Source organism: Acinetobacter sp. ABJ_C5_2 (assembly GCF_044538485.1).
In the GTDB taxonomy this organism is placed as follows: Bacteria; Pseudomonadota; Gammaproteobacteria; order Pseudomonadales; family Moraxellaceae; genus Acinetobacter; species Acinetobacter nosocomialis_A.
On sequence record NZ_JBIUCS010000016.1, the window covers coordinates 1 to 57,671 of the forward strand.

Annotated in this window: 55 protein-coding genes (1 of these 55 running past the window's edge); 34 read left to right on the top strand and 21 right to left on the bottom strand. The window is 37.0% G+C overall.

The window, feature by feature from the left end:
- The 4 genes from ACH8JV_RS13060 to ACH8JV_RS13075 form a co-directional block, all read left to right on the top strand.
- On the top strand, positions 1 to 351 hold a 351-nt coding region (locus ACH8JV_RS13060; RefSeq protein WP_396521684.1), incomplete at its 5' end, for an NF045616 family extracytoplasmic (lipo)protein.
- Between the two features lie 32 nt (positions 352 to 383).
- Positions 384 to 788, top strand: a complete 405-nt coding sequence (locus tag ACH8JV_RS13065) for an NF045616 family extracytoplasmic (lipo)protein (RefSeq protein ID WP_396521686.1) — start codon at positions 384 to 386, stop codon at positions 786 to 788.
- 11 nt (positions 789 to 799) lie between these two features.
- Positions 800 to 1,219, top strand: a complete 420-nt coding sequence (locus tag ACH8JV_RS13070) for an NF045616 family extracytoplasmic (lipo)protein (RefSeq protein WP_396521688.1) — start codon at positions 800 to 802, stop codon at positions 1,217 to 1,219.
- A gap of 432 nt (positions 1,220 to 1,651) precedes the next feature.
- Positions 1,652 to 2,110, top strand: coding sequence for a hypothetical protein (locus ACH8JV_RS13075; protein ID WP_396521690.1), 459 nt, complete (start codon positions 1,652 to 1,654; stop codon positions 2,108 to 2,110).
- Positions 2,111 to 2,273: 163 nt separating this feature from the next.
- On the opposite strand, the gene ACH8JV_RS13080 is transcribed toward ACH8JV_RS13075, so the two are convergent.
- A complete protein-coding gene (locus ACH8JV_RS13080) occupies positions 2,274 to 2,771 on the bottom strand; it encodes a hypothetical protein (protein WP_396521692.1) in 498 nt (165 codons plus the stop codon).
- A gap of 677 nt (positions 2,772 to 3,448) precedes the next feature.
- Here ACH8JV_RS13080 and ACH8JV_RS13085 point away from each other — a divergent pair.
- Positions 3,449 to 4,003, top strand: coding sequence for a TetR/AcrR family transcriptional regulator (locus ACH8JV_RS13085; protein ID WP_396521694.1), 555 nt, complete (start codon positions 3,449 to 3,451; stop codon positions 4,001 to 4,003).
- Between the two features lie 65 nt (positions 4,004 to 4,068).
- Here the strand turns inward: ACH8JV_RS13085 and ACH8JV_RS13090 are convergent, their stop codons facing one another.
- The 7 genes from ACH8JV_RS13090 to sbnA form a co-directional block, all read right to left on the bottom strand.
- Positions 4,069 to 6,303 (bottom strand): TonB-dependent receptor, encoded by a 2,235-nt coding sequence (locus tag ACH8JV_RS13090; protein WP_396521696.1) that lies wholly within the window; start codon positions 6,301 to 6,303, stop codon positions 4,069 to 4,071.
- A 153-nt stretch (positions 6,304 to 6,456) separates the two neighbouring features.
- Complete coding sequence (locus tag ACH8JV_RS13095; protein WP_396521698.1) at positions 6,457 to 7,230, bottom strand: HpcH/HpaI aldolase/citrate lyase family protein; 774 nt, start codon at positions 7,228 to 7,230, stop codon at positions 6,457 to 6,459.
- Positions 7,223 to 10,750 (bottom strand): IucA/IucC family protein, encoded by a 3,528-nt coding sequence (locus ACH8JV_RS13100; protein WP_396521700.1) that lies wholly within the window; start codon positions 10,748 to 10,750, stop codon positions 7,223 to 7,225. The genes ACH8JV_RS13095 and ACH8JV_RS13100 overlap by 8 nt, the downstream gene beginning before the upstream one ends.
- Entirely contained in the window at positions 10,747 to 11,952 is a 1,206-nt protein-coding gene (locus ACH8JV_RS13105; RefSeq protein WP_396521702.1) for an MFS transporter, read from the bottom strand. The genes ACH8JV_RS13100 and ACH8JV_RS13105 overlap by 4 nt, the downstream gene beginning before the upstream one ends.
- 3 nt (positions 11,953 to 11,955) lie before the next feature.
- Entirely contained in the window at positions 11,956 to 13,596 is a 1,641-nt protein-coding gene (locus tag ACH8JV_RS13110; protein ID WP_396521757.1) for an IucA/IucC family protein, read from the bottom strand.
- Between the two features lie 71 nt (positions 13,597 to 13,667).
- Positions 13,668 to 14,681 (bottom strand): 2,3-diaminopropionate biosynthesis protein SbnB, encoded by a 1,014-nt coding sequence (gene sbnB / locus ACH8JV_RS13115; protein ID WP_002115662.1) that lies wholly within the window; start codon positions 14,679 to 14,681, stop codon positions 13,668 to 13,670.
- A gap of 21 nt (positions 14,682 to 14,702) precedes the next feature.
- Positions 14,703 to 15,707, bottom strand: a complete 1,005-nt coding sequence (gene sbnA, locus ACH8JV_RS13120; RefSeq protein ID WP_304403483.1) for a 2,3-diaminopropionate biosynthesis protein SbnA — start codon at positions 15,705 to 15,707, stop codon at positions 14,703 to 14,705.
- Between the two features lie 605 nt (positions 15,708 to 16,312).
- On the opposite strand from sbnA, the gene ACH8JV_RS13125 reads away from it, so the two are divergent.
- The 6 genes from ACH8JV_RS13125 (at position 16,313) to ACH8JV_RS13150 (ending at position 20,558) form a co-directional block, all read left to right on the top strand.
- Complete coding sequence (locus tag ACH8JV_RS13125; protein WP_311087419.1) at positions 16,313 to 17,548, top strand: mechanosensitive ion channel domain-containing protein; 1,236 nt, start codon at positions 16,313 to 16,315, stop codon at positions 17,546 to 17,548.
- 309 nt (positions 17,549 to 17,857) lie between these two features.
- Positions 17,858 to 18,109 (top strand): hypothetical protein, encoded by a 252-nt coding sequence (locus ACH8JV_RS13130; protein ID WP_209046687.1) that lies wholly within the window; start codon positions 17,858 to 17,860, stop codon positions 18,107 to 18,109.
- 412 nt (positions 18,110 to 18,521) lie between these two features.
- Positions 18,522 to 18,992, top strand: a complete 471-nt coding sequence (locus ACH8JV_RS13135) for a hypothetical protein (protein WP_396521705.1) — start codon at positions 18,522 to 18,524, stop codon at positions 18,990 to 18,992.
- 210 nt (positions 18,993 to 19,202) lie between these two features.
- Positions 19,203 to 19,529 (top strand): hypothetical protein, encoded by a 327-nt coding sequence (locus ACH8JV_RS13140; RefSeq protein ID WP_396521707.1) that lies wholly within the window; start codon positions 19,203 to 19,205, stop codon positions 19,527 to 19,529.
- 189 nt (positions 19,530 to 19,718) lie between these two features.
- Entirely contained in the window at positions 19,719 to 20,000 is a 282-nt protein-coding gene (locus ACH8JV_RS13145) for a hypothetical protein (RefSeq protein ID WP_396463504.1), read from the top strand.
- Positions 20,001 to 20,174: 174 nt separating this feature from the next.
- Positions 20,175 to 20,558: a hypothetical protein gene (locus ACH8JV_RS13150; protein WP_263613966.1), complete on the top strand. Its 384-nt coding sequence runs from the start codon at positions 20,175 to 20,177 to the stop codon at positions 20,556 to 20,558.
- A 269-nt stretch (positions 20,559 to 20,827) separates the two neighbouring features.
- Here ACH8JV_RS13150 and ACH8JV_RS13155 read toward each other — a convergent pair whose 3' ends face one another.
- Both ACH8JV_RS13155 and ACH8JV_RS13160 read right to left on the bottom strand, forming a co-directional pair.
- The gene (locus ACH8JV_RS13155) at positions 20,828 to 20,896 is read right to left on the bottom strand and encodes a lipoprotein (RefSeq protein ID WP_396521759.1); all 69 of its coding nucleotides are present in this window, start codon (positions 20,894 to 20,896) and stop codon (positions 20,828 to 20,830) included.
- A 68-nt stretch (positions 20,897 to 20,964) separates the two neighbouring features.
- Positions 20,965 to 21,663, bottom strand: a complete 699-nt coding sequence (locus tag ACH8JV_RS13160) for a hypothetical protein (RefSeq protein ID WP_396521709.1) — start codon at positions 21,661 to 21,663, stop codon at positions 20,965 to 20,967.
- 383 nt (positions 21,664 to 22,046) lie between these two features.
- Between ACH8JV_RS13160 and ACH8JV_RS13165 the strand changes: the two genes are divergently transcribed.
- A complete protein-coding gene (locus tag ACH8JV_RS13165; RefSeq protein ID WP_396521711.1) occupies positions 22,047 to 22,478 on the top strand; it encodes a DNA breaking-rejoining protein in 432 nt (143 codons plus the stop codon).
- Between the two features lie 60 nt (positions 22,479 to 22,538).
- Here ACH8JV_RS13165 and ACH8JV_RS13170 read toward each other — a convergent pair whose 3' ends face one another.
- Together ACH8JV_RS13170 and ACH8JV_RS13175 are read right to left on the bottom strand one after the other, a co-directional pair.
- Complete coding sequence (locus ACH8JV_RS13170; RefSeq protein WP_396521713.1) at positions 22,539 to 24,122, bottom strand: ATP-binding cassette domain-containing protein; 1,584 nt, start codon at positions 24,120 to 24,122, stop codon at positions 22,539 to 22,541.
- A gap of 261 nt (positions 24,123 to 24,383) precedes the next feature.
- Entirely contained in the window at positions 24,384 to 24,827 is a 444-nt protein-coding gene (locus tag ACH8JV_RS13175) for a universal stress protein (protein ID WP_151740140.1), read from the bottom strand.
- Between the two features lie 286 nt (positions 24,828 to 25,113).
- Here ACH8JV_RS13175 and ACH8JV_RS13180 point away from each other — a divergent pair, with 286 nt between their 5' ends.
- From ACH8JV_RS13180 to ACH8JV_RS13205, 6 genes are all read left to right on the top strand, one after another.
- Positions 25,114 to 25,341, top strand: a complete 228-nt coding sequence (locus tag ACH8JV_RS13180; protein WP_263613961.1) for a hypothetical protein — start codon at positions 25,114 to 25,116, stop codon at positions 25,339 to 25,341.
- A 176-nt stretch (positions 25,342 to 25,517) separates the two neighbouring features.
- Positions 25,518 to 25,691 (top strand): hypothetical protein, encoded by a 174-nt coding sequence (locus ACH8JV_RS13185; RefSeq protein WP_240061580.1) that lies wholly within the window; start codon positions 25,518 to 25,520, stop codon positions 25,689 to 25,691.
- Positions 25,692 to 25,960: 269 nt separating this feature from the next.
- Complete coding sequence (locus ACH8JV_RS13190) at positions 25,961 to 26,404, top strand: RDD family protein (protein ID WP_263613959.1); 444 nt, start codon at positions 25,961 to 25,963, stop codon at positions 26,402 to 26,404.
- A 301-nt stretch (positions 26,405 to 26,705) separates the two neighbouring features.
- Positions 26,706 to 26,864, top strand: coding sequence for a hypothetical protein (locus tag ACH8JV_RS13195; protein ID WP_396478851.1), 159 nt, complete (start codon positions 26,706 to 26,708; stop codon positions 26,862 to 26,864).
- Positions 26,865 to 26,965: 101 nt separating this feature from the next.
- Positions 26,966 to 29,722: a magnesium-translocating P-type ATPase gene (gene mgtA, locus ACH8JV_RS13200; RefSeq protein ID WP_396521761.1), complete on the top strand. Its 2,757-nt coding sequence runs from the start codon at positions 26,966 to 26,968 to the stop codon at positions 29,720 to 29,722.
- A 15-nt stretch (positions 29,723 to 29,737) separates the two neighbouring features.
- A complete protein-coding gene (locus ACH8JV_RS13205; protein ID WP_396521715.1) occupies positions 29,738 to 30,457 on the top strand; it encodes an MgtC/SapB family protein in 720 nt (239 codons plus the stop codon).
- Between the two features lie 73 nt (positions 30,458 to 30,530).
- Here ACH8JV_RS13205 and ACH8JV_RS13210 read toward each other — a convergent pair whose 3' ends face one another.
- Positions 30,531 to 31,703, bottom strand: a complete 1,173-nt coding sequence (locus tag ACH8JV_RS13210; RefSeq protein ID WP_396521717.1) for a benzoate/H(+) symporter BenE family transporter — start codon at positions 31,701 to 31,703, stop codon at positions 30,531 to 30,533.
- Between the two features lie 187 nt (positions 31,704 to 31,890).
- Here ACH8JV_RS13210 and ACH8JV_RS13215 point away from each other — a divergent pair, with 187 nt between their 5' ends.
- The gene (locus ACH8JV_RS13215; protein ID WP_233929836.1) at positions 31,891 to 32,364 is read left to right on the top strand and encodes an Lrp/AsnC family transcriptional regulator; all 474 of its coding nucleotides are present in this window, start codon (positions 31,891 to 31,893) and stop codon (positions 32,362 to 32,364) included.
- Between the two features lie 35 nt (positions 32,365 to 32,399).
- Here the strand turns inward: ACH8JV_RS13215 and leuE are convergent, their stop codons facing one another.
- The 3 genes from leuE to ACH8JV_RS13230 all read right to left on the bottom strand — a co-directional run bounded on the left by leuE (position 32,400) and on the right by ACH8JV_RS13230 (position 35,137).
- Positions 32,400 to 33,050: a leucine efflux protein LeuE gene (leuE, locus tag ACH8JV_RS13220; RefSeq protein ID WP_233929837.1), complete on the bottom strand. Its 651-nt coding sequence runs from the start codon at positions 33,048 to 33,050 to the stop codon at positions 32,400 to 32,402.
- A 73-nt stretch (positions 33,051 to 33,123) separates the two neighbouring features.
- Positions 33,124 to 34,113 carry a transaldolase gene (gene tal, locus ACH8JV_RS13225; protein WP_396521719.1) on the bottom strand — a complete coding sequence of 330 codons (990 nt, stop codon included), beginning with the start codon at positions 34,111 to 34,113 and terminating at the stop codon, positions 33,124 to 33,126.
- 130 nt (positions 34,114 to 34,243) lie between these two features.
- Entirely contained in the window at positions 34,244 to 35,137 is an 894-nt protein-coding gene (locus tag ACH8JV_RS13230) for a LysR family transcriptional regulator (RefSeq protein ID WP_396521721.1), read from the bottom strand.
- A gap of 90 nt (positions 35,138 to 35,227) precedes the next feature.
- Between ACH8JV_RS13230 and aceI the strand changes: the two genes are divergently transcribed.
- A complete protein-coding gene (gene aceI, locus ACH8JV_RS13235) occupies positions 35,228 to 35,662 on the top strand; it encodes a chlorhexidine efflux PACE transporter AceI (protein WP_005135057.1) in 435 nt (144 codons plus the stop codon).
- Positions 35,663 to 35,724: 62 nt separating this feature from the next.
- Here the strand turns inward: aceI and ACH8JV_RS13240 are convergent, their stop codons facing one another.
- Positions 35,725 to 37,293: an acetyl-CoA C-acetyltransferase gene (locus ACH8JV_RS13240; protein ID WP_396521723.1), complete on the bottom strand. Its 1,569-nt coding sequence runs from the start codon at positions 37,291 to 37,293 to the stop codon at positions 35,725 to 35,727.
- A 235-nt stretch (positions 37,294 to 37,528) separates the two neighbouring features.
- Here ACH8JV_RS13240 and ACH8JV_RS13245 point away from each other — a divergent pair, with 235 nt between their 5' ends.
- The 3 genes from ACH8JV_RS13245 (at position 37,529) to ACH8JV_RS13255 (ending at position 41,180) form a co-directional block, all read left to right on the top strand.
- The gene (locus ACH8JV_RS13245) at positions 37,529 to 38,920 is read left to right on the top strand and encodes a 3-oxoacyl-ACP reductase (protein WP_396521724.1); all 1,392 of its coding nucleotides are present in this window, start codon (positions 37,529 to 37,531) and stop codon (positions 38,918 to 38,920) included.
- A gap of 74 nt (positions 38,921 to 38,994) precedes the next feature.
- Complete coding sequence (locus tag ACH8JV_RS13250; RefSeq protein ID WP_396521726.1) at positions 38,995 to 39,849, top strand: MaoC family dehydratase; 855 nt, start codon at positions 38,995 to 38,997, stop codon at positions 39,847 to 39,849.
- 71 nt (positions 39,850 to 39,920) lie between these two features.
- The gene (locus ACH8JV_RS13255; RefSeq protein ID WP_396521728.1) at positions 39,921 to 41,180 is read left to right on the top strand and encodes a serine hydrolase domain-containing protein; all 1,260 of its coding nucleotides are present in this window, start codon (positions 39,921 to 39,923) and stop codon (positions 41,178 to 41,180) included.
- A 47-nt stretch (positions 41,181 to 41,227) separates the two neighbouring features.
- Here the strand turns inward: ACH8JV_RS13255 and ACH8JV_RS13260 are convergent, their stop codons facing one another.
- Complete coding sequence (locus ACH8JV_RS13260; RefSeq protein WP_396521730.1) at positions 41,228 to 41,806, bottom strand: TetR family transcriptional regulator; 579 nt, start codon at positions 41,804 to 41,806, stop codon at positions 41,228 to 41,230.
- 125 nt (positions 41,807 to 41,931) lie between these two features.
- Here ACH8JV_RS13260 and amvA point away from each other — a divergent pair, with 125 nt between their 5' ends.
- The 5 genes from amvA to ACH8JV_RS13285 all read left to right on the top strand — a co-directional run bounded on the left by amvA (position 41,932) and on the right by ACH8JV_RS13285 (position 50,862).
- Entirely contained in the window at positions 41,932 to 43,410 is a 1,479-nt protein-coding gene (gene amvA, locus ACH8JV_RS13265; protein ID WP_396521732.1) for a multidrug efflux MFS transporter AmvA, read from the top strand.
- Positions 43,411 to 43,667: 257 nt separating this feature from the next.
- Positions 43,668 to 45,449 carry a metalloendopeptidase CpaA gene (cpaA, locus tag ACH8JV_RS13270; protein ID WP_396521734.1) on the top strand — a complete coding sequence of 594 codons (1,782 nt, stop codon included), beginning with the start codon at positions 43,668 to 43,670 and terminating at the stop codon, positions 45,447 to 45,449.
- A 22-nt stretch (positions 45,450 to 45,471) separates the two neighbouring features.
- A complete protein-coding gene (gene cpaB / locus ACH8JV_RS13275) occupies positions 45,472 to 46,104 on the top strand; it encodes a metalloprotease secretion chaperone CpaB (RefSeq protein ID WP_396521736.1) in 633 nt (210 codons plus the stop codon).
- Between the two features lie 123 nt (positions 46,105 to 46,227).
- Positions 46,228 to 48,309 (top strand): DNA polymerase III subunit gamma/tau, encoded by a 2,082-nt coding sequence (locus ACH8JV_RS13280; protein ID WP_396521738.1) that lies wholly within the window; start codon positions 46,228 to 46,230, stop codon positions 48,307 to 48,309.
- A gap of 324 nt (positions 48,310 to 48,633) precedes the next feature.
- The gene (locus ACH8JV_RS13285; RefSeq protein ID WP_396521740.1) at positions 48,634 to 50,862 is read left to right on the top strand and encodes a phosphocholine-specific phospholipase C; all 2,229 of its coding nucleotides are present in this window, start codon (positions 48,634 to 48,636) and stop codon (positions 50,860 to 50,862) included.
- Between the two features lie 48 nt (positions 50,863 to 50,910).
- On the opposite strand, the gene ACH8JV_RS13290 is transcribed toward ACH8JV_RS13285, so the two are convergent.
- Together ACH8JV_RS13290 and ACH8JV_RS13295 are read right to left on the bottom strand one after the other, a co-directional pair.
- Entirely contained in the window at positions 50,911 to 51,345 is a 435-nt protein-coding gene (locus tag ACH8JV_RS13290; protein WP_396521742.1) for an acyl-CoA thioesterase, read from the bottom strand.
- Complete coding sequence (locus ACH8JV_RS13295; RefSeq protein WP_396521744.1) at positions 51,345 to 52,502, bottom strand: iron-containing alcohol dehydrogenase; 1,158 nt, start codon at positions 52,500 to 52,502, stop codon at positions 51,345 to 51,347. Before ACH8JV_RS13295 ends, ACH8JV_RS13290 begins: the two co-directional genes overlap by 1 nt.
- A gap of 299 nt (positions 52,503 to 52,801) precedes the next feature.
- Between ACH8JV_RS13295 and ACH8JV_RS13300 the strand changes: the two genes are divergently transcribed.
- Together ACH8JV_RS13300 and ACH8JV_RS13305 are read left to right on the top strand one after the other, a co-directional pair.
- Positions 52,802 to 53,161 carry a YcgJ family protein gene (locus ACH8JV_RS13300; protein ID WP_396521746.1) on the top strand — a complete coding sequence of 120 codons (360 nt, stop codon included), beginning with the start codon at positions 52,802 to 52,804 and terminating at the stop codon, positions 53,159 to 53,161.
- Between the two features lie 281 nt (positions 53,162 to 53,442).
- Complete coding sequence (locus ACH8JV_RS13305) at positions 53,443 to 53,985, top strand: cysteine hydrolase family protein (RefSeq protein WP_396521748.1); 543 nt, start codon at positions 53,443 to 53,445, stop codon at positions 53,983 to 53,985.
- Positions 53,986 to 54,186: 201 nt separating this feature from the next.
- Here ACH8JV_RS13305 and ACH8JV_RS13310 read toward each other — a convergent pair whose 3' ends face one another.
- Positions 54,187 to 54,660, bottom strand: a complete 474-nt coding sequence (locus ACH8JV_RS13310; protein WP_396521750.1) for a winged helix-turn-helix transcriptional regulator — start codon at positions 54,658 to 54,660, stop codon at positions 54,187 to 54,189.
- 62 nt (positions 54,661 to 54,722) lie between these two features.
- On the opposite strand from ACH8JV_RS13310, the gene ACH8JV_RS13315 reads away from it, so the two are divergent.
- The 4 genes from ACH8JV_RS13315 to ACH8JV_RS13330 form a co-directional block, all read left to right on the top strand.
- Positions 54,723 to 54,950: a 4-oxalocrotonate tautomerase family protein gene (locus ACH8JV_RS13315; RefSeq protein ID WP_396521752.1), complete on the top strand. Its 228-nt coding sequence runs from the start codon at positions 54,723 to 54,725 to the stop codon at positions 54,948 to 54,950.
- A gap of 302 nt (positions 54,951 to 55,252) precedes the next feature.
- On the top strand, positions 55,253 to 55,756 hold the full coding sequence (locus tag ACH8JV_RS13320; protein WP_263613939.1) for a low molecular weight protein-tyrosine-phosphatase: 504 nt from the start codon (positions 55,253 to 55,255) through the stop codon (positions 55,754 to 55,756).
- Between the two features lie 19 nt (positions 55,757 to 55,775).
- Positions 55,776 to 56,810, top strand: a complete 1,035-nt coding sequence (murB, locus tag ACH8JV_RS13325; RefSeq protein ID WP_396521754.1) for a UDP-N-acetylmuramate dehydrogenase — start codon at positions 55,776 to 55,778, stop codon at positions 56,808 to 56,810.
- Between the two features lie 4 nt (positions 56,811 to 56,814).
- On the top strand, positions 56,815 to 57,671 hold the 5' portion of the coding sequence (locus ACH8JV_RS13330; RefSeq protein WP_263613937.1) for a YdcF family protein. Its footprint extends 274 nt past the window's final position; the window shows 857 of its 1,131 coding nt (coding positions 1-857); its start codon is at positions 56,815 to 56,817; its stop codon lies beyond the right edge, outside the window.

Here is a 57,671-nt window from a genome sequence, read left to right on the forward strand (position 1 = left end):
AATGATGTAGATACAAAACCATATAATAATCAAATATATTTATATATGGGCGGGATTGTTTCTGGCCAAAATTATAAAAGTACATACAGCAAGATTTATAAAAATATCAAAATGCCAATAGATAAGAATTCTTGTATCCCTATACCAAGTTCTTATTTTAATAAAGCAATACCCTTTGATGTTACTTTAGACATGGAACAATCTTATGCAAGAAGGATATGTGTAAATCAATCCTCAAAGAAAATTATCTTGACGGAAGTAAAGGACGGCTATGAATGTAGCAATCAGCCTTTTGATTATTCTGAAAAGAAAACCACTTTTTTAGATCGATTATTTGAATGGTTTAAGTAAATTTATCTTATGATAAATTTAGTTTTTAAATTATGAAAAAACTTATATATGCTATATTTTTACCTATCTTATTTGTGCTATCAGCTTGTGAAGAACAGAGTAAAGATTTAAATGTTGAAATTAAAAAAGATCAACTATGTATTTTTACTAATAAACCTAAGAACTATGGGACGGATAATTTTCTTGTGCATATAGGAAAAATTGATTTTTCTAAAGAATATACAAGTGAATATGAGAAAGCTTACGCTAAAACTATTTTACCTGTAGAAGAAAGTAATTGTGTATATATTCCTTTAAGTAAAATAAAAAAGGATACTCCATATAAAGTTACTCTTAGTACTATAAATAGCTCATTTAGTGCTCATATTTGCGTTCAACAAGAAGGTTCTCAATCTTCTCTCAAATATTTAGAAGCTGGCAAAGATGTATGTAAATAGATAGATAACTTATGTATAAAACGAAACTATCTCTAGCTTTAATCTGCACTATTTTAATGAATGTTGGATGTGCCCAACCGATTAGTCATGAGCTAAAAGCCATTGTTAAAAACAATGATTTATGTATCTATACTGATAATAAAAATACATATCTTGATCCAGATAATTATTTCATTGTCTTTGTTGGAGAATATAAGCCGAACCAAAAATTTGAAAGTATTTATGATAAAACTTATCAAGGTAAAGGTGTAAAATTTCCTATTAAATCAGAAGATTGTTTATCTATTCCCGCTTCAGTTTTTGAAGATAAAAAGATATATGATGTTAACTTGGAGTCTAATAAAAATTTCTCTAAGTTAATCTGTATATCTAAAAAGAAAAATATTTTAAGTGCTAAAGCCGTAAGTCCAGAAGATACGACATGTAATTAAAATTTTAAAATCTATTTGATACCAAGCCATTACCTACCCAGTAATGGCTTTTCTATTTCCACAAACACTCTACTTTAATACGATTGTCATTTCACACGCTTGACGACAACACAAGCGAATACCATTCTTTGCAAGCTTGTTCTGTTCTTAGTAATTTTAAATATGATCCTTATATATACATTATATGGGAAAGCCCAACTGTTGCTGAGTTTGTTAAATATAAAAATACGACTAAAAGATTTTTAGACTATAATTTAGAATCACAGGCTGAAATTTTGGCTGACTATTGGTTGTTAAAAATAATTATGATGTGAGTTATATGCTTGAAAGAAATAGAAAGAATGTTGTAGGTAAGAGTAGAGATAAAGTTCTTGCTATGTATGAACAAAAAATTCGTCAAGTAATAAAATAAATACACTAGGAACTATTAAAGTGAAAGATTCGTCTGTTGGTAATAAAGTAATATTGGTTATTTTCGGTATATTTTTCTTGTATTTATGCTATATCACATTTGGTTTTTTTTCTAAAAAAGAAGAAAATAAAATTAAGGTAAATATAAGTAACTCAGATATCCATTTTCTATTAAATAAAGATGGAATAATAGTTCATGGGTATGAAGTAAGAAGCTTGGTTGATAAGAAAGAAAATAGTTTAGAATATAAGGAAATTTTGCAAAAAAATGTTGAAAAAAGAGTAGCCGAGATTGTTATTGGTAATTATAAAAGCAACGGAATTGAAGAAAAGAAACCTTACTATATTTCTATTTCAAGAGAGGGACTTTTTAATGAGCCCGGGGTGGTAATTCAAACATTAAATTTTTGTATTAAAGATCACAATATATTTTCTTCTAAAGGTGACGAAGAAAGCTTTGTACGTGAATGCATTAATTAGTATGAATTACAGTTTTCATATTTTTGTTCACTAAAAAGGTTCTCTGTCTTCTATCAAATTTTTGGAAGCTGGCAAAGACCGGTGTCCATAGAATAACTTTTGGAAAGACATGGAAGATTAGTCGAAAAATGGTTAAGAAAATAGCAATAAAGATGCCTTATCACTATTTGAAGAATAGCCATTTTTCTATGATATGGACTTGCTGTTTTGTGGCTTCAATTAGGTGAGGAGAATTCTCTGAAGTCCATGTTTCATCGCACCAATCGCAAGCATCGTAGAAAGATTCGAGCCAAGCAGGATAGTAAATTATATTATCTGGAAGATCTCTTGGAGCACCCATAAAACTTGTTTCTAAATTACTGAAAATAGTACATAGCTGAACTGGGCTTAGATTGTTTTCTTGATAATTATTTAAAATATTTAAAAAAAATCGAGCTGCTAATATTTCTGCTTCAATACAATTATATGAAAAAATAGGGTCTGTTAAGTTTATGATTCGCAGTAATAAAGAATTATAGTCATTAAATGGTAGTAGTAATTCGGTAAAAAAATCTATATGGACATCTTCGTTTTCTTCAATATATTTATTAATCTTTTCTGTCCTTTCTTGAGCTGAATATTCTCCATAATAAAACTCGATATATAAAGTCTTTAATGTCATTAGTTGAATCTAATTATTTTGTAATGAAAATATATCATACTAAAAATATTAGAAATTTCATAATGAACTAAACTATAACTTAAACCTATAAATAAATTTTATTCCCCAACCGCTCTACTTTAATACAATTGTCATTTCCTACGCTTGACGATAACAAAAGCGAATACTATCCTTTGCCTGCTGGCCTACATTGCCAGTCGACTTTGACAGGTCGGATAGCCAACGCACACGAAAAAGTCTCTCTTTTTTGTGGGCATCCCTGCGTGCCCCCTCTGCGGTGGAACGGGAGGGGGACACCTTCGGGTGTGCTGATCTTTTGGCTATCAGTCTGTCAACCTTCTCTCGTTTCACCACCATTATTTGACAGTAATATGGTGAAGCTTCTTTATAGCCAAAGGAGTTCGCTAATGCGTACTATTTCTTCTCATTTATTGGCCTACGCCAAAATCTCTCTGCCCATACCATTTAAACAGTCTATAAATCGGTTTAATCGACTCTAGGTCTTTACGTCTTAAGAATCGTTACGACTCAAAAATCATAGCAACAATAAACCCGAGATAGGTGAGCACACCTTTGTTGTGCCGCTTTTGTATGCCTGTTTTTAGCGCTCAATTTAAGAGTGACGGCATTTCTATCTCTTTTATATACAACAAAAAATTATTTTAAACGGTACAAATATGCCACCTTTAGTACTTTCTACACGTGCTTTAAAAGTTGTGAATAAAGCAATTCATTTATTTCACCATCACGGCTTTCACTTAGTGGGCGTTGATAGAATTATCAAAGAGTCTGAAATTACAAAAATGACGTTTTATCATTACTTCCAATCCAAAGCGCGGTTTATTGAAATCTGCCTACTTGTGCAAAAACAACGTCTTCAAGACAAAGTCGTTGCAATGGTGGAATATGACCAAGACTCAAACGTGAGAGACAAACTCAAAACACTATATGACTTACATACAGACTTGGAAGGGCCGTATTACCTGTTATTGAAAACCATTTTTGAAACTAAAAATACATATTCAAACGCTTATCAACTCGCCATTAAATATAGAACTTGGCTAATCAATGAAATCTATAGTCAGCTTAGAACGTTAAAAGCGGATGCCTCATTTCATGATGCCAAACTACTTCTGCATATTATTGAAGGAACTATTATTCAAAGGCTCAGTCATAACGATGTAGATGAGCGGGACAAACAATTCGAATATTTTATAGCGATGTTTTTATAGAGATGCTCTAAAAATAAAAGCCCCGAGGTTGGGGCTTTTACTGTATTAGGGACTAACCAAAGTTCTTACCACTTATGGCTATAAGTCACTTTAAGCGTTATACCATTTGCAACTAAATGGCTAGTGTTATCGTTCGTTCTTAATAATTGGCTATAAAGCGGGTAGTACTTGCGGTTAAACATGTTTTCTAGGCCAATGGTCATGGTGTCTTTCTTGTTAAGCGCAAAACTACTGATTAAATCTGCTGTGGTATAAGATTTTACATCGTAGCGACCAAAACTGTTCTTACCATCTAAACGGTAATCTTCTGAACCGAAGTAAGTTGCTTGTAGACGGTTTGTCCAAGTTTCAGTTGGGCTATAAGAAATATAACCTGTGAGTTTTAATGGTGGAATACGGAAGCCCGTCATGTCTTGTTCAGCACCGTTTTGCGGTTTTTCACGGCCTTTCATCCACGTAACACTACCGCCAGTTCCCCACACATTTGCATCATCAAGATAATCAAGTGTTGCTTCAACCCCAGTAACTTTCTCTTTGGTTCGGGCTAGAACTAAACCATTATTGAATGATTGAACAGCACCCAAGTCAGAAGTAGAGTGGAATACAGCTAAGCTTGAAGAAAAGTTATCAAAGTTACCTTTCCAGCCGAGTTCGTAGTTATCAACTTTTACAGGCTCTAAGAATGATGATCCAAGGTTAAAACCTTCACCAGCATTACGAATAATTAAACCGACATCAGGTAACTGAAAACCTTGGTTAAACGACGCATAAATCGAGTGCTGGTCGTTTGGTGAGAAAGTCACATTGGCATTGTACAACCATGCATCAGCTTTTACTTTTCCGCCCGGAACCGTGTAAGGGTTAGGTTTGCCTAATTGTGATAATGGAACAAAGCTATCAATTTGCGCATAGCTGTCTTCATAGCGTGTACCAGCTTCTGCTGACCATTGGTCATTAAAGCGGTGTTTTAGCTGTACAAAACCACCGACACTTTGCGTGGTGAGTTCAGGTAAATAAATCAGTTTGCCGATTTTTACAAACTCTAAGCCGCCCGATTGATCATAAATTTTTTGATCAAAAATATCTAAAGGCATCTCACTTTTTTCACGGCTAAAGTCACCACCCCAAACTAAAGATGTATCACCTAAAAACTCAAGGGGAGTGGTCACCGTTAAGCGGCTACCGAGTACATTATTTTCTTGATAAATCTGGTCGACTTGTTTACCACGGTTGGCATTTGCACGGGCATCAAACGGTGAAAAACGGGTAAAGAAGTCGCGGTAATAAATTTGAGCATCAACCTTATTACCAAAAAAGTCTTTATGGTTATAGGTCAAATTGTAGATCTGGTTTTCGTTTTTATTTTGGTCTTTGAGCTTTAAGCCTTTAATGGCTTTGGCTGGCACAGTTCCAGCAGGAGCTTTTTTAACACTTGGGTCAGATGCATAATCTGAGTCTTGCTCGGCATTATAGTAGTTTGCAGCAAACTGGAGGTATTGGTTGTCATCAATGTGATAACCCAGCTTACCGCCGATGCTATAGCCATTTGAGTCGTAAAGGTCGCCCTGACTTGGTTCCGGTGCAACACGGTCACCACTTGCATCGTACGGGCTACCAATACGTTGGTAACCAAAGTCGAGCGCATAGTCAAAAGCGTTGAAACTGCCCGTAAAATACTGGTGAATATCGCCACTTAAAGCATTAGAACGGAAATTTGTGAGTGGTGTTTGTAGCCCAACGACCGTTTTAGCTGTAGGCTCACCGCCAGCCGCTTTCGTAGTAATTGAAATAATACCGCCCGCAGCACCGCCACCATAAATTGCGTTACTACCACGAATCACTTCAATGTTGGCAATACTTTCAGGGTCAATGGCTGAAAGTCCTCTCGCTGTATCACGAGTGAGGTTCATTGGAACGCCATCCACCAAAATAAGCGCATTACGGCCACGTAAAGTTTGACCATAGTCGGTAATGGTTCGGCTTGAGTCCGATAGGCCCGGTACAGCTTTGGCTAAAACAGTCGCAATGTTTCCAGACGATCCATTTTTCAAAAGTTCAATTTGTTTTTCATCGAGCTTGGTGACTTGCTTAGCAGAGGTAGAGAGTTCATCTGCACGTGAAGCGGTAATGGTAATGGTAGGAAGGGCTTCAGGCTTTTTTTCTGTTTCTGTGGTATCAGAAGTTGAAGCTGCAAATGCTGAGTTTGAAAGAATAATGGCTCCACCAAGTGAAAGAAGTGGGATGATATTTTTAACTTCAGACTTTCTTGTAAAAAGTTTATTACTTTTCTTATTTGCCATTGTCTCGCCCTGAGAGTGATTTTAAATTGAGCGAATTATAAATGAGAATCATTGTAATTAACAATATTATTAATTGCTTTAAAATAATATATTTGAAATTTATTCAATGAATTAGGGGAATAGGAATTTATTCCCCTAAAAAGGTGTGAACAGTTATGAAATATCTTTAAAGGTATTTAGATGGTTTTGATGGGCACGTCGGATAATGCTGCGGTCATCCCCGAGTACAAAAAGCTGAACGGATTGTTGTTTCCAAGCTGCAATATCTTCAGGTTGTCGAGGAATAGCACAGAAATGTTTTTGGCTATTTTTAGTCTTTAAATACATCTCTTGAACTTTTTCTTTCACTTTTGGATGGCTAGTTTGCCACGGCATTCCCATCGATTGAGAAAGGTCGGCAGCACCTTCAAGAATAATATCGATACCTTCAACTTTTAATATTTCATCTAGTTGTTCTAGGCCTTCCAAGCTTTCAATCATGGCAATGACAACAGTCTCGTTTGCAGCCTGTTCAACAAAACTCGCTAAATCGTCCATGCCATATCGATTTAATCTAGTCGAATTCAGTCCTCTTTGCCCAAGCGGCATATAGTGACAATATTTCACAGCTTCTTGAGCTTGCTGAGCATTTTCAATGCGCGGAAACACAATACCCGTTACCCCTGCATCGAGCAGAGGTAAAACTAGGTGGTTAGCGTTTAAAGGCACTCTTATAAATACATCGAGGCTCATGGCTCTAGCGGCTAAAATCATGGTCTCGACTTGAGACGTACTAAATAAAGTATGTTCCAAGTCGATAATAATAAAGTCGTAGCCCGCAAGTGCCAGTTGTTCAACATTAATCGGAGAAGCTACGGAACAAAATATTCCGTAGAGCGTCTCGCCATTTGCTATTCGTTTCTTAAAAGAAATCGAATGCTTATTCATATTCAATTTCCTTAATAAGGCTGAGCGGGTTTGGTGTGGTTTGTACTCTTAAGCGAATTTCCGGAAGGAAACGACGGCTTGCGAGCTGTTCAATATCGATAGTGTCATCTGTAAAGTTAAACAATTCATATCGTTCGCTAAACTCTGGGTGAGCTTCTTTATGTTGATTAATGATGGTTCTTAACATGGTCCAGAATTTGATTTCATCGAAGTCATAATGTTCATTTAAGAAAATCGCTAACTCTGCCAGATTTACAAACCAAAGTGCATCTTGAGTAAAGTCTCTGAGCTCATTTGGAGAGTGGGTTTCCAAGAACGAGTTCGGGTTAATTTTGGCGTGTTCTTTAGGTGCATCTTGCAAGTTAGGTAAAAGATTCGGCTCACGTAAAAGATGACGACTAAAACGGATACCATCGTGGAAATCTTTCAAGGCAGCTTTAACGGGTAAGCCATTTTTATGAATCAGTACCATGTTTTGTGCATGTGACTCTAAAGCGAGGCCGTGGCACCACAAAATATGCATGATTGGTAGATAAGCATTGGTGAGTAATTTTTCTAACCAGAACTCGATACCGTACTCTTGAATCCACTCATCAATGAGAGGTTTTTGGTCCGTATCGAGTTGCATCAAACCTGTTACTGGTGTGGCCGATTCACCTTCTTTTAAGTAGCTGTAAATACTTTCGCGCCAAATGCAGGCGAGTGCGCCGTATTGAACAGGTAAAGCAATCGGCTGGTTCACTGAAAGACCGCCAATCTCTCTTAAAATAATAGGTTTGCGCTGTTTTTCTAAAATATGGTCTTGCTCAACAATGTTATACAGCCAGTCACTCATTCTTGCCGCATTTTGAACGGTATGCGGTGCCAATACACGAGAGGTCGAGGTATTGACCAAGTTCATTGCCAATTTGAGAGAAAGCGCCGAGATATCACTAATATTTGATAAGGTCCGAATCGACTGCTGTGGTAAATAAATCGGACCTTCAACATCTAACGGGATGATCAGTTGGTTGCTGATTGCATCTTGATAATATAATTCAATAATTTTATCCCACTGCCACGGATGAATTGGGGTGAGGATATAATCTTTAAAATCTACATTTTGCTCTTTCAATTGATCATTAATAGTTTGTAGATCTTTATCTGAAAAATGCTGTTTATAAAGCTGTTCTAAGTTAATGGTCTCACTTAAAACCAGTTTGCATAAACTGTTATGAGTCGCCACCCATTGAACCGTAAAACCTTCAGAAAGCTCTGGTGCATATTTTTGATTTTCTTTTAAATCGAAGCCGATACGAGATTTAAAACTTGGATGATATAAATGCGCATTGGTAATTCGTGCTTCTTGTTCTAGGTAAGGCAAAGTTCTTAAAGGTTGAGCAGGTGCTTGGCTTAAAGTTTGCGCATGTTTAACGTAAGTTAAATTGAGTTCATCATTAAAGTTTTGCCATTTAACTGGATCAGCTTCAATAATATTTTTTAGGTCGGCAAGTAGTGTTTTTAAGTTAGGGCGAGTTTTAGTGTCTAACGTAATATCAGAACGGGCTAAGCTTGAAGGGTCTAACTTAATTCGTTTAAAACTAAAGTGTCGTTTGGCCGCACAGGTATAAAAAACGGTATCGGAAATATAAAACTTGATCTGACCTTTAGAAAACTCGTATTTAAAAGTATTTTCAAAAATAAGCGCTTCTAGTAATTGGCCCATCACGCGGTTTTCCGCGAGGGTTTTATAATTGGTTTGTTGTGTTGGTTGAAGAGGGCAAAGCGCTTCTGCTCCGCGATATTTATAAATAGGGTTTTCAACTTCAATCCAGATAGGATTGCCACCACTGTGGTAGAGCGTATTTAACATATTTGCCTTGATTGGTAATGTGAGTGAATTAATTAATAAGTTGTGGTACTGCTGGCCTTTAGCGCTAAAGTTTTCTTGTGTGAGGGTAAGACGGGTGGCTTGCCAAAGTTCAGATTCTTCAATGGCTGTAACGCGTGCAATTGCACTAATGAGATGAGCAATGTGATTGATCACGAGGTAATATTTTAAAAAGGTCCAAGCATCTTTTTGAGAGAACCAAACGGTACTATCTTCAGAAATAGATGAGTCGTCTTCTATCATTTCTGGAACAATGCTAATGCCTTCCATGTCTCGAAGAATAAGGCGATGCGGATAGCCATTTTTAAATTCCATTAAGCTGTTTTGCATGTGCGCTTCTACGCTAATGCCTTTATTTGCAAACAACTCAATTAATGGAATGAGTGAAACCTTAACGTACTGTTTCCACCAAAAAGTAATAAAGCCTTTCGCGTCTTTCGATTGTAAGTTTTGATTCGGTGCCGCTTGTTGGATAAAGCTTAAAAGTGGGATTTCATGGTTTTCGTTTTCTTCAACCAAGCCGCCTAGCATTCGGGTATTTTCTAATACATCTGGTGTGAGTCCTGTTCTATAAATAATGCCAAATGAACTTTCAAGCTCTGGAATTCTGACTGTTTTCGCCTCTAACTCCGGCAGAATCACAAGGTCTGGATATTGTTCATTAATCTTGTGATTAATAATAATTTTGCTCGCATCAATCGCGCGTTCCATCTCATCCATTGGGTTATTACGAATGAAACTGGTAATTCGCACATCAATTGAAAGTTTTAAGAATAGGTTCGATTGAGGTAACCACACCGTGCGAACGGATGAGGTCGGCCATACCGTTTGACCTAAAGCACCCAGATAGATTACGTCTTGGTTATCTAAATATTTCTTTAAAGATGGATGTTGAAGTAAGAAATTGGCTTGCCACGGATGGGTTGGCATAAGCTCATAATTGGTGAATTTATCTTGTAAATGGTCTTTTGCAGCGTCTAAAACTTCCTCTTCAATACGGTAAGATGGCTGTTCTTCACTGACCAGTTTTTGGATTAAAGACGAATGAACCGCAAAGTAGTGAAGTTGGAAACTTGCGCCTAGCTCAGGGCTATACTTTTTCATGTCTTCTTTAGAAAAACCTAGATTGGCTTTAGAGGTCACATGAAAAGGGTGCCCATATAGCATGCCTTGTTCAGTAGCCTGAAAACCACTTAATGCTTTAGTTGCTGTTTGAGATGGCTTATTTTCTAAAAAGAATTTTGTGTTCTCAATACTATTGGCAATATCGGAGTATAGGTTTTTATTTTGGTTTTTATCTTTAAATAAGCTATTCAACTCATCTGTAATCAGCTTCACTAACTGTTTAGGGTTAGTGAGTGAGTCAAATGTATTGTCGCTTAAGTTTTGCAGAACAAAACCACGTTGATATCTGTGATAGCCAGTGGTGGATAGATGCTGAACTGCACCATAAACAGTCGTGTTAGATGCATTAAATGTATAAGCAAAATACAGGGTGTCTGGGCGCTCTGCATACAGTGTGAATAAAGGCGAGTCTTGAGAGGGAATAATATGCTCTTCAAGATTCACTTTAAGCTCACGAAAGAAAGTATTTAGGTACTGTTCGAAAAGTTTATAAGACCATGCATCTGTTGTAATAATTGAGTTCATTCTTGTGCCTCTTCTAAAATTGTATCCATTAAGAATCTGTTCAAAATCACCACTAATCCCGCACCGATAAAAAATAGTGAGGTGCAGATTAATGCAGCGGTGATATTGAAAAATGAGTAGGTGAGCGTGATCGTGATTGGGCCAATAAGCTGTCCTAAGACAAAGGCACTGTTAGAAATACCAATCACTTTTCCTTGGCTTTGAGCGCCAGCTTTTAGAGAAATGGTGTGTAAGATCGAAGGAATCAGGGCTGCAAAGCAAAAGCCTTGTATGAGTCGTAATATAAGAACTAGCCAAATATTCGAAACCCAGCTCAATGCGAAAATCGTGATACCGCAAATTAAAGACGCGTAAACGAAGTTATTAAAAGAGTCTCCTTTATCATCATTTCGTTTTCCCCAATAGGTTGCCGCAATAAAGGCGGCTCCCCATGAAAGCGCATGAATGGTTCCCGTTAAACTCGCGGCAGATAACGATGAATGAGTGCTTTGGCTTATTTCACTAATGTATAAAACAAAGCAAGACACCAAACCAAAGCCGCCCGCTTGAACCAAAATGCCAGCGCTTAACCATGAAAAAATCGTTCTATCAAAGAAAGCTGGAAGCTTAGATTTTTCTTTGGTTTTTGAGACTTCAGTTTTAACGGGATTGGTTAATACAAATGACGCAATCACAATGAGTGTCATCACAACAAATGCTGTCGCGTTAAGTAATACTTCAACCCGCCATTGATCCATAAATATCCCGCCGAGTACGGGACCACATAAGCAAGCGAGTGCAACACTACTTTGTAGTTGCCCAAAAGCAGCGCCTCGTTGTTGCTCGTTGGAAAGATATGAAACATAGGCATTTAAAATCACGGAAAGACCGCAAAAGCCGAGTAAAATTCGCGCAAAAATAAACAGGTATAAATGCTGGGCGCTCGCCATGAGTAGTATTGAAATACAAAAGCCAGCCAGAGAAAGTAACAAGGCTTTTTTATGGCCGAATGTGTCGGATAGATGACCCACAATCGGTGCTGTAAATAAGCTGCCAATAGCGGGAGCCGCGAGTGCCAAACCTGCCCAGATAGTGGGAGCACTCATATGCGCCGTCAGTTTTTCCATATAGAGCGGCATGATTGGAATAAGTACCATAAGCCCAAAAGTGGAAAAAAACTGACAGAGCAAAATAATGAAATGATCTAGGCGAGATGAGCGCATGATTTAGATATCCATGGTCTCATAGCTAGAAACAGATAAGCTGTGATAAGGGTTTGGCGTGGTTCCGATTCTACTTGGCATGCCTGTTGAGTCACTTTCTTGCGCAAGTAAAGGCGTAAGTAGCTGTTTGAATGGCCAAGTCTTATTGTTAAAAAGATAGGTTTGAATTTGCGATTTTGTGTGTTCTGAAATGGGTTGGGTTTCTACAAAATCTTGAATAATGTCTTGAACCATTTCCCAAAAATCGCTTTCTGTACGATCCGTATATTTCAAGGCAGCTAAAGCAATTGGATAGAGGTTAATTTGAATCCCTAAAGTAATGAAGTAATTAAATAAGTCTTCATTTTTAGTAAAGATAAGATTGTTCGGTGTGCTGGTATCAATGGTATAAACCGGAGTGGTAAAACCACTTTCTTCAATGGCTGTGGTACATATTCTTAAGGTATCGTGGTCACGTAAAATAAAGCATTTCAACTTATTATTTTCATAACACACCATAGTGTTTTGCCCGTGGCATTCAGGCATGATGCCTTTTGCCCAAAGGGTTAAGAATGTTTGAATAAAATGAACACTTAAGTCTTTTAGTAATGACCATTTGTCACCTTCAACGCCTAAAGCTTCCCAAGGGTCAACATAGGTACAGCTTAAAGCTGACATAGTGATTGGTGTAACGCTTTTATCTTGGCAAAAATTGGGTAAATGTCGGACTTGGCAACCGATTACCCCTAAATTTTTTACAATCGGCTCTTGTTTACCCAGCACCCACCAATGCGTTTCATTACTTAAAAAGAGGCGATTTTTTATTAAAACAGTTTCATTAATGACGTCATTTAAAAAATCATAAGCCGTATGTCCATTCATTAAATAACGACCTGGCATAGAACGGATTGCACCTAATGTCTTGGCATTGGTTGAAAGTTTTAAATGCAGAGTAGGGTTTGTGTTGTGAATAAGAGTTCTTAAAGAAGAAGTCGGTAAACCAATTGTGGTGACATGGTTTAGGTCAATTCCGCCGTACTTATTTTCATCAAACTTTAAATAGCGATGTTGAGTCTCTAACAAAGGCAGGGCTATGTAGTCATCTGAAAGCTCACCCATTTTTTCAGCAATAAGACATTCCTCAACCTCTGATAACAAAAGCTCTTTGTGAGGAATCGACTCCATATTATTGATCACGTCATCTTTCTTAAATGCCCACCAATACACCTCAATTTCTTTTTGAGTTGTGAGTGATGCAAGTTCGCCTTTTGAGTGAGCGAACGGATGAAATGGGCGATCAGTTACCAGTGATAGCAACTCGCTTTTGATTAAAGGCGAAGAAAATGAAAGGGCTGACTGTAAAATTTGAGGAATTTTTTCAGCCGTTACTAAGTTGTCTAGCCAATAATCAATCGCTTTTTGCTGGTGTGGTGACGGCCACCAAGTTGCTTGGGTTAAATAGTTAAAAACTTCAGAAATAGAAATTTTAGACGTCGTATTGTTTAAGAGGTTATGAAGCAAAACTTCGGGTTGGGTCATATAGAAAGGATTTACACCATCTACTTTTAAACAGTTGAAATAGAGTTCCAACTCATCATTGAGAGTAATTGCCAAATAAGGCTTTTTATAGGAAATATGATCTCTAAAATCTCCATAATTCTCCATGTAGAGGGCATCTATCGTTTTTTGTAGTTGTGCTGTGTAAATCCGATCTAACATTTTAGTTATTCCTATTCTTATAAAAGCGGTAGAACCGTGCCAACGTTTTGTTCTTGTGCGGCATTGAAGAACCACTTAGCGCAGACAATGTCATCAATCGCCATGCCCATTGGGTTGAGCAAAATGATTTCATCTTCGTGTTCGCGGCCGTTTTTATGACCAATAATGATGTCGCCAAGTTCAGCATGTAGTTTTTCACGGCTGAATAAGCCATCTTCAACCAGTACATTGATGACTTTCTTCTCTCGGTTTGATTGGTCCCAGTCATCTACAATCACTTTGTCCACTTTTAAGAAGACTTCAGGTTCAATATCCATAATTGAAATGTTTGAAACAAAGCAGCCTTTTTTTAGCCATTCAAATGGAATGTAAGGTTTATCTGAAACGGTACAGGTAATGAGGACATCTGCTTGCTGAATGGCAGACTTAGCACTGTCATGAATTTCAATTTCTAGATTCGGATATTCTGATAAGAACAACGCTTTGAGTTTTTCAGCCGCTTCAGGGTTCACATCAAATAAATGGATTTTTTTTACTTGAGCGTATTGCTCAAGTACCGTCTTAATCTGCATTTGTGCAATTGGACCACAGCCAATCACGGTAATATCTGAAAAGTCTTTTTTCGCTAAATACTTAATCGAAACGCCTGTAATAGCAGCAGTTCGCATGGCACTAATTAAGCTGCCTTCCATCACTGCAACCGGATAGTTTGTTTCTGAGTCATTTAAAACAATCAGTGCGCTGGCACGCGGAATATTGAATTTTTTAGGGTTATGTTGTCTTGAACCAATCCACTTAATTCCAGCAATTGGGTCATTACCACCTAAATAACACGGCATAGCGATAATACGGTCAGCAATATGGTCTGCACCTTGCCAGCGAAGGTACGGTTTTAAGGGTTGTACAAACTGTTTATTTGCATGCAGGGTTAAACCTTCAGTAATCGCTTCAATAAATGAATTACTATGATTTGCGCCAAGATTTAATAAATCTGATTGACTTAAATAGCGAAGGGTAGCCAAATTGCTCATGAATATTTCCTAAGGAGAAAGTTAAACAACATTTTGTAAAGTAAGGTTTTCTTGGCGTCGTACGTTTCGATTGAAGTGACGCTTCTTGATCATTTCGAACCATTCATCTTCATAAACCAGATCTAGATAACGGTCGCCGCGATCGGGCAACAGCGTTAAGACGCATGAACCTTCTGGAATGGTTGGAATCAGTTTTTTGATGGCTGAAATTGATGAGCCACTTGAGCCGCCAGCAAAGATTCCTTCGTGTTCAAGAAGTTCTCTGCAACCGAGTGCCGACTCATAGTCATCTACATAAATGACATCATCAATTTCATCGGGGGAGAGTAGCGGTGGGACAGTACTTGCCCCAATACCGGGAATTTCGCGTGGACCAGATGTGCCACCAAACAGCACAGAGCCGACAATATCGACTGCGATGACTTTTAATTCTGGGAACTTTTCTTTAAGGCGACGAGACACGCCCATAATTGTGCCGGAGGTACTTGCTCCAATCACGAGGTAATCAATCTTGCGATCAATTTGATTTAGGATTTCTTCTGCTTCACCAAAGTAATGGCTTTTCCAGTTGTTTGGATTGGCATATTGATTAATCCAGACGGCATTTGGCAGTTGTTGGCAGAGACGTTTTACGGTGTCAATTCGGGTTTTTAAATAACCACCGTTTTGGTCTTTTTCAGAGACCATTTCGATGTTGGCTTTGTAAAGCTTCAGCATTTGTAGGTTTGCTGAGGCAATTTTGGGGTCAATAACGGCAGTAAATTTTAATCCATATATTTTGCAAGCCATTGCAAGAGCAATAGCTAAGTTCCCTGACGAACTTTCAACAATATGACTATCTTTATTAATCACTCCAGATTTCAGACCTTCCTGTAGCATGAATAATGCTGGACGGTCTTTAATACTTCCTCCTGGGTTTAACAATTCCATTTTCGCAATCACTGAGACTGATTGATGCGTGAATAGCCTTGATAGTTGTAATAGTGGCGTTTTACCTATGCATTCGAGAATATTTTCATGGATCATGGCAGATCTTCTCAGGTTTTTATGTGTTGTAAATGATAATTATTATTAATTAAATTATTATTACGATTTATTCCAAGATTGTTGCGGTTTGTAAAGCAAAAGCAGGGGGAGTTATAGGAATTTTCACTAATTTTTTTGTTCTAATACTTTGAATAATAAAATGTATATTTTACAAAAGCTTAAATTAGTAAAGTTTTTAAATATAAGCAGATAGGCAGAAACTTACTATTTTATAAAAATTGATCACAGTGAAAAAATGAGTTAATTGACAAAAAATAAAGGTAAATAATTTATGGAGAAAGTTTTTTTACTCAAAACTCGCCATTCAAAGGGAAGTTTATTGAAACAAAAAAGCTGTAATTTGATAAAACGAGCACTCCTTATGAAGGAGCTAAGAAGCTAGAGCCGTGTTGAATGGAACAGTTTTATTTAAAAAAGAAGATTCACTTATTGCCTGTGTGAATCATATTTCCATAAATTAATCTAATTTAGCGATTAAGTATTATAGACGTGTTGTATTTATGACGACATATGTAAACAAGCCTTAATCTATAACACTCGAACACTTTAAAATTATTGAAAATAAAGTTTTAAGGTGTAAAGGGTTGGATTTTTTTAATTATTATCGTGATCTTCAAGCTGAGTTAAGCAACTATCCTTGGCTAGAAATGATAGTTTCACTCACAATTTTGATTTTATTTGCTGCTTTGGCAAACTTTATTGCTAAGCGAATTATTGTTCGGGGAATCCGTCATTTAGTGACTAAAATCAAGTCGCTCAACCAGTCAGTCTTTGCTCAGCATAGTGTTATTAAGCGATTTGCCAATATTGTGCCCGCTATTGTCATTATGAATGGGATTACCACCGTTCCGCATCTATCCGAAAAAGCAATTGCTTTAGTGCAGATGGGTGCACAGGCATTTATTTTCCTGACCATTGCGCTCACCATTAGTGAATTATTAAATATATTTAATTTAATCTATCAGCGTAATCCAAAATCAAGAAACAAGCCGATTAAAGGTTATTTACAACTCGTTAAACTCATCATTTTTGTTGTTTGCGGTTTGATGATTCTAGGTACATTCCTTAAAAAGGATGTATTCACCTTGCTTGCTGGCTTCGGTGCAATGGCCGCCGTATTAATGTTGGTTTTCCAAAATACGATTTTGTCATTGGTCGCGAGTGTACAAATTGCTTCTTATGACATGGTGCGTATAGGGGACTGGATTGAAATGCCGTCGCTGAATGCCGATGGTGATGTGATTGATATTTCATTGCATACCGTGACAGTTCAGAACTTTGATAAAACCTATACCACTATCCCAACCAATAAACTCGTAACAGATACATTTAAAAACTGGCGCGGTATGAGTAATGCTGGATGCCGCCGTATGAAGCGTTCGCTTTATATCGATCAAACTAGTGTTCACTTCATGACTGAAGAAGAGCAACAAAAGCTAAAAGACTTTCTATTATTAGATCAATACCTCAATGCCAAGCAATCTGAGATTGACGAATTTAACAAGCATTTAGGTAGTCAGTCTCGCTATAACAAAAGACGTTTAACTAATATTGGAACATTTAGAGCGTATGTTGAGTTCTACTTACGTCAGCATAAGGGCATTGCTCAAAATCAAACGCTTATTGTTCGTCAATTACAACCGACGAGTGAAGGTCTACCGTTAGAAATCTATGCCTTTACCAATACCACTGCATGGGTTTCTTATGAAGCAATTCAGTCCGATATTTTTGATCACCTCATCGCGATTTTGCCTGAGTTTGGTTTAAGAGTGTATCAGGCACCTTCAGGACATGATTTTCAAAAACTAACTGTAGAGTAACCACATAGTAGAATGCTATCTTTATTTAAATTTCAAATAGATAGCATTCTTTTAATATTTTTATACATTAATTTATAATTATTTTTGGAAAATTATTATTAAATAGCGGTATAAATTTACTATATAAAGTTATGAGCGTTTCATAACTTAGAAAAGATTATTTTTTGAGCAAACTCGATCTAAAACTTTTCAGGAGTAAGGCTTAAGTAACAAATTTGACACTTTGAACAAAGAAAATACTAAATGTTTAAGAATAACAAACAATAAAGTTGCTTTACTAAAATTTGTTAGGTGAGTTGGAGTGTTTGAATGGCTACAGCAATAGAGAACAGAGCTAGACAACTTAAAAACGCAAAACGTGGAGGATATGCGCCAACCATTGCCAAAGACGTAAACAAACACAAAGTACAAAAACTAAGGAGAGCTCTAGACGAAGCCCGGCGATATGTAAGTGAACTCAATGATGAAACGGTTATTTTTGACGATCAAGACGCAAGGCAAAAGGCTGAAGGAGCCAAAGCAATTATTGAAATGTTTGAAGCAGCTTTAAGCGGTGCGTAAGCAGCATCAAACTAAAATATAACCATAAAAGACCTTGCTGAAGACACGGTTAACTTTCTAGTCCCCTGACTAGGTAACTTGGTTATTCAGCAAGGCAGTCAATAAAAATAATTCAAATATTTCTATATTCTATTTTTAGCTAAGACATCACAAAAAATCTAAGTCAAATAATATTATTGATGAGCTTAATTTTTTTCAGAAAATTATTACCAACTATAAAATCTTTCCGCACCAAAAATGCGATGAATTTATCATTTTATTCAATTGTTGTGGCGTATTATGGAACTCGGTTTCAGAACACTCTTATTGATTACATTTGGCATTTCAAGACTTACATACTGCAATAATATATCCATCATACTTCCCTAAAAATCTGATCAACCACCAAAGTCAGAATAAGAGGGAAGGATCCATGCCAAAATTTTTAATAATTGCCGAGAAGGTCTACAAAAAACTCGAAGAAGATAAATTATTCTCTGACAACCTGATTGAACAACTGAATAATTTAGTCAGCATTATTCGAAAAGAGATAAAGGGAACCCCCTGTAAACTCAAATACAATTTTATAGATTTTGAAGAATGTCTAAGTAAACCTTTAAATGAATGCACGATTAAACTCGACATGAGCTTAATGCCTAAATATAAAAACAAGGGCGAATATATTATGTGGCTAGCGAGCTTTATTGAAAGAATCACGATTGGTGGGCAGCCAAAACTGCCACCACTTTCAAGTCTTGTGCCAGCCGACTTTAACGTAAAAAAAGAAGCTCAGACAGTACTGGAAAATAAAAAAGCCGTGTCGGAAGAAAATGCCAAGATGATTGTGAACTATTTTAATTCTGAGGAGTATAAGAAAAATAATAAGAAAGTAAATCTGGTTTAAAACCCTATAAAAGTGTGTGTCCACCGCACTTTTATAATCGCTGGAAAATTTCAGCAACCGCCTTCTGGGGCGGTTTTCTTTTATATAATTTATTTACTTTATTTGGTCACGCCAGTCTTATAATATGCAGTTTTTAATTATGATAAGCGAATATTACATATTATGAAATTAAGACTTTTTATCTTGGGCTTACTTATTTGTGCCAATACTATGGCTGCATCAGACACAAGTTTTGAAGAGGAATATCATAGTCTTTTAGAAAAATTCCATACAGCTCAAGCACAAAGAGATGCTTTTATCAAAAAGAACGCGAATAAAAATCTAACCAGCTCGCAAAGGAAAAAGCTAGATTCAATAGAATGTACTTATATGCAATCTGAACTGCAATATGATGAATTTATTATTACTAGATTTAAGGAATATAAAGCTTTCATGAAGAAATCTGGTCTAGAAGCAACGAATGATAAAGAATTAATTAAAATGGATATTGATTCTTTAAAAGAAGAAATAAACAGCCCTCATGGGAAATGTAAATAACAATAAGCACCGGTAACGGTGCTTTTTTTAAAGGATAATTTCTTATCAGTCTTACATAATAGTAAATCTTTCAGTTTTCAACACGATATACATACTTAAAACAATTACATCATAAAAACTTCCATAACTTATCTGTATAGCATGTTAAGTTTTTCTACACATCTCTAAAACTTATGGCAGGACTTAGTCATGAAATGTTCATATCAAGATTTGAATGGGAATAGCATCGAAGTAACTTGTGAAAGTTATATACATATACCATCAGGTACTGGAGTAAACAAAATAGGCGGAGATAATCGGTCAGCGGACCTAATACATATTACCGAAGATTTTAGTTTTTTTAAGAAAACACAAGCAGATTCAATACCACTTTATCGATTTGCTGTTGATGATAACCAGAATGTTTTTAATAGTGATGAGTTGCCAGCGCTAGCGCAAATTGGTACCGATTGGAAGATTTTAGACGAATAACTTTAAAGTGAGTACATAACCATTCTATAAGTTAATTTTTTGAATATTTTGTAAAATTTATCAAATAGTAAATATTTAACTAAACTTAATACAGGTATTATAGACAGCTAAATTAAATGTAGTCTGAATATTTATAGGCAGTTTTGGACTAAATGTTGAATAGAGAGAAAGAACATGAAGCGCCTTATTACATTATTTTTATTGCCTTATGCTACGGGTACGTTCGCTCAAGAGCCCTTCGAAGTCAGTAAAAGCTGTTTTGTAGTGAATGGTAAAAATAGTACGGTGTCTTGCTTACTTTCTTCTACAAATAACTTAAGTTCTAACTTTGAAAGATTAACTTTTCCAAATAGCAAAGTATTTATAAAAGAATCAAATATTTGTTCTCATGAAGATTCATGTGTGTCTGTGGGAAGTAATTTATCAAATTTAAAAGATGCAACTATTTATTATCGTGATTTCAAAACTAAAAAGATTATTGAAGCTCCTGAAAAAGACTCATGGACTTGCTTTAAGCAGCAACATGATCGGCTAGATTTTTGTGTTTCTTACAATTAATAAAAAGCTTAACCAGAGAGCGATAATTAAAGTAATGAGCTAAAACGTTAATTCATATCACATCTAAAATTTCTCACATCTTTGCCATCAAAAAATTGGTTACAGGTGATTTTTTCTAATTTACATTTCTAAGCGAGAAGTACAAAAAAGTCTATAAACCTATGCTGATCGTAATATTGATAGCCAGTATTTATAAGCTAATCAATGGAAACTGTATGAGGTAAGATATGACTAAAATTATAGCTACCCTAGGTTTAGCAGCAATCGTTTCAATCTCTGTTGCAGCCTGCCAAGGCGAAAACGATACCAAGCAGCAAGATAAAACTACGACGCCACATTCATTAGATAAAGACTCATAAAATTGAAAAGCCCATCTATTGATGGGCTTTTTAAATCATATTTTCACTTAGAAAAATGGGTTAGTCACAAGAACTAAACCGACTGAGAAAAACGAGTCATCTTCGGTCTGATTTAAACGATTACCATAACTTGCATTGAACTGAACATTTTCTTTGTACAACATATATTTAATACCGGTTTGATAAAATGAATCACTTCGATCATTTCCATAAACTTCAGCAGTAAACGTTAAAGGTTTCGTAATGAATGTTTCTGTCCCAACACCCCATGTGGTTTGCTCGCGATGAGTAGTATGTTCTCTAAGCCATCCCACATTGCTATGCACCAAGAAATGGTCATCTAACATAGAAATACTTAAGGGAACATTCACAGACCAATCTTTTTCAGAAGTGTGGTTGTTATTAATTTGAGTCGCAAATGAAACGCCAATTCCCCAGTTATTCGTCTCAAGTGGTTTTATAAGTGTTTTCCCTTGAACAGTTGTATAAGTCGCATTACCTGTGTCATCGGAAAAATGGCGCCCCATACCTACACCAAACTCAAAATTGCCACCTATATTGCAAGAAGGAATAATCCAATATTCTTTATTAGTGGGATTATTCTGCATCCATGAATCAAGTTGACAAGAATGGGCAGGAACTAAAGAAGCATCATCAACCACCATAGGTCGTCCAGCATAGCTAGAAATAAATGCCAAGCAAGTGCTAAAAAAAACGACAGATTTTTTAAAATTAAGAAATAGCATTGATGACTCCAATACAACAAGGAGCGTATGCGAGTATTTACTCGTCTTTCAACAAGACAGATAAATAAGAAATAAAGCAAGAAGGAGGGACTCTCTTAAATCCACAAGAGAGCCAGTGGGCTTTAGTGGATACTTAGATCTGAGTCGATGATTTATTCTTATCAATCGAGCAAGTACTCACAATGAAGCCCCTAAAAATTCGTTGCGCGGATTCTAAGGTGGTTTTTCTGAGCTGGCAAGTTAAAGTTTCATGACATATATTTTTTGAACAACAATTAAAAGACATACAAACTCAAACGTTACTCATCAAACTTATACATAAAGTAAAATTTAATAAAACGTATCTTTCTTATTATTATTTAAAAGAATTTCGAGGATTAAAAATGAAAAGAATCATTAAAATTTTATTATTAACAGGATTAATTGCAACCTTACCCTTAACCGTAACTGCTAAAAATGTTGAAAACAAAGTAAGCTTTTTAAAAGGTTCTGATCAAGCAACTTTAACAGGGAAATTTCAGGGTTATGATGATGTAAGGTATCGAGTTTTTGCAAAAAGTGGTCAGGTTTTAAAATTTAGCATTAATAGTTATAGTAACTTAGCTTATGTTAATGTTTTTGCTCCAGGTAAAAAGCCAGGCAAAGATAAAGCATTATTGGTAGGTTCGACTATAGGCTCTTCCGGAGAACTAGTACTACCAGTCGATGGTGACTATATTATTCAAGTTTATCAAATGAGAAATAGTGCACGAAAAAATAGAACCGTATCTTTTAATTTAGATCTTCAAATATTAAATAATAAAAATATAAAGTGATAATTAAAAGATTTATATAAAAGCTCTCATAGTTAGAGCTTTTATATAAGACTGAAAATATTAAGTTAAATAAATTGACTCATGAATTCCGCACTTTTCAACAAAAGCTAAATCATGAGAGACTAATAATACAGCACCTTCATAGCTAGAAATAGCATTTGCAAATAGTTCTCTTGATTCAATATCCAGATGATTTTCTGGTTCATCGAGTAATAAAAGTTCAGGCATAGTCTCTGCATGACTCAAACCTAACAATGCGACTTTTAACTTCTCACCACCACTCAGTTGAGCTAAAGGATAAGTCCCTTTTTCCCCACGAAGCCTAAGTTGACCTAGTAAATTTCTCCACTCTAACTCAGAAATATTAGGGTTAATGTTTCTTAAGTTCTCAACAGCAGACAAATGGTTTAATAAAAAGCTAAAGTTCTGATCGAGATAAAAGCAATTTACAAATAGGCTAATTTCATCTGTGGGCACTACAGCAGATTGAACAATCTGTTTCAGCAAAGTTGATTTTCCAATGCCATTACGACCCATCAAGTGAATTTTTTGAGACGCTTTGAGGGCAAAATTAATGGGCTGCTGGGTTCCATAGTTAAGTTTTAAGTCAAGAACTCTAAGAATTTCTCCTGAGCGTTTTTGAAAAGAGGGGAATACAAACTGCTGCGGCTTAACAGTTTCCAAAAGTACTTTTTTATTCTTTAAGTCTTGCTGGCTTTGATCAATTTGACGCTGATGTTGAGACTGAATTGCTCCTAAGCTTTGTCCAGCCTGTTCTTTTTTAAAGTCGAGCAAAATTTTAGCTTGTGAATTTGAATCACGAAGTTTGTTACCAGCACGCTCACGTTTCTGTGCTTTCATTAAAACATCATGTTGCTTCTGCTTCATGTGCTTAACTTCACGTTGATGTTGATGCACCGACTGCTCTAAAGCTTGAATCTGCGTTTGGTACTGCTCATAAAAATTTTCATAGTTTCCTGTGGTGTGCTGTAAGCCATGTTCATTTAAATGATAAATATGGTCGACTTCATTTAGTAAAGTGAGATCATGGCTAATGATAAGAGCACCTGCCGGATGCTTCTTGAGATGATGAATCAACCACTGTCTAGCATCTTGATCGAGATGGTTACTTGGTTCATCAAGCAATAGATAGTGGTCGGTTTTTAAAAATAACGCTGCTAAAGCTAACTTGGTTTTTTGCCCTTCACTTAACTGTTTCACAGGAAAGTTTAAATCGGTTGGTAAGTGGGCCGATCGCAATAATGCTTCCCAAATAGAAGGGAGGTCCCAATTGCCTTCTAATAAATCATAATCATCGAATTCAGCTTCGCCTTGCTCTATTCTTTGCAAAGCTTTATAGAGATGGTCAATGTCTAAAGTTTCTGCAATGGTTGATGAAGAAAGACGCGTTAATTGAGATAAATAAGCATGCTTTGTCTGCCAAGTAATTTGACCACTGACGTGCATTTCCTCAGTGGGTGAAACCTCTTGGAGCAATTGCATAAGTAAAGACTTGCCTTGGCCATTACGACCAATTAAAGCGGATACTTGATGATACTCAAGTGAGAAATTCAATTCTTTAAACATCACTTTTGAAGGGAACTCTAAAGTGAGTTGCGATATTACACATGCCTGCTGAGTCATAAAAACCTCATAAATACAGGATGTACAAAATAGGAAAGTTAAGCTTTAAATAAAGACGTTAAGTCACTAAAAAATAGTCTATTTTGCACATCAAAAAAGAGAAAATTGATGAGAAAAAGACTTACTTCATTGGCGTGACTCACAAAAATAGAAAATATAACAACGACATTTTATAACGATTTTTAGTCAGTGTAAAACTTGCGCAGTTTATATGTAGAAAAGCCTAATCAACTGATTAGGCTTTTCCTTAACATCAAGAAATTATTCTTTTACGACTAAAACTTGGATTTTGGTACTGTTTAGAACGTCTTGTGCAAAACTTCCTAAAATAAGTTTTTGGAAGCCTTTACGACCATGAGAACCAATAACAATTAGGTCTGATTTTAAATCTTCAACAGCTTTTAAAATGCCGTCAGATGAGATTTCACCTTGAATAATTTGTGTTTCAATATCAACACCTTCTTCAGCGCATAAAGCTTTTACCTTCGCAAGTGTTTTTTCAGCATTAGCACGTGCTTCAACAAAATAATCTTTTACAACAGGAGAGATGTAATAAAAATCAACACCACTAAACGGATCCACTGCAACAAGACTAATTGCTGTAAGTTTACTACCAAAAGCTTTAGCAATATGAGCAGCTTGTCGTGCTGCTGCCAAAGAAATCTCTGAACCATCCACAGGTACAATAATATGTTGGTAATTCATAATGTTATTCCTCTTATTTACAAGTTGTTATATGTATGAAGCTTTTCTTACTTAAAGATTAACATATTTGTTTAAAGGTACAACTCAATTCAATTAAGTTGCAGTTAAATTAAATAAAAATTAAATATATGTTTGATTTTTATGTGTTTTTAAAATTGAAATATTACCGTAAAAGTGGTGGATGGAAAACTTTATTTTTAAGATGAACTTTACAATAAATTACTTTTCATATTTTTGTCATACAGAACTCGTATAACCAAATAGTATATTGAGGGGGAGAGGTAATATGGCAGATTTAACAGCAAAGAAAGTAAGTAAACTTATTGAAGAATTCCGCCAAACAGGTAAAGAACCAGAAAAGCTAGTGATTGGATATAAAACTTATGCACGACTTATGGCGGATGATAAGTTCGCTGAAAAGGTTGTACCTTCACTGGAAAACTCAAAAGATCGTCTCTATAAAAATCTTAAAATAAAACTTGTTACTGAAAAACACTATTTTGAAGTGAAATAAGCATAAATGTGATTCTTGTCACGCTTTACATTGTGTTATTAACATTTAGCAAGAATTATTAACATATTGTTTTTGAGTTAATACAAATAAGGTGTGTATTCAACATTTGAGAACAGTATTTATTGCTAAAAACGCTAGAATGAGTTGATTTTATCGTAAATGGTTGAATAAACTAAATGTTTAAGTTAATTATAGTTTTATTTTATCTCATCACTATTTTAGGTTTTTTATCTATAGTGGGTGGCATATTAACACTCAGTCTATTTTTAATTATTATTGGCTTAGGACTAATCTGTGCTGCATTATTATTGAAAAAAGAATTTAAAATAGATGTTTTGTTTTGGAAATAATCAGCTGTTATATATCACTCACTGAATAAAAATAATTAAACCACCTCATCTAGAGTGAGGTGTATATAAAATATATAAACATGATCTATATTATTTTAATTTATAAAAGTATTTATAGCTATTCATAATCTTTATTACAATTCTCTATAAAATAGAAAATTAAAAATTACTTCAAGTATTTAAAAATAAAAAGATTTCCTTTACGATGAAAGTAACATGAAGTTGTCTCTTTGGTATAAGGCAAACAATAACAAAAGTGAGGTGTACGCATGAGCTATAAATACGAATATGCAGGGTTCTGGTTACGATTTGGTGCAATGATTATTGATACGCTTATTCTTTTTTTAGCCATTATTCCAGCCGCATGGATCTTTTACCGTGGAGATTACGATTTGATATTTGCTACAGGCATGAGTAGTAAACCTCAAAACTATTGGTTTGATCTGATCGTAAATTATGCTTTTCCATTTTTATATACAGTTTTATGTTGGCTCTACTTTGCAGGTACACCTGGAAAACGTCTTATGCGTTTAAAAGTTCTCGATGAAAAAACAGGGAACAAGTTAACTGTAATGCAATCTCTAATCCGCTATATCGGATATATACCATCTATTTTGGTATTTTGTATTGGTCTTATTTGGGTTGCATTTGATCCTAAAAAACAAGGCTGGCATGACAAAATGGCAAAAACAGTGGTGGTCAAAGAGCTGTAATTTTAGTCAATATTTTGTTAATAAAAAATTACAAAAAAATTCTTGTGTGTTGCAGAGTAAAACCTATACTTGCCGCGAGTTTATTTAATGGAGATCCTAAATGGGTAGTTGTTCGAGGTTCGAGTTTAATTATCGATTAAACCAAAGCCAATACTGAGCAAGATCACCTTTAGGAAGGGCTATCTTGCAATGAGATAGCTTTGTAAAAAATTAGATTAAACCTATACAAATTACTTTATTTGTAATCAAGTACTTCCAGCACTTATCTGTTTAGTTTCTCGCTAGAAATGGGGAGAAGCCAATGTTTTTATATGCTTCCACACACAGCTATGCCTACCAAACTTCAATTTTGGTAAATAATTCGTCTCATACGATTCAAAGTATCCGAGCTATGTTCAAACCTGTGACTTTCCGTCAGCGTTGGTTTGGCTTTGGACTAATTTTCTCTTCTTCATCGTAAGTCTACGATCTCCTATCCCTTTCTAAATTTTAAATTTTTATAGACTTTATTTCTCAATAAGGTCGAGAGCTTTGTACGCCTAAAAAATGGAGGATTTCGTGATGAAATTCTGGCAACGACTCTTCACAGCATTTTTACAAAGATTTCATTTGATGCGTTTTTTTGGTCGTAATCGTTCTTTTAAAGAGCTACATCAATCAAGCTATGCTCAAGAAATTAGCAAAAACTTATCTATGCGTTTGCTCGATGCGTCAAGAGCCCAAACAGGTGACTTATTAAAACAATTCGATACTCACTTCACAGGGCTTACAGAAGAGCAAGCACATACCCAGCAAATGGCAGTGGGGCTTAATGAGATTACTCATGAGAAACCATTAACTTGGTGGCAACATCTTTGGTATTGCTACCGCAATCCGTTCAATATTTTGCTTAGCCTTTTAGCATTAATTGCTTTCTTTACCGATGATTTGACGGGTTCAACCATTATTAGTGTGATGGTTATTCTCTCGACGTTACTTCGTTATTGGCAAGAAGCAAAATCAAATCAAGCTGCGGATGCTTTAAAGGCAATGGTGAGTAATACCGCTACAGTATTGCGTCATCAAGTTAGTGCAGAAGATTTAGAGCTTATGCATGAGCGTTATGGCATTGATATTAAAAATCAAACGAATAGTCAGTTTGAAATGCCAATTCAATATTTGGTGTCAGGTGATGTGATTTTATTGTCTGCAGGCGACATGATTCCTGCTGATTGCAGAATTTTAAATGCAAAAGATTTGTTTGTTTCTCAAGCTGCAATGACTGGTGAATCAATGCCTGTCGAGAAATTTCCTTTGCAGAAAAATCTCGAAGAAACGAGTGCTTTAGAGCTAGATAACATTGTATTTATGGGGACCAATATTGTTTCTGGTTCAGCTCAAGCTGTTGTTTTAAGTACGGGTATTCAAACATATTTCGGCGCGCTTGCTCACCGAGTTACAGCTACTGATCGCAGCACAACGGCATTCCAAATGGGTGTCAACAAAGTAAGTTGGTTGCTCATTCGCTTTATGTTGGTCATGGCACCTGTTGTACTGTTCATTAATGGCTTTACCAAAGGTGATTGGACAGAGGCATTTTTATTCGCATTATCGGTTGCTGTTGGTCTCACGCCTGAAATGTTACCGATGATTGTGACTTCAACTTTAGCAAAGGGTGCGGTTTTCTTATCTAAAAAGAAAGTGATTGTTAAACGTCTAGATGCGATCCAAAACTTTGGTGCAATGGATGTTCTGTGTACCGATAAAACTGGAACGCTAACTCAAGACAAAATCTTTTTATCCCAACATATTGATGTAAATGGTGAAAAATCAGACTTTGTGCTCATGCAGGCATTTTTAAACAGTTACTATCAAACTGGTTTGAAAAATTTGCTTGATGTGGCTGTGTTAGAAGCTGTAGATGACCAGATCAAAACACAAAAGTTACGTTATAAGAAGTTAGATGAAGTTCCTTTTGATTTTGATCGCCGCCGTATGTCAGTCGTGGTCCAAACGCCTCAAGAAAAAGTGCGCATGATTACTAAAGGCGCGGTTGAGGAAATGTTAAAAGTTTGCCGTTATGTTGAAGTAAATGGCAAAGTAGAACTTTTAACAGAACAACGTGAAGTTGCAATTGAAGCATTAACTCAACGTTATAACCGCGATGGCTTACGTGTCGTTGCTGTAGCATATCGTGAGTTTGATAATAATCAGGAAAATTATTCGGTTGTTGATGAAAGTGATCTAATTTTAATTGGTTATGTTGCATTTCTTGATCCACCTAAAGAGTCTGCTCGAGAAGCAGTGCAAAGTTTGCATGCTCATGGTGTAACCGTAAAAGTACTTACAGGTGATAATGAGTTTGTAACTCAAAAAGTGTGCCGTGAAATTGGTCTCAATTATGATCAAGTTCTCTTGGGTGGTGTAATTGAAACTTTAACTGATGAGCAGCTCAAAAGAGCAGTAGAGCAATACAATATTTTTGCGAAGCTAAGTCCAGTACATAAAGAACGTATTGTTGAGCAGTTAAAAGCCAATGGTCACGTGGTTGGTTTCTTAGGAGACGGTATTAATGATGCTGCGGCTATACGTGCTGCTGATATTGGTATTTCAGTAGATACAGCAGTAGATATTGCTAAAGAATCAGCAGATTTAATCTTGCTTGAAAAAAGCTTGATGGTGCTTGAAAAAGGTGTAATTGAAGGCCGTAGAACTTTTGCCAATATGCTGAAATATATCAAAATGACGGCAAGTTCAAATTTCGGTAATGTTTTTTCGGTATTAATTGCGAGTGCTTTTATTCCATTTTTACCAATGCTGCCTATTCACTTACTGATCCAAAACTTACTTTATGACGTATCACAAATTGTCATTCCTTTTGACAACGTTGATGAAGAGTTAATTGCAAAACCACAGCGTTGGCAACCTGAAGAAGTCGGCCGTTTTATGGTGGTATTTGGACCGATTAGCTCAATTTTTGACATTATCACGTTTTGTCTGATGTGGTTTGTGTTTTCGGCAAATACGCCTGAACATCAGACTTTATTCCAGTCTGGCTGGTTCGTTGTGGGGTTACTCACTCAAACATTGATTGTACATATGATCCGTACAGCTAAGATTCCATTTATTCAGAGTCGCGCTGCAACACCATTATTGGTCATGACAGTGGTGATTATGTGTATTGGTATTTTCTTACCAATGGGGCCTTTGGCAAGTTACTTAAAACTGCAAGCTTTACCATTAAGTTATTTCCTATATTTGCCTTTAATTTTAATTGCTTATATGTGTATTACTCAATGGGTTAAAAAAATCTACATTCGCCGTTACGGCTGGCAATAAAATAATAGGTGCAAGATGAAGTTGCAATTTCTACAACATACAGATTTATCTAATATTGCAGATACTCTCATTAGTCTCTCGGTTGCTTTTGTTTTAGGGGCATTAATTGGATTTGAACGTCAATATAGGCAACGTACAGCTGGCCTTCGAACCAATGTACTGGTCGCTGTAGGCGCTGCAATTTTTGTGGATGTTGCAACAAATCTTACTGGAGCAGATGGAGCTGTTCGAGTCATTGCCTATGTGGTTTCGGGTATTGGTTTCTTGGGTGCAGGTGTGATTATGCGTCAAGAAGGCAATATCCATGGCTTAAATACCGCAGCGACTTTATGGTGTTCGGCGGCTGTGGGAGCTGCAGCAGGTTCCGATTTAATTATTGAAGCCATACTGGCAACAGCTTTTATTTTATCTGCCAATACGCTATTGAGACCGATTGTTCATATCATTGACCGTCGTCCAATAGATGATGATACTGAGGTGTTACATGTAATTTATATTATCTGTGACCGAAGTCAGAGCAAAGTGGTTATGGATGAATTAAACCTAACCTTGAAGCATCATAATTATCCTGCTAAAGATATTGATGTGACACCTTTCGGAGAAAAAGAGGTTGAAATAGAAGTGACGTTAATTGCAACTTCAATTGAAGCGGAAGAAGCGCAGCATATTATTAACCACTTAAATGCAATGCCACAAATACGACAGGCTTTTTGGGATAAAAACGCAATTAATTAATTTAATGAGACTTTGCACTTAACTGTTTATGAAATGCTCTAAATGGTTAAGCGCAAAGTTTTTATTTTAGGTGTTATTTTTTAACCTTAAATTTAAGAACTACAAATATGATAATACCGACAATTAGCCCCCAAAATGCCGAGCCAATACCGAAAAATTGGATACCCGAAGCACTACATAAAAAAGTAAATAATGCGGCCTCACGGTCTTCAACAGGGCCAAATGCAAGTGCAATGTTATGGCTAATGGTACCAAGTAATGCAATACCTGCTAAAGCTACAATAAAAATATGAGGAAAAGACATGAGCAAGCTTGTCAGTGTTGCTGCAAATAGTCCCATCAATGCATAGAAAAAACCAGAGCTTATGCCAGCAATATAGCGTTTACTTGGGTCAGGATGAACTTGATCGTCAAGACATACAGCCGCACTAATCGCAGCAATATTGACGCTGTAACAACCAAAAGGCGCAAGCAAAACTTGGGTTAAACCGGTCCAGCCAATGAGTTGATTCACGTGTGGTTTATAGCCATAACTTTTAATCATGGCAATACCGGGTAAATACTGCGAAGCCATACTAATCACAAACAATGGTAGCGCTAAGCCCAAAAGAGCCGACCAGCTAAAGACAGGACTAATCCAAACAGGTTTAGCCAAAGACCAGTGAAGCGTAGGCATATGGAAGTCTAAAAACACAGGGCAGAGCACAACACCAGCAAGTGCTGTGAACACGATGCTATAACGCGGCCATAATCTTTTTGTAATGATATAAATGACGAGCAAAGATAAAACGAATGCCCAATCATTTTGCAAACTTGCGAAAAGTGAAATACCAAATTTAAGTAAAACGCCTGCAAGCATGGCACTGGTCAAGCTTTGAGGAATATATGAAAGTGCTTTTTGAAAAACTCCAGAAAAACCTAAAATCGCAGTCAGTACACCAACAACTAAAAAAGCACCAATTGCTTCATTTATGCTATATCCACCGCCAGTTGCAATAATTAAAGCGAGACCAGCAGTAGACCAAGCTGTTGCTACAGGGTATTTAAATTTCCACGAAAGAATAAGTCCTGATAAACCAAGACCCAAACCTAAAGCCCAAAACCATGAGGTGATTTGTTCAGGAGAAGCACCTAAAGCTTGGGCAGCCTGAATCACTAAAATAGCCGAAACACTAATACCAATAAGAAAGGTAATGAAACCCGCGAATACGGCTGGAATAGAAAAATCTTGAAGAATCTTTTGCATGGCTAAATGTTCTAAGTCCCTGAAAAATTAATATGTTTCTGCCTATATTTTTAGCTAGATAAATCTATCAATTTTTTTAAAGAAGGTGCTTTCTATTTTTGGTTTAAAAACGAAATAATATTTTTTAAAAAGCTATAAATGCTATTATTTATTTCATAAAAATTAATTAGCTTTGGATATTATTTTTATGGATGAGCAGGCTGAAAATTTGACCCCTCTTGAACTGAAAATTATGCGCTGTTTACAAGAGAATGGACGTTTAAGTAATGCTGAACTGGCAAAGCTTGTAGGTATCAGTACCTCGTCTTGCTGGAATCATACTCAGCGCCTTTTTAAAATTGGGGCAATCTTGGATGTTCGTGCTCGGATTAATCCGTCTATGGTACAACGTGAAACCATTGTTTTGGTTGGTGTAGTTTTAGATCGTTCAACTCCTGATAGCTTTCAGGCATTTGAACAAGCGGCAGGTGGTTTGGAGAATGTTTTAGAATGTTATCTGGTTGCTGGAGAAGTCGATTATTTTCTAAAAATTCGTGTTAAAGATTTGGCTGCGTTTAACCGATTCCATAGTGAAAAAATTATTGCCTTACCGGGAGTAAGGCAGGTGAGAACATTCTTTGTACTCAATGAAGTTAAAACAGATGGCATGCTGGCATTTTAAAAATTCAGTATGTTCATCTTTATAGGCTAGGCAACTTACATCGTTGAAGTTGCTAACTTTAATCCAAACCCAAAAAATAAAATTCCGACTAAAAAAATACTACTCGCCGCAATTTTATGGTTTTGTTTAAAAAATGCCGAGAGTTTAATTCCAGAGAAAATAAGCGCTGTTAAATAGCTAAAGCTAATAATCTGTAAAATAACCGCTAAGATTAAAAAACTTAAAGCTGGATAAGCATAATCTGGGTTAATAAACTGAACAAAGAAAGATAAGAAAAATAAAATTGCTTTAGGGTTAAGTAAACTAATACTTAAGGCGGTTTTATAAGGGTGAATTTTATCTAAAGTAGGTAAATCAGCCATTTCTGCTTGGGGTTGATTACGTAATTTCCAGCGTTGAATACTGCCTTGTAAAAGCTTAAACCCTAAATAGGATAGATAAAGTGCACCGATGAGTTTAAGAATAATAAAAACCCAAGGAAATGCTTTTAATAAAGAAGCTGCGCCCAATACGGTACAGAGCATTAAAATAAGATCACCAGTAAAAATACCAAGTGCACCCATATATCCGGTTTTAATACCATAGCGTGAAGCAATTGACATCACATAAAGGGAATTAGGTCCGGGTAATAACACAATTAGGAATGTACCAATAATATATGTTGTTATATCTGTTATGCCGAACACGAGAAACCCAATAAAAAACCGATTTTTGTCATGATAACAAAAATCGGCAATTTTGTATGAAAAGTGCAGTTTTTTAAGATTTTATTTCCGCATCAATTCCAAAAGATTGACGTAACAAACGACTTAATTGATCACGAGCTTTAATAAAGCCATCAACACCACCTTGTAAAAGTTGGAATGCCATTAAGTCATGATTAAGTTCGTCTTTAAAGCTTTGTTCGTTTTGAGCAGGTCTAACAATAGCCTCTGCTTGTTTTGATTTAGTCGCATCAAGAGCTGCATCAACTGTACGTGTATCTTGCTCAAGCTGAGTAAGTAGTCCCGGCGAAATCGTTAGCAAATCACATCCTGCAAGGCCAAGCACTTGATCAATGCTACGGAAGCTCGCACCCATCACTTGAGTTGGAATATTTTGCTGCTTGTAATAGGTATAGATTTTCTTAACTGAAACTACACCAGGGTCTTTTTCGATTGGGTAAGCGTCTACACCTTCAGCCTTTTTGTACCAGTCTAAAATACGGCCTACAAATGGTGAAATTAAAGTTACTTTAGCATCTGCACATGCTTGAGCTTGATGTAAACCGAAAAGGAGAGTCAGGTTACAAGCGATCCCTTCAGCTTCAAGTACCTTAGCAGCTTGAATACCTTCCCAAGTCGACGCGATTTTAATCAAAATACGTGACTGATCAATACCATAACCTTTGTAAAGTTCACATAATTCATGCGCTTTTTCAATGGTTGCTTCAGTGTCATATGAAAGGGCAGCGTCAACCTCTGTTGAAACTCGGCCTTCAATGAGTTTTAAAATTTCTACACCAAATTTTACGGTTAAAATATCAATGGTTCTTTCAATCAGCTCATCACTTTTATAGCCTTCTTCTTTGGCTTGATAATAAGCATCTTCAATGAGCTCTTTACTTTCAGGTTGTTCTGCCGCTGCAGTAATCAATGAAGGATTCGTTGTAGCATCTAAGGGACGAAATTTACGAATAGCATCAAGGTCGCTACTGTCAGCAACAACGGTCGTTAATGTTTTTAATTGGTCAAGTGCTGTATGAGTCATTGATATTCAACATCTTCAGTAATAAATCTTATGTTTTCTTTATAGCACAAACTCTATCCATACTGTCGATATATCAATTGTTATGTTTCAAAGAAAAACGTTTATGTTCTGCATCTAAATTGAAATGATTTTAGGGAGTCGGTTGCATTCGCTTATTGCGAATATAGTCAATCAAAAACCGTGCAGCAGCACCGAGCTCACTTTCACGGCTCCACACTAAGTCTACGTAGTATTCAAAACGTGGCGTAAAATCAAATACATCTAATGCTTTAAGCTTATTGTTTAATTCTGGGTTTTCTTTAAACATCTCTTGCGGCAGTACTCCCCATCCCAAATTACGTAAAATCATTAAGCAAGCAGAATGGTGGTTGTCTGTACGCCAGTAATGTTTTGAAAATAATAATTCAGGTTTTAACGTCTCATCTCGACTTGCCACCACAATTTGCCGAGTACCTAAAATCTGCTCATAAGAAACATGCTCTTGGCTTGCGAGCGGATGGGTTTTTGAAATAACAGGAATTAAAGCTTCACGTTTGAGTTCTACAAACTGCTCTCTATTGTCTAAATGCTCACGTTCAAACATAAGGGCCAGTTGAGCAGAGCCATCTAGTAACATGTGAAGTGCATCCTCTTGAGGGGCAGACACAATATTAATTTGTAGGTCAGGGAAGCGGCTTTCTAACAGGCAAACATAGTCGGTCCAATTGGTATGTAGCAGCTCAGACACCACAACAATAGTGAGGTTTGGTTCTAGACCAGTACTTAATGCATGGGCGTGCTGTTTCCATTGATTCATTTCAATCAATAGTTGCGCCGTTTTTTCATATAGTACTCGTGCTTCAGCTGTTGGGGTAGGTTCACGGCCTTTGCGTTCAAATAAAGTCAGGTTCAGATCGATTTCTAAATTGGCAATAGACATGCTTACAGCTGAAGGAACTTTGCCAAGTTTACGGGCTGCTGCAGAAAAAGAGCCAGTTTCAATCACGGTCTGAAACATGAGCAATTGTTCTTGATTAATATTCATCTGTCAAAAAAACTGAAAGAACCTGATTGGATTAATCAAAATTATAAAAATAAAATACACATTATCCAAGTAATTATTGAGTATTTAAAAATGTTGATTTCCAAGAGAAGACTCATTCATGCAATCAGTTATGAAGGAATTTTATTGGTCATCATTGCGATTGCACTAAGTTTTATTTTTAACATGCCGATGGAAGTGACCGGAACACTCGGTGTGTTTATGGCAGTGGTTTCAGTTTTCTGGAATATGATTTTTAACCACTATTTCGAAAAAGTAGAGCATAAATATAATTGGGAAAGAACGATCCCTGTGCGGATTTTACATGCGATTGGTTTTGAGGGTGGTTTGCTGATTGCGACTGTTCCAATGATTGCATATATGATGCAGATGACAGTGATTGATGCATTTATTTTAGATATTGGCTTAACCTTATGTATTTTGGTTTATACCTTTATTTTCCAGTGGTGCTATGACCATATTGAAGATAAGTTTTTCCCAAATGCTAAAGCAGCATCACTTCATTAAAATTAAGTAGTTAAAGTAAAAAAGCACCCATCAGGGTGCTTTTTTTAGGTGGAATCGTAAAATTATTTCTCTACGATTGCTACAACGCCTTCACCACCTGCTGTACAGATCGAGATTAATGCGCGGCCTGAACCTTTTTCATTAATTAATTTAGCTGCAGTAGCCAAGATACGACCACCAGTTGCAGCAAATGGGTGACCTGCACCTAAAGATGAACCATTTACGTTCAATTTAGAACGGTCAATTGAACCTAAAGGTGCATCTAAGCCAAGACGTTCTTTACAGAATTTTTCATCTTCCCAAGCTTTCAATGTCGACAATACTTGAGATGCAAATGCTTCATGGATTTCGTAGAAATCAAAATCTTGAAGTTTAAGGTTAGCGCGCTTAAGCATACGTGGTACTGCATAAGCAGGAGCCATTAACAAACCTTCTTTAGGACCATTTTTGCCAATGAAGTCAACAGCTGCTGTTTCAGAGAAAGAAAGGTAAGCTAAAACTTCATGACCGTTTTCTTTTGCCCATTCTTCAGAAGCAAGCAATACAACAGAAGCACCGTCAGTTAACGGAGTTGAGTTACCTGCTGTCATTGTTGCAGTTTCACCTTTACCGAAAACTGGTTTTAACTTAGCAAGTTTTTCAACTGTACTGTCCGGACGTAAGTTGTTGTCACGGTTAAGACCTAAGAATGGAGTCATTAAGTCATCAAAGAAACCACGGTCATAAGCAGCAGCAAGTTTTTGGTGGCTGCTTGCAGCTAGCTCGTCTTGTGCTTCGCGAGTGATACCCCATTCTAAAGCAGTGATTGCTTGGTGCTCACCCATTGAAAGGCCAGTACGTGGTTCACCATTGCTTGGTGCATCAAGAAGCTTTTTAAAATCAATTTTTGTTAAAGCTTTAAGACGGTCTTTACCCGTTTTAGCAACATTGAGTTCAAGTAAAACTTTACGTAAACCATCACCTACAGCAATCGGCGCGTCAGAAGTTGTATCTACACCACCTGCAATACCTACGTCGATTTGACCAAGTGCAATTTTATTTGCAACAACAAAAGCAGCTTGTAAACCTGTACCACATGCAATTTGAATGTCGTAAGCAGGAGTTTCAGGAGCAAGATCTGTGCTCAATACAACTTCGCGAGTCATGTTGAAGTCACGGCTATGTTTTAAAACAGCGCCCGCAACAACTTCACCAATACGCTTACCTTGTAAATTAAAGCGTTCAACCAAACCATTCAATGCTGCTGTCAGCATGTCAGAATTAGACGCTTTGAAATAAGCAGTATTTGAACGTGCAAATGGAATACGGTTGCCACCAATAATTGCAACGCGGCGAACAGTGTTTTGACTCATGGTTTTATCCTGTTGAACAGAAGGTTTGGTTTTTGTTGCTTTTGGTGCTGCAGCTACATTTGAAGATGTAGACGGGGTTGCTGAAGCAGCGCTCTTACTACGAGGGCTACGTGCAGGTGCAGTCGTTGAACGAGTACGTGTCGTTTTTTGTGTATTAGTTGCTGCTTTAGGAGTAGTGCTGTTACGCTTAGCCGTGTTAGAAGCCGACTTTGATGTATTTGACACTTTTTCCTCAGCAGAATTCTCGACTGCTGGATTTTCTTGAGTTGTCTTGCTCATAAGGCTTTTCCAAGCATATTAACGATATTCTTATAAGCTACATTAACACAATTCAAATAGACCTGTATTGACTAGAATGACATTGTAGATAGCATTCAGGTCAAGACATCCAAAGATGAACTCAAGTATGATTTGGAGTAACTCTAATGAACGACTGCTTTCATATTGTTTCTATCCATCTCATAACATAATGAAGCCTGTCGTAGAAAATTCATTTCTTTGAGAGATAATAATCATGACTGATCAATACCAAGCATTTACACAATCTCCTATTGGTAAATTCGTTGTTAAAAATCTGGGTTTACCATCACCAGTTGCATTAGAGCGTTTTGAAAGTGCTCAGCCAGTAGTGAATGGTGCAGTATTGGTTGGCGCAGCGCCGTCAAGTGTATTGTCTGGTGCGATTGCACAAGTACTTAGCAATATTCATGCTGACAGCTATGTAGGCAATAATGTTGCATTACAGCAAGAAGCTGCAAAAGTTGGTTTAAATTTACGCCCATTCAATGCAGGCGACAAAGAATCAAAATTCAAAGCAGTTGTATTTGATGCTTCTGGTATTCAAAACTCAGAACAGTTAAACGAACTTTATAAATTCTTTAATCCGATTGCACGTCAAGTTGCAACTTCTGGTCGAGTGATTGTGGTTGGTACAACACCTGAAACTGCAAAAACTGTAAAACAGGCAATTGCTCAGCGTGCACTTGAAGGCTTTATCAAATCTGTAGGTAAAGAGTTTAAAAAGGGTATTACTGCTCAAGTTGTTTATGTTGATGAAGGTGCCGCTGCAAATCTTGAATCAACATTACGTTTCTTACTTTCTCCACGTTCAGCGTATGTATCTGGTCAAGTAATTCGTGTATCTAAAGCAGATGTAGTTGATGTTGATTGGGCAAAACCACTTGCTGGAAAAACTGCATTAGTAACTGGTGCAAGTCGTGGTATTGGTGAAGCAATTGCACATGTGTTGGCACGTGATGGTGCGCATGTTATTTGTTTAGACGTACCACAACAACAAGCTGACCTTGACCGTGTAGCGGCTGACATTGGTGGTTCTACATTGGCAATTGACATTACAGCTGCCGATGCAGGCGAAAAAATTAAAGCTGCTGCGGCAAAACAAGGCGGTTTAGATATTATCGTTCATAACGCAGGTATTACTCGTGACAAAACTTTGGCAAACATGAAGCCAGAGCTTTGGGACTTGGTCATTAACATTAACTTGTCTGCTGCTGAACGTGTAAATGACTACTTGTTAGAAAACGATGGTCTAAATGCAAATGGCCGTATTGTTTGTGTATCATCGATTAGTGGTATTGCTGGTAACCTTGGTCAAACCAACTATGCTGCATCTAAAGCTGGTGTCATTGGTCTAGTTAAATTTACTGCACCTATTCTAAAAAATGGTATTACCATTAATGCAGTAGCACCTGGCTTTATTGAGACTCAAATGACTGCTGCGATTCCATTTGCAATTCGTGAAGCTGGTCGCCGTATGAACTCAATGCAACAAGGCGGTTTACCTGTTGATGTAGCAGAAACAATTGCATGGTTTGCATCAACTGCTTCTACAGGTGTAAATGGCAACGTTGTACGCGTGTGCGGTCAAAGCTTGTTGGGCGCTTAAGCACTTTTAGTTAAAGAGGGGTGCTTGTGCATCCCTTTTTTATTTAAGAATCTATAAATTATAAAAGGTTAGGTATGAATACTCGTCATTTTAGTCAACTACCAAAAGCGGCATTGGCTTATCCAAAAGTAGTGCAAGGTTTAATTTTTAAAAAACCGAAAGGTCCAAAAATATTACCGCAAGTTGAATATGTGGTAGATACCCTAGAAATTGATCAGAACCACCTCAAAGCTTATAACGAAGTATGTGGCTTCAAAAATAATGGCTTTGTACCCGCAATTTATTTGGCTGTGCTTTCTCAAAGTTTGCAAATGCACATGATGACAGCAGAAGCCTTCCCATTTCCGATTTTAGGTTTAGTGCATATTCGTAACCAGATTAAACAGACCAGACCGATTGGCGTAACTGAAAAACTCACTCTGTCATGTAAATTTGGGGAACTAAAACCACATGATAAAGGTGTTCAGTTTGACTTTATTACCACGGCAAAAGTTGGCAATGAAGTGGTGATGGAAGGCTTAACGACTTATTTATCTCGCCAAAAAGTTGAGAAAAGAGTGAGTGAGAAAGCCAAAGAAGAACAAGTACCAGCTTATGTGCCAAAGGCAGAGTGGAATATTTTAGAAAATACAGGCCGCCGTTACGCGAAAGTGTCTGGTGATTTTAACTTAATTCATATTCATGCCATTACAGCAAAAGCATTTGGCTTTAAGCAAGCAATTGCGCATGGCATGTGGAGTAAAGCGAAAGCATTAGCGAATCTTGAATTACCAAATGCTTATGAAGCAGATGTATGGTTTAAGCTACCAATGTTCTTGCCATCAAAAGTTGAGTTTTTAACGGCAAATGCAGATAAAAAGACTGATTTCTTAATTCGTAATGCTAAATCACAAAAACCGCATGTTGCAGGAACTGTAAAAGCGTTATAAAAATATCAGCAGCCTGAACAGAGGTTTGGGCTGCTTTTGAGCAAAATAACAAAAAATGCAAGGAACTTCATGTGATTAAAGAGATTTTACTGGCCGATACCCATAACTATCACGGTATTTTAGATGAACGTTTTATTGATTTAGCTCACCAATTTAGCCGTCTTCAAGATGCTAGAACCGGACAAGGTGGAGCTGCATTAGCGGTTTATTTTAGAGGCCAAAAAGTTGTAGATATCTACACCGGTCTAAAATCACAAACTGAAGCTTGGCAACCTGACACATTGGCAGTTTGCTACTCTACAGGTAAGGGCGTACTTGCAACTTTAGCGCATATTTTGGTAAGTGAAGGGTTTTTAGAATACGACAAACCGATTGCGACCTATTGGCCTGAGTTTGCTCAAAATGGAAAAGAGCAAATGACTTTGCGTCATGTGCTAAGCCATCAAAGCGGCATGTTTGATGTTCGAAATATCATCGAAAGTGCGAGAGAAATGCTCGACTGGTCACATATGTTAGATGTGGTCGCGGCGACTAAGCCAAGATTCCTTGCAGGAGAGGGTAATGCTTATCAAGCTTTAACATTCGGTTGGCTTGTCGGTGGCGTACTTGAAAAAGCAACTGGTCAATCTCTAGATCAGCTCATGCAAAAATATCTTGTTGAGCCATTACAGTTAGATGGCGCTTATTTTGGAACGCCTGCAAATGAGTTGGATCGTGTAGCACGTCTAATTATTCAACCAAAACCAGAAAAACCAGCGTCTACTCAAGTTGAAAAACCTAAAAAGCCACAGACGCGTAAGAGTTCACTCTCTGAAAAAGTGATTACATGGACGGGTCAAGACCCGCAAGACTTTCAGGATGCGATGATTCCAAAAGGAATGAAAAATTTTAGTTTCTTTAGTGATGAGGGACTGCAAGCAGTCATTCCGGCAGCGAACGGGACATTTACTGCAAATAGCCTTGCTAAAATTTATGCGATGCTAGCAAATCAAGGTGAATGGGATGGACAGCAATTGATTCGCCCAGAAGTATTTAAAGAACTTAGTACTATTCAAAGTTATGCACGTGATCGTGTCATGCCAATTCCGATGAATTGGCGTTTAGGCTATCACCGTATTATTACTATGGGTAAACGCGCTAAAAATGGCTTTGGGCATATTGGTTACAATGGTTCAGGAGCGTGGTGCGATCCTGAGCGTGGTCTTAGCTTTGCTTATACGCATAACTTTCAAATTGGTTCAATCACCGGTGATTACCGTTTATGGGGGCTGACTCAAGAAACTTTACGTTGTACAGACCAAATTTTAAAAGGCCGTAAAGGCTGGTTCTAATTTTAATATTTTAAAGCTGGTATTTTTAAGCAATGCCAGCTAAACACTTATAATAATTCTAGGCGAATAATCGCTTCGGTATGGCGCTTAAAGTCTTCTTCAGCTAAACCTTGTAAACCAAGTTTATAAATACCTTCTAAGCCGCAAACAAAGGCAATAAGTCGCCATGCAATGTCTGTTGAATTAGATGTATTTTTAAACTCACCTTCTTTCTTGCCACATTCAATCGCTTGCACAATAGATTCATGCCAACTTTGCATGGCAAAGTTATACGCCTTTCGTATTTCAACATCTTGTTCAATCAAGAGTTCAGCTTCATTCCATAAGCGTAAATAGGGCTGAAGTCTATCTATATTTTCTGCGCCTAATAAGATGAATAGCCTTTGAAATTGGCTAGTCGTTTTTAGGGTTTGTTCAATTTCATCAAGCTGTTCCATGAGCTTTAAAAAAGCTTCAGCTTTTAAATGAGATGCCGAAGAAAAGTGGTGGTGAACTTGTCCCGTAGAGGTTTGTGCTTCTGTTGCGATTCGGCGTACCGTCATGGCTGTAAAACCTTCAGCCAAAGCAACTTGCATGGCAGCTTGCAGAATCATTTCTCTGCGTTGATCGCGATTAAGATAGGCCATGTTTCTTTCACCTGACTGAATTCGACACAAATTACATTAAAACTAAAAGTTGGACAAGTGTCCAATTGTGTATATAATAACCATGATTTGAACACATGTCCAAGTTTTGGATATTGAAGAGCGTTATGCAAAAAAAATGGTTAATCCTGACAATTATCGTCCTTATTTATTTACCAGTTACGATTGATGCAACGGTGATGCATGTTGCAACACCGTCTTTAAGTGCAGCATTAAATTTAACTGCCAATCAGCTTTTATGGGTCATTGATATTTATTCACTGATTATGGCGGGTTTGATTTTGCCGATGGGTGCACTTGGTGATCGTATTGGCTTTAAAAAATTATTATTTATTGGAACTGCAATTTTTGGAGTCGGTTCCTTAGCTGCGGCTTTTTCTCCAACAGCTTATGTCTTAATTGCTTCCCGTGCTGTTTTAGGTCTAGGGGCAGCGATGCTTATTCCTGCCACTTTATCAGGCATTCGTAATGCTTTTACCGAAGAAAAGCAGAGAAATTTTGCACTGGGTCTTTGGTCTACAGTGGGTGGCGGCGGAGCAGCTTTTGGTCCATTGGTTGGTGGTTTTGTGCTAGAACACTTCCATTGGGGAGCTGTATTCCTCATTAACATTCCGATTATTTTAGTGGTTCTAGTCATGATCGCGATGATCATTCCAAAACAACAAGAGAAAACTGATCAGCCAATTAACTTGGGGCAAGCTTTAATTTTGGTTGTAGCCATTTTAAGCCTCATCTATTCAATCAAATCGGCGATGTACAACTTCTCAGTACTTACAGTCGTGATGTTTGTGGTGGGTATAAGTACTTTAATTCACTTCATTCGAAGCCAAAAAAGAATGACCACGCCAATGATTGATCTGGAGTTATTTAAACATCCAGTGATTTCTACCAGCATTGTGATGGCGGTGGTTTCCATGATTGCTTTGGTTGGCTTTGAATTACTCTTGTCTCAAGAGTTGCAGTTTGTGCATGGGTTTTCTCCATTACAGGCAGCCATGTTTATTATTCCATTCATGATTGCAATTAGTTTAGGTGGTCCATTAGCTGGTATTTGCTTGAATAAGTGGGGGCTTAGACTTGTATCTACTGTTGGTATTTTAATAAGTGGATTTAGTCTATGGGGGCTTGCCCAGCTTAACTTTTCGACCAATCACTTTTTAGCGTGGACGTGTATGGTCTTTTTAGGCTTTAGTATTGAGATTGCCTTACTGGCTTCAACTGCTGCGATTATGTCATCTGTTCCACCACAAAAAGCAAGTGCAGCAGGTGCGATTGAAGGTATGGCCTATGAACTTGGAGCTGGTTTAGGCGTCGCTATTTTTGGGTTAATGTTGTCTTGGTTTTATAGCCGCTCAATTATTTTACCAGCAGAGCTTCCATCGAACTTAATTGAAAAAGCGAGTATCTCGATTGGTGAAACCATGCAATTAGCTTCTAACCTTGAAAGCCCTTTGGGAGGGCAATTAATTGCAGTTGCTCAGCAAGCTTTTAGCTATGCGCATAGTTGGGTACTCACTATTTCAGCTATTTGTTTCTTCCTTTTAACTGTATTTGTCTGGTTTAGCTTTCCTAAGAAAGTAAACTAAAATAAAGGGTAAAAAGAGAGATTTATCTTTCTTTTTACTCTCAAATGTCTTTTTTAATATTTTCTTTATAATAAAATTAGTTATTTAATTCTCATAAACAACCCATTCTTTAATAAATTTCATGTTTTTATTTCAAAATGATTCAATATTCATGTAATTGAAATTTAATGAAAAATTGATTGGTCGAAAATTGACTGTAAAAAAATGGTTTGTTAACCTGCTATTCGAAAATCTAAAAACAAATAAAAGAGGCCGCTGTGAATTTTAAATTAAAAACATCACTTATTATTGGAGCAATTGTTGCGTCTTCACTTGTGTATGCCGCAACTGTACTTTCACCAAATCAGAATAATAATAGTGGATCAATACCATCTGGTTATTCAGATTTAGAATTTTCTTTAGCAAATGGGAATTGGGTCAAAAATCTCTCTTTACCAGCAAGTGCTAATAATTCGGACAAAATTACAATTCGTTCTAGTGCTGCCTATAGTAGTTATTTAGATACTTCTAATACGAATATTCCGTTAGAAGTGTTGAAGATAAATAGTGGAGATGTTTATCAATTCATCTTTAATAGCAGTCAAAATAAATGGATCGCTCAGTTAGCAACAGTGAGTCCTACCAATGGTGCGACTTATGAAGTCGTTCCATTAACCACTGCATCAATGCAAAAAATACTTATTCAGAATGACAAATGGGCACAAACCATTGCATTACCGAGTGATGTACGTGACGGAACAACCGTACAAGTTGTTTCTACAGCAAGTGCAAGCTCAGAGATTGATAAAACAAATTTACTATTCCCAAGCAGTTTCACATTAAAAAATGGCTCTGAATATTGGTTTAAATATTATTCTGCTTTAGGAAAATGGGTTCCAGAATATATAAAATCTCAGAAGCTAAATGTTCAGCAAATCGGAACATCTTTAGCCGCGGTAAGTAGTCCGCTTACCGAAATTGCATTTGGAGATGGAAACTGGGTTTCGAATTTCACTCTACCTGCTACTGCAAGTGATCGAGATAGAATTATTATCAAGTCTACAGCGACTTGGTCTGCAAAAATTAATAATACCAATGTTAATAGTCAAGCAACTTTAACGCTTAAAACAGGCGATCAATATGAGTTTATGTATGTAAGCGACAAAGGATATTGGCAACTGATCTCTTCACCTACAAAGGTGATTGATTCAACCGCAACAATCCCTGCAACTTTACCGAATATGACTCAGCCCACTTTAAAGGTAAAACTGTCTACATCAAATTGGCAGCCGACCTTGCAGCTACCAGCTCAAGCTCAAGTCGGGGATAAGGTGGTTATTGTGTCGAATGCATCGGCAGACACCTATATTAATGCTGCTAATGGTTTGTCGACAGCAATTAAAAATGGTGAAAACCGCCGTTTTATTTACACCGCTCAAGGTTGGATAGTAGATAGTTATACAATTGATATGTTGTTGGTTTCTAGCCCAGAAGTAAATTCAATTTTAGGTGAGAGCGCTGCAAAACTTAGAATGATTGAAGGCGTAAATTTAACGAATTTAACTGCTGAAAATTCGAATGCACGCTTTTACTTAAGAGATGTAGGTTATCTGGCTTATAAAATTCCTGCTGCCACTTTAAAAGAAGCAATTTCTACTGGACGAGATGACACGACGGTACAAAATGAGCGTAAACGTGTATTGGCAGACGGTGTTTATTATCAAGGTAATGAACCTGGTGACGGTGGTTGTGGCTGGGCTTGGATTAATGCTTCTGCATATAACATGATTGGTGCAAATGATATTGCAGGTTGTTCTGTTGCAGCTATGCGTCATGAAGTCGGCCATAATCTTGGCCTATACCATAATGGTTCAACCAATATTGGTTCAGGTTTTGCCCATCCGTTAGGAAGTACCGCAATGGGTGGTAATAATATTAATTTTTACTCTAGCCCGTATCTGTATAACCCTAAATATGGTGTACGTTTAGGTGCAGAAGGAAAAATTGATGCGGTCAGTGTCATTAACTTAAATGTACAGAAAATTTCTCTATATAACTAATCTCTATTTTTAGCTGTAACTAATGAACAAAAATAAATTGTTAATAGGAACTGCTATCGCTTGTGTGGCGTTAGCAGTTTTAATCTGGTTTGCTTTTTCACAGCAAAGCTCTTCTGCTTTAACATCGCCTTTAGAAAGTCGGCAAGAGTCTGGGACAAAAGTGGCAGATAGCCAGAATGAATTTACTCGTCAAAATATGCTGAATTTGAGTCCGTCAGAAAAGGAAAATTTGTCTAGGCAACAAATTGTTTTTAATGAAATAGAAAAAGATCAGCTTCCTTCTAATATTAATTTTCCACTACTTAAAAATGCGAAAGGTATGGTCATTAAATATGATCCAAATGTGATTGAACTTAAAAAAGTAGGTGACACTGTTAAGTTCCAAATGTTGGAATATGGCATTAATCGCACAGGAAAAATTGTAGAGATCGAACCTGTTGATCAAGATATTGTTCGGTGGACTGGAAAATTTGATCAGGGCGATCCAAATCAGAATTTCTTTACCATTACTCAAAGTCAAAAAGACCACTACACGATCATGCAAATTTTTACCGAGAAAGGAAATTATTCGGCTGAAATTAAGGATGGTGTAGGGCTGGTCCAAACCATGGATGAAGGTGTAACTGATCAAGAGCTACATCATGATCATCCTTAGACAAATAAATGGTTCTGGTAGAGAAAAGAAGTCAGTTCGCAGTTTATCTGTACGGATATGAGCTTTATGCGTTCACACTCTTTTAAAAACAAAGTATGCTTATGCCTGTAACAAGGAGCATACATGTATCAAGTACTTGCTAGAAAATACCGTCCACGTAATTTCAATGAGTTAGTGGGGCAAAACCATGTTTCTCGTGCATTAAGTAGTGCATTGGAACGCGGTCGTCTTCACCATGCTTATTTATTTACAGGAACACGCGGTGTAGGTAAAACTACAATCGCACGTATTTTAGCCAAGTGTTTGAATTGTGAAACAGGTGTGACTTCTACACCATGTGAAGTTTGTGCAACGTGTAAGGCGGTAAACGAAGGCCGTTTTATTGATCTGATCGAAATCGATGCTGCTTCAAGAACAAAAGTAGAAGATACGCGTGAACTTTTAGACAACGTTCCTTATGCGCCAACGCAAGGTCGTTTTAAAGTTTACCTGATTGACGAAGTACATATGTTATCGACGCATTCTTTTAATGCGTTATTAAAAACACTAGAAGAACCACCAGAACACGTTAAATTTCTGTTTGCTACGACTGACCCACAAAAGCTACCGATTACGGTCATTTCACGTTGTTTGCAATTTACTTTACGACCTTTAGCTGTAGATGAAATTACTAAGCACCTTGGCGCTATTCTTGAAAAAGAGCAAATTACTGCTGATCAGGATGCAATTTGGCAAATTGCTGAATCTGCTCAAGGTTCACTGCGAGATGCACTATCTTTAACTGACCAAGCGATTGCTTATGGTCAGGGTGCGGTACATCACCAAGATGTTAAAGAAATGCTTGGCTTGATTGACCGTACAATTATTTATGATTTGATTTTAGCGGTTCATCAAAACCAACGTGAGAAAGTTAGTCAGCTTTTATTGCAATTTAGACATCAAGCGCTAGATGTTTCACTGGTGCTTGACCAGCTCATTTCAACATTGCATGAATTGGCAATTTTGCAATATCTACCTGATTTGAGTTTGAAATATAGCGATGAAATTAATCGCAAAATCATGCAATTGTCTAAGCTAATTTCTGCTCAAGATTTGCAGCTTTATTACCAAATCGCATGTAAAGGTCGTTCAGACTTGCAACTTGCCGTAACGCAAGAGCAAGGTTTTGAAATGTGTATTTTACGCTTATTGGCATTCCGTCCTTTAGCGCCAAATGAAATTTTAGTATCAGAGCCTGTTCAACAAAATGGACAAGCAGTAGTAGGGCTAAATCAACAAGCTCAGCAAACAGTTCAAGAGATTCCACCTGTAAGTACTGTTCAGCCGGTTGAAGTTATTAATCAACCCGCTATTGTTGAACCTGAACCTGAACCTGAACCTGAACCTGAACCTGAACCTGAACCTGAACCTGAACCGCAGTCTAATCAGGATTTAATGGTATTTGACCCAAATCATCATGAGCTGATTGGGCTTGAGTCAGCAGTTGTTCAAGAAACAATTAGTGTTCTGGAAGAGGATTTCATTCCCGTGCCAGAACAAAAGGCAGTACAAGTTCAGGCTGAAACTCAGGCCAAACAAATTGAACCCGAGCCAACTTTTACGGCTGAGCCGCAAGGTTTGTTTGAAACATCTGATACTGAGTTTTCTCTTGGTCAGGATGCGCCTTTAACTCATGACTTGGTTTCTGAACCTATTATTGAGCAGCAACCATTGGTGCAACCCGAAGTGGTTGTTGAAACTGCTCCAGTTGTAAAAGAGTCTAGTGCAACTGATAACGGGCAGTTGATGCCTCAGGATATTTTGAAGCTTTCTGCTCAAGTTTTGGAAGGTGAGTGGACACTTGAAAAATGGGAATACTGGTTTAGAAACAGCCAGCTTTCTCCAGCCGTCCAAGAACTTGCTCAACATGGTGTAATGACTGGAGAAATTGGTGGTAACACGGTTTTCCATATTCCTCAAGAATATGAAAATATGCTGACCCAGTTACAGCAAGGCCTTATTGATGCATTAAATGAGCAATGGCCGAATACTCAATTTACGGTTGAGTATGGTGCAGTTAATACATCTACACCCTATGTCATGCAAAGCATGCGTAAAGAAAAAGCTTTCCATAGAGCGACAGAGCTATTACAGCAACAACCTGTCATTAAAAGCCTCATAGAAACTTTTGATGGCGAACTCCAAAATATTCAATTAAAGCCTTAAATTTACATAAATTTTGATCTGGTGAGAAATGTGAAAATAATAGAATTTTCATATTTTTCACTGGATTGAAATATTCGAGTCACGCCACTGTCATTGTACTTTTCTATGTTAGCCATTTTAGATTTTAAATGGACTATATATCGTCATGAAAAGGCAATGCACAGGAACAACTTCCTTTAAATATTCTTATTTTTTATTAATCGGCGCCATTCTGCTGAGTGGTTGTAACGACTCATCAAATGATAATTCAAATACACCAGAGACAGGTAAAAAGCCTGTAATGCGCTGTGCTCCTTAAACTTAAATAATAAAAAGAACCTGATCATGATTACACGTCGTAAATTTTTAAATTACTCTTTAAATATGGGTTTTGGTGCTGCGGCATTGGCAGCTTTTCCATCTAGTATTCAAAAAGCTTTAGCAATTCCTGCAAATAATAAAACGGGTACTATTCAAGATATTGAACACGTTATTATTTTAATGCAGGAAAACCGATCTTTTGATCATTACTTTGGTACGTTAAAAGGCGTTCGAGGTTTTGCTGACCGCTTTACAATTCCCTTGCCAAATGGTCGTAAGGTTTGGGAACAGCTTAGACGCAATGGGCAAGTTTTAACGCCTTTTCATTTAGACGGTACAGCCAACAATGCACAGCGTGCAGATGGCACACCGCATACATGGAACGATAGTCAGTTGGCATGGGATAATGGCCGTATGGCGAACTGGCCAACCTATAAAACCGATATATCCATGGGCTATTTTAAAGAAAAAGAAATTCCTTATCAGTTTGCACTTGCTAATGCCTTTACGATTTGTGATGCCTACCATTGTTCTATGCACACTGGAACAGATGCAAATCGTTCTTATCATTTGACTGGTACAAATGGTACAACACCGACCAAGCGTTCATTTGTAAACAATGAATGGGACTGGATTGATGGTAACCCCGCTACGGCAGATCGCGGTTATACATGGAAGACTTATGCCGAACGTTTGGAAGAAGCTGGGGTAAGTTGGATTTGCTATCAAAATATGCCGGATGAATGGGGCGATAATATGCTTGGTGCATTTCGTTCCTTTAGAAAGGCAAACATTGCTTCTGGTTACCCAGTTGCAAGTGGTGGTGAACCAAACAAACCATATGCAGATACGGGCCAAAAACTACCGTATAAAGCCTATGACTCTGCTACGGATAATGCCAAAAATCCACTCTATAAAGGCATTGCAAATACACTACCGGGCAATAAGCCTGAAGAATACCTCGATGCTTTTAAACGCGACATTCGTGAAGGTATGTTACCTCAAGTGTCTTGGATTAATGCGCCCTCAATTTATTGCGAACATCCAGACCCTTCAAGTCCTGTCCAAGGGGCATGGTTTATTCAAGAAATTATTGATGCATTAACTGCTGTACCAGAGGTGTGGAGTAAAGCAGCACTGCTTATAAACTTCGATGAAAATGACGGCTACTTTGACCATATGCCATCGCCATCAGCACCATCACGACTTGCAAATGGTCAGTATGCTGGCAAATCGACATTAAGTAGTGCCGATATGCAGGATGAATATTTTGACCACGCTGCGCCTGAAGGAAGCCATTCTCAGCCTACACCTGATGGTCGTGTTTATGGTCCGGGTCCTCGTGTTCCGTTATATGTGATTTCCCCATGGAGCCGTGGTGGCTGGGTCAATTCGCAAGTGTTTGACCATACCTCTGTACTCATGTTTTTAGAAAAACGTTTTGGGGTTAAAGAGCCGAATATCAGTGCGTACCGCCGTGCAGTGTGTGGTGATTTAACCAGTGCATTTAACTTTAAAACTCCAAATGCAGATGTTTTACCGCAGCTGAGCGGTAAACAAACACGTGTGCAGGCAGATACATTAAGGGTAAATCAAGAAGCTTTGCCTGCTGTACCTGTACCAACCGATATTAAGTTGCCGATCCAGCAAAGTGGCATACGTTTGTCGCGTGCGCTACCTTACGAATTGCATACCAGTGCGCGCTGTAAAGCGGATGGCAAAGTGCAATTAATATTCTCTAATACAGGTACACAAGCTGCGGTTTTTCATGTTTATGACAAACTCAACTTGGATCGTATTCCAAAGCGTTATATTGTCGAGCCGAATAAAACTTTAGATGATGAATGGGATGCTTTAAAAGATAACTTGGGCCGTTATGACCTATGGGTACTTGGCCCAAATGGCTACCATCGTCACTTTAAAGGTGATACTCAACATATTGTCGATAGTAGTGTTAAACCTGAAATTCGAGTGTGCTATGACATTGCCAATGGCGATGTGTATGTTGAACTCATGAATGATGGTACCAAGGATGCAATATTGACGGTAAAACCTTGTGCATATCGACAAGATGCGCCGTTACAACTTACCGTAAAGGCGGGGCAGGTTGTTAAGCAACATTGGGCTTTGGCTGATGTCGGGCATTGGTATGATTTTGAAATCACGAGCCAGAGTGATCCATACTATTACCGACGTTTTGCTGGTCGAGTTGAAACGGGTGAAGACTCTTTTAGTGATCCCGCAATGATGTAAGCTAAAACGAGGCAAAAAGAGCTGTGTATTTTCTTTTTGCCTCATTTTTTATAATAAGAAATTCTCTAAAACCTCACGAACTTTCTCGGAAATTGGCACAGTCTTACGCGTTTCGCGATCAACAAACACATGCACAAAATGCCCTTGAGCTGAGGCTTGATCTTGACCTTGTTTAAAGATTGCCAATTCATAACGTAGTGAAGTCGTACCGATTTTACCAATCGCAACACCTACTTGAATAATTTCTGGAAATGATAACTCTTGTAAAAAGCTACAAGCTGAATCAACCACTAACCCAATTGACTTTGCTTCATGAATATCAAAACCTGTTTTCTGAATGAGCAATGCATTGGCTGCTGTATCGAAGTAGCTATAGTAAGTCACATTATTCACATGACCATAAATATCGTTATCTGCCCAACGCGTTTGAATATCTAAAAAGAACTTAAATTGATCTCGGGTTTTTAAAACGGGTTTAGTCATTAATGAATCGCCTGATAAATTGCCAAAGCAGCGGCTTCTGTCATGTCTCGTGGATTATTTTGTAGCAAGCGAGTTTGCAACATGGCATCTTGTGCAAGTCTGGGTAAACTCGATTCATCAATACCCAAATCTCTAAGTTTTAAGGTCAAGCCACTACGGTCTAAGTGGTTCTGCATATGGTCAATAAACAGATCACACAAACCATCAGTGCTGCCATTACTATATGGATCTAGCCATTGCATAAGCTCTGCATAGTATTTTTTTGCATTAGGTGCATTAAATTTTAATACTTCAACCAACACTAAGGCATTGGTATGCCCATGCGATAAATGAAAATGACCACCCAATGGGTAAGCTAAAGCATGTACAGCGGCAACAGGCGAGTTTGCGAATGCTTGACCTGCGAGCATTGAACCGAACAGCATGTTTTGACGTGCTTCTAAATCATTACCATCTTTAAGAACTTTCGGTAAGTTATGGTTTAGTAGCTTCAAAGCATTCTTAGCTAAAATATCGGTGTATATATTCTTCTTGTGTTTAGAAGTATATGCCTCAATGGCATGCACCATCGCATCGATACCTGTTGCAGCAGTAATATGCGCCGGCAAGTTTTGAGTAAAGGTAGCATCAAGAATTGCTGTATCGGCATATAGTACTGGAGAGACAATCCCCATTTTTGTTGTCTCTCCAGTAGTCACAATTGAAATAGGCGTTACTTCCGAGCCCGTACCCGCTGTCGTTGGAATTAAAATAAGAGGAAGTCGGGCTGTTTTGACCTGATTTACCCCGTACATTTCTTGTAGGTTTTGAGTTTGGTTGGGATGTGCGAGTAAAGCAATAACTTTTGCAACATCTAAAGAACTGCCACCACCAAAACCAATAATGGCATCTACATTTTGCTGTTTTGCATAATTGGCTGCATCTAAGACCACTTGTTCTGGTGGGTCAGCCTGTACATCTGCATAAATGTCATATTCAATATTGAGTGTATCTAAAATTTGAAGAATGGGTAGATGTAACTGATTTTTGATCATGCCTGCATCGGTGACCAGTAATAACTTGCGGTAAGCTTTTGATGACAAAGCATTTTGTAATTCTTGTATAGAGCCTAAGCCAGAGATGATGTTTGGAACGGTTTGAAATTGAAAATGGCTCATATACGTTATTTCCTTATTCTTGAAAATTATTGTTGAACGGTTCTATAAGATTCAATCTTTAAATAACTTAGCATAAGACACTTTAAAATAAAGTAGTTCTGGGGCAATTATGTTGAGTGTTGTATAAGATGAGCACTGTTTTTATGTGCTCGAAATCGGATATTCAGGCGATGCACAAGTTATTTAAGAAGCCATTGAACGGTGGGCTTTTTGTTATTTATAGGGCTCTATAGATTTTCTGGCTAGCTTCTAATTTATATAATGTCTTAACAATTTATAATTTTATTCGGTTCTAAAAAATGAAAATTTCTAAAACTTTACTTAGTGTTATTGGATGCACTTGCTTCATGCTTAGCTCCGCAGCGATGGCAAAAACCAACTCTGGTGTATATTCACCTCAAGAGGGTGTAATTTGTGACAAATACATTTGCGCAGACAAAAAGGGCATCTCTAAAAAACTTACAGCTAAATACTTAGGCACTTATAAAGCGAATAAAGCGTTCTCTCAAGGTGATTTTGATACTTCAGCATTTACACTTTCAAATGGTGTGTTCTGTGATACCAAAACAAGACTATGCCATGTCGATCGATATTTCGAGAATGGTCATCGTAGCAAAATTGATAGAAATATGACTGATAAGTTATTTAAAAATAAATAATTTTCCTGTATTAAATAAGGTTTGTCTAAAACGATCAATAACTTAAAAGACAAAATTTTGTGTTTTAAGAAAAAATTATGCTATGTTTAATTACGCTTTAATGATGAGCAAGTTTAACTCATGTACTGTTTACTAAAAAAAATCAATACCACCACCACGACCTTTAAAAAAAGGCTGCGTGTGATTTTTTATTAGAGCGACTTAATAAGATACCCCAACCCAGCCAATAATGGCTGGGTTTATTTTTCTCTGCTCATTATTGGTTTTTACAGAGAAAGATTATGGACTTAAGTAATAACTCAAAATCAGCTTTACTCGTCATTGATATGCAAAATGGTCTAGTCAGAGCAAAGTCGATGCCATACAACCATCAACTCATACTTTCAAATATTCTCAAGCTGATTGAACATCATCGCTCGAATAGCAAGCAAATTATTTTTGTCCGTCATGTTGGTGAGAAAGATACGCCCTTAGATCCAAATAGTCCAAATACTCAGTTGATCGCAGATTTATCTGTTAATTCAGATAAAGATATTGTCATTGAGAAAAGATACCCGAGTAGTTTCAAGAATACTGACTTAAAAGAAGTTTTAGAGAAACTTGGTATTGATGAAATCATAGTGACTGGGATGAAAACAGAATATTGTATAGATACGACTATTAGAGCTGCTTCAGAGTTTGGATATAAAGTAACTTTAATCTCTGATGCTCATACAACATCTGATTCTATAACTTTAGATGCACAGCACATAATTGATCATCACAACCAAGTTTTTAGTAATGCTTTTGCCAATGTAAAAACTACTGAAGAGTTTCTGTATTAAATAATGACTATTAGCGATTGGTAGGGTTTCAATTATTAAGTATTTCTGTAAAATTGAGATGTTGCCTTAAACAACAATAAACCTTAATGATCAGCGCAAAGTCATAAGGGGAAGCCTACTTGAAAGAGTAGGCTTTTTTTATATTATCTATAAATATCTTTCGTTTAGGCTTAAACATAAAAGAGAGGAACATACAAAAATTTATTTCTTATTGTCGCGATGAGTTAGTTTCAATTCCAGATTATTCAGATCTATGACTTGATTAGATGAATTAACAAGTTTTAATTTGAGTTCATCATCTGAATTTCTCTTAAAAACTTTAACAACATCCCGATCTGCTTCAATAAAATTACTGCCAGACTCAAGCATAGCAAGCAAAACAATATTTAGGCTTTTACCCTTTTTGGTAAGTAAGTATTCTTTGCGCTCTCGTACACCTACTTCTTTATAGATTGATAACTCAAATATTTCTAATTCAATAAGATGTTTGAGACGATTAGATAAAATTTGCTTTGATATACCTGTATTTACTAAAAAATCATTAAATTTTGTTATCCCATAGAAAGCTTCTCTTAACAAGAGGATTGTCCATCTGTCATTCAATATTTCAGTAATTTTAAAGATTCCACATACATCTACGGGAAATTTATGGTCTGGAATAATTTGATTTGACATTAGAGGAAGCTCCAATTAGGATGGGTCTATAATTCAGACCTAGCATTAATTCAGGTAGCATTATGCCATTTATAAATATACAAACTATAGAAGGTTTACTCGATAAAGACAGTAAGGCCGAACTTTTTAAACGGATAACAGACTTATTTGTAGAAATAGAGGGTAAGGGTAATCCAGCTTTTCGAGAGCATGTTTGGATTCGAATTGATGAATATCAACCTGAACAGTGGCAATTAGGTAGCTTAAGGCCAACAAAGGAAATGATTGAGTTAATGACTGCATCTAAGTGATTTATTTAAAGCCCTATGAGTAGGGCTTTTATAATTGAGCATGGTTTTGCTGAAAATATATTTAGCGTATCTAATGAAAATAAAAATACAATTTTAGCTACTTTATCGACTGATTTATCAACTTTTAATCTATTGATAAACATTATTTTCCTTTTCAAGCCATCTGAGTTTTGACAAAATGCAACTTGTCACAATGGTCAACTCAAACCTGACAACAATTGATAGTTTAGTCAGGATTTTGCAAGATTTTACGTGCAAAATACTTATTCATATGTAATTCAAGTGGTTGGAATAAATTTCTAATGGAAACGCAGTATAAGGTGTTATGTGTCTGTTTAGGAAATATCTGCCGTTCTCCCACGGCCGAAGTTGTTTTCAGACATTATTGTGATAAACATCAACTCAATGTCATTGTCGATTCAGCTGGAACGAGCAATTATCATCCGAATAAAGCACCTGATCAGCGTAGCCAACTGCATGCGAAGAAAAGAGGCTATGATTTATCATCTTTACGTGCCAGACAACTTTCAACTCAAGACTTTTTAGATTTTGATTTGATTTTGGCAATGGATCATCAGAACTTTGAAGATATTCATGATTTGCTACAAAGCGCTATCTTTCAATTTGGTAGCCATCAAATTCGAGCAAAAGTAGCATTAATGAGTGAACATGATCCTCAATATCCAAAACAAGCTTTGCCTGATCCTTACTATGGGGGTGATGATGGCTTCGAGCGCGTACTTGACCAATGTGAATCAAGTACTCTGGCATGGATTAATGTCTTAAAAAAACAATTGAATGTTTAAGAATAGGTTTATCAATACAATGCAAATTCAAAATCAAGTACAGCTTAAGCCATTCAATACTTTAAGTTTAGATGTAACAGCTTCTCATTATACTAAGATCACGTCTGTTGAAGACATTAAAGAAGCTTTAGATTTTGCTAAAGCGCATGAGCTAAATGTACTTGTATTATCTGGCGGTAGTAATATGTTGCTACCGCAGCAAATTAATGCGTTAGTCATTCATCTTGATATTCAGGGTATAGAAGTTTTATCTGAAGATGAGGATTTTGTATGTGTCAAAGTAGGTGCAGGGCAAGTTTGGCACGATTTTGTTTTATATAGCACAAAGCAGAACTGGTTTGGCTTGCAAAATTTAGCCCTTATTCCGGGCTTAGTCGGTGCTTCACCAGTACAGAATATTGGTGCTTATGGTGTTGAGGTTGGTGAGTTTATTGAGTCAGTACAAGTTTATGACCGTAAATCTAAAGAGACTCAATCGATTTTGGCGGCCGACTGTCATTTTTCCTATAGACATAGCATTTTTAAAGATGATCCGACACGCTACATCATTACGCATGTCACCTTTAAATTACTCAAACAAGCTCATTTGAAGCTGAATTATGGTGATTTAAAGCAAGCGGTTGGAGACAACCTAACTGCCGAGAATTTACAAAATCAGGTTATCCATATTCGCCAAAGTAAATTACCCGATCCTAAAGAATATCCAAATGTAGGAAGTTTCTTTAAAAATCCGATTGTAAGTGCTCAAGAATTTGAACGCTTAATCACACAATTTTCAACAATTCCACATTATCCTCAAGCCAATGGCAACGTTAAAATTGCAGCGGGCTGGTTAATTGATCAAGCAGGTTGGAAAGGTCAACAACTTGGTGTAGTGGGGATGTTTCACAAACAAGCGTTGGTTTTGGTGAATTATGCCAATGCATCTCTTGCTGATGTAAAGAAAACTTATCAAGCTGTACAACATGATGTTGATCAGCGGTTCCATGTTATGTTAGAACCAGAGCCTGTGCTTTATAACAGTTTAGGTTTAATTGAAAATCATACGGAATAGGTCTATGCCAAAAGTACACTTGATGGTACGTTTTGTACAAGTAGTTACTGTGCTATTTGTACTATTAGGCTGTTTCGTGGTTTTTTTATATTCGCCATTTTACTCAAAACTTATTGTAGCTGGACTTAACTATTTTGTTCCGGTAGATGTGAATGAAGTGGCAGCGGAAAGCCAGCGACAAGCTGCATTAAGTGAACATGATAACTTAGAGCCAGGTTCAAACTTATGGATTGCACGTCAAGCTTATTTAAAGCTGACCGAAGATGCGATACGTGAAAAAAAGACTGCAGACTTGGGCTACATCCAAGAAAACTATAAAGCTTTGCAGCAAATTATTCTTTTAGAAGAAAAAGAACAAGAGCAGGAAGAAGAGGACGACACCTCAGCTGTAAGTGTACCTCTAGTTGCTAAAAACTCAGAAATTGATGCTGCTGATGAAGCAAGTAGTCCTATTGATGAGGCACTTTTTATTAATAGTTCTGAAAACAAAGCGCTTACCGAACAATATACTGAGTTTTTAGCCAGAAAACCTGTCGTACCAGAACATCAGAAAGCGGTAAGTGAGCCTGAGCAGAAAGTTGAATATGTACGTAAAAATCCGTTACCGACTCAACCTAAAAAGTTATCAGAACCCTACGCTATTGTGGTGTTAGGTGGTGGTTTAACTTTAGATAAAAATGGCAAAGATATTGTAGTTAACAGCTATACACGATTAAGACTGGAAAAAACGCTAGAAGTTGAAAAGCAAAACCATTTACCCATTGTATTAAGTGGTGTTGAAGCTCCTTACATGCAGGCTTGGTTGAAAGAACGTGGCGTTGATGCAAAATTATTAGAACAAAGAAGTATGAATACTTGTGA

Excerpts from the sequence above, each read along its gene's own strand:
- ACH8JV_RS13110 (WP_396521757.1), bottom strand. The coding sequence starts at position 13,596 with ATGGAGAATTATGGAGATTTTAGAGATCATATTTCCTATAAAAAGCCT.
- ACH8JV_RS13245 (WP_396521724.1), top strand. The coding sequence starts at position 37,529 with ATGACTGATCAATACCAAGCATTTACACAATCTCCTATTGGTAAATTC.
- ACH8JV_RS13260 (WP_396521730.1), bottom strand. The coding sequence starts at position 41,806 with ATGGCCTATCTTAATCGCGATCAACGCAGAGAAATGATTCTGCAAGCT.
- ACH8JV_RS13070 (WP_396521688.1), top strand. The coding sequence starts at position 800 with ATGTATAAAACGAAACTATCTCTAGCTTTAATCTGCACTATTTTAATG.
- murB (WP_396521754.1), top strand. The coding sequence starts at position 55,776 with ATGCAAATTCAAAATCAAGTACAGCTTAAGCCATTCAATACTTTAAGT.
- ACH8JV_RS13315 (WP_396521752.1), top strand. The coding sequence starts at position 54,723 with ATGCCATTTATAAATATACAAACTATAGAAGGTTTACTCGATAAAGAC.
- ACH8JV_RS13305 (WP_396521748.1), top strand. The coding sequence starts at position 53,443 with ATGGACTTAAGTAATAACTCAAAATCAGCTTTACTCGTCATTGATATG.
- ACH8JV_RS13310 (WP_396521750.1), bottom strand. The coding sequence starts at position 54,660 with ATGTCAAATCAAATTATTCCAGACCATAAATTTCCCGTAGATGTATGT.
- ACH8JV_RS13180 (WP_263613961.1), top strand. The coding sequence starts at position 25,114 with ATGGCAGATTTAACAGCAAAGAAAGTAAGTAAACTTATTGAAGAATTC.
- ACH8JV_RS13140 (WP_396521707.1), top strand. The coding sequence starts at position 19,203 with ATGGCTGCATCAGACACAAGTTTTGAAGAGGAATATCATAGTCTTTTA.
- ACH8JV_RS13195 (WP_396478851.1), top strand. The coding sequence starts at position 26,706 with ATGTTTTTATATGCTTCCACACACAGCTATGCCTACCAAACTTCAATT.
- sbnB (WP_002115662.1), bottom strand. The coding sequence starts at position 14,681 with ATGAGCAATTTGGCTACCCTTCGCTATTTAAGTCAATCAGATTTATTA.
- ACH8JV_RS13105 (WP_396521702.1), bottom strand. The coding sequence starts at position 11,952 with ATGCGCTCATCTCGCCTAGATCATTTCATTATTTTGCTCTGTCAGTTT.
- ACH8JV_RS13290 (WP_396521742.1), bottom strand. The coding sequence starts at position 51,345 with ATGACTAAACCCGTTTTAAAAACCCGAGATCAATTTAAGTTCTTTTTA.
- ACH8JV_RS13175 (WP_151740140.1), bottom strand. The coding sequence starts at position 24,827 with ATGAATTACCAACATATTATTGTACCTGTGGATGGTTCAGAGATTTCT.
- ACH8JV_RS13065 (WP_396521686.1), top strand. The coding sequence starts at position 384 with ATGAAAAAACTTATATATGCTATATTTTTACCTATCTTATTTGTGCTA.
- ACH8JV_RS13285 (WP_396521740.1), top strand. The coding sequence starts at position 48,634 with ATGATTACACGTCGTAAATTTTTAAATTACTCTTTAAATATGGGTTTT.
- ACH8JV_RS13250 (WP_396521726.1), top strand. The coding sequence starts at position 38,995 with ATGAATACTCGTCATTTTAGTCAACTACCAAAAGCGGCATTGGCTTAT.
- ACH8JV_RS13090 (WP_396521696.1), bottom strand. The coding sequence starts at position 6,303 with ATGGCAAATAAGAAAAGTAATAAACTTTTTACAAGAAAGTCTGAAGTT.
- sbnA (WP_304403483.1), bottom strand. The coding sequence starts at position 15,707 with ATGATCCATGAAAATATTCTCGAATGCATAGGTAAAACGCCACTATTA.
- ACH8JV_RS13280 (WP_396521738.1), top strand. The coding sequence starts at position 46,228 with ATGTATCAAGTACTTGCTAGAAAATACCGTCCACGTAATTTCAATGAG.
- ACH8JV_RS13230 (WP_396521721.1), bottom strand. The coding sequence starts at position 35,137 with ATGAATATTAATCAAGAACAATTGCTCATGTTTCAGACCGTGATTGAA.
- ACH8JV_RS13210 (WP_396521717.1), bottom strand. The coding sequence starts at position 31,703 with ATGCAAAAGATTCTTCAAGATTTTTCTATTCCAGCCGTATTCGCGGGT.
- ACH8JV_RS13165 (WP_396521711.1), top strand. The coding sequence starts at position 22,047 with ATGAAAAGAATCATTAAAATTTTATTATTAACAGGATTAATTGCAACC.
- aceI (WP_005135057.1), top strand. The coding sequence starts at position 35,228 with ATGTTGATTTCCAAGAGAAGACTCATTCATGCAATCAGTTATGAAGGA.
- ACH8JV_RS13300 (WP_396521746.1), top strand. The coding sequence starts at position 52,802 with ATGAAAATTTCTAAAACTTTACTTAGTGTTATTGGATGCACTTGCTTC.
- ACH8JV_RS13130 (WP_209046687.1), top strand. The coding sequence starts at position 17,858 with ATGGCTACAGCAATAGAGAACAGAGCTAGACAACTTAAAAACGCAAAA.
- ACH8JV_RS13135 (WP_396521705.1), top strand. The coding sequence starts at position 18,522 with ATGCCAAAATTTTTAATAATTGCCGAGAAGGTCTACAAAAAACTCGAA.
- ACH8JV_RS13100 (WP_396521700.1), bottom strand. The coding sequence starts at position 10,750 with ATGAACTCAATTATTACAACAGATGCATGGTCTTATAAACTTTTCGAA.
- ACH8JV_RS13215 (WP_233929836.1), top strand. The coding sequence starts at position 31,891 with ATGGATGAGCAGGCTGAAAATTTGACCCCTCTTGAACTGAAAATTATG.
- ACH8JV_RS13320 (WP_263613939.1), top strand. The coding sequence starts at position 55,253 with ATGGAAACGCAGTATAAGGTGTTATGTGTCTGTTTAGGAAATATCTGC.
- ACH8JV_RS13160 (WP_396521709.1), bottom strand. The coding sequence starts at position 21,663 with ATGCTATTTCTTAATTTTAAAAAATCTGTCGTTTTTTTTAGCACTTGC.
- ACH8JV_RS13295 (WP_396521744.1), bottom strand. The coding sequence starts at position 52,502 with ATGAGCCATTTTCAATTTCAAACCGTTCCAAACATCATCTCTGGCTTA.
- ACH8JV_RS13095 (WP_396521698.1), bottom strand. The coding sequence starts at position 7,230 with ATGAATAAGCATTCGATTTCTTTTAAGAAACGAATAGCAAATGGCGAG.
- ACH8JV_RS13150 (WP_263613966.1), top strand. The coding sequence starts at position 20,175 with ATGAAGCGCCTTATTACATTATTTTTATTGCCTTATGCTACGGGTACG.
- ACH8JV_RS13145 (WP_396463504.1), top strand. The coding sequence starts at position 19,719 with ATGAAATGTTCATATCAAGATTTGAATGGGAATAGCATCGAAGTAACT.
- ACH8JV_RS13170 (WP_396521713.1), bottom strand. The coding sequence starts at position 24,122 with ATGACTCAGCAGGCATGTGTAATATCGCAACTCACTTTAGAGTTCCCT.
- ACH8JV_RS13080 (WP_396521692.1), bottom strand. The coding sequence starts at position 2,771 with ATGACATTAAAGACTTTATATATCGAGTTTTATTATGGAGAATATTCA.
- tal (WP_396521719.1), bottom strand. The coding sequence starts at position 34,113 with ATGACTCATACAGCACTTGACCAATTAAAAACATTAACGACCGTTGTT.
- mgtA (WP_396521761.1), top strand. The coding sequence starts at position 26,966 with ATGAAATTCTGGCAACGACTCTTCACAGCATTTTTACAAAGATTTCAT.
- ACH8JV_RS13240 (WP_396521723.1), bottom strand. The coding sequence starts at position 37,293 with ATGAGCAAGACAACTCAAGAAAATCCAGCAGTCGAGAATTCTGCTGAG.
- cpaB (WP_396521736.1), top strand. The coding sequence starts at position 45,472 with ATGAACAAAAATAAATTGTTAATAGGAACTGCTATCGCTTGTGTGGCG.
- ACH8JV_RS13085 (WP_396521694.1), top strand. The coding sequence starts at position 3,449 with ATGCCACCTTTAGTACTTTCTACACGTGCTTTAAAAGTTGTGAATAAA.
- ACH8JV_RS13205 (WP_396521715.1), top strand. The coding sequence starts at position 29,738 with ATGAAGTTGCAATTTCTACAACATACAGATTTATCTAATATTGCAGAT.
- ACH8JV_RS13185 (WP_240061580.1), top strand. The coding sequence starts at position 25,518 with ATGTTTAAGTTAATTATAGTTTTATTTTATCTCATCACTATTTTAGGT.
- ACH8JV_RS13190 (WP_263613959.1), top strand. The coding sequence starts at position 25,961 with ATGAGCTATAAATACGAATATGCAGGGTTCTGGTTACGATTTGGTGCA.
- amvA (WP_396521732.1), top strand. The coding sequence starts at position 41,932 with ATGCAAAAAAAATGGTTAATCCTGACAATTATCGTCCTTATTTATTTA.